Source organism: Chryseobacterium sp. TQ-BC-N36 (genome assembly GCF_058382295.1).
In genome coordinates this window covers 4,121,366-4,177,546 of the sequence record NZ_CM178175.1, presented here as the reverse complement: position 1 = coordinate 4,177,546, position 56,181 = coordinate 4,121,366, and the positions used below count along the sequence as shown (strand labels likewise).

Here is a 56,181-nt window from a genome sequence, read left to right as displayed (position 1 = left end):
GTATTATCAAAACTTAATACCTCAACTTTATCATTGATTTTTACATCAAAAACCAGATTTCCCGGCATATGTTTTCCCTCGGTGAATTTTGAAAGATGTTTTGCCAGTCTTGCATTTCCTTCCGGCCATGTGAATACCTGATCTTTATATATTGTGCTCCAGTTATTCTTTCTTCCGGCAAAATAATGTATTCCTGCCCATGCAGAAACGTAGTCTATTCCTAATCCGAAATCATCTCTGCAGGAATAATCCAGAAGCCATAGAAGCTCTTCAGACCGGTAGTTGTTTTCTGCCAGCCAATCTTTAAAAATTACTTTTTCAAGCTTTAAAACCTCATCTTCTCTGCTGGAATCATGTACGGGAATAGCAAACCAATATTTTCCCTCCGCATCCTTCTTTACACGGAACTCATCCATCAGCTTAAAAAAGCGGGTAAGCTCCTGCTGAGTTTGTGCTGAAATTCCTCTTTGGGGAACAATATCGTTCTGCCAGGAATTTTTATAAAATAATCTTTCCTGCTGTGGAAATGTCATTTGGTATTCATCAAGAACAGGTTCTCCGTTTTCTTCTGCTCCCAGGCAGATTTTACATTCTTTCAGGAAGTTGATGATTTCTGTATTTTCTTTGTTCGGTAACGGTAAATAATGGGCGCCCAAAGGAAATTTTGAAAATGAGTTCTCTCCATTGGAGGAATTGCCGCCAAGATGATTTTCCATTTCCAGAAGAAGATAATCACTTTCATGATGCTGGCTGAAGGATCTACACGCCGAAAGACCAGAGATTCCGCCCCCGACAATAAGATATTTAGTGTGGATAACTTCTGAAAACGGTGGAAAATCTTTTGCCCAAAGCTTATGTCCTAGGACATGATTCGTTCCGGTGACCTTCAGCAGCAAAGCTTTAACTTTCTTTCCGCAATACTGCAAAAAGGGAAGCATAAGACTACCTAAAAATATAGTTGTGAGAAAATCTTTTCTACTGTACTTTCCCCCACTCTTCATCGAAATATCGGACTAATATCTGGTTATCCAGACGGTTAACTTCTACGTCTTTCACCTTCATATCTTTATTGAAATAAGACATCTGTGAAAAGTTGTAATCATAATATTTTAAGCCAGGCAGCTTTCTGTAGATCCTGTTGTTGACGGGCTCAAATGAAGCCATAGAAAATCCCCATTCCCCAAAAGACGGAACGTAAGTGTGATATGCTGCTGTAAAAGGAAAAATCTGATGGATTGTTTTTTCGATACACCAGAAAGATTTCGGAGCAAAATATGGAGAGGTGGTCTGAACTACAATCTTGGTATCAAGAGTTGTCAATCTCTCCAGTTCTTTATAAAACTGTAAGGAATAAAGTTTTCCGAGGCTGTAATTGGACGGATCCGGAAAGTCTATGATAATGACATCAAACTTCTTTTTGTTCTCTTTTACCCAGATGTAAGCATCTTTATTGATCACTTCCACTTTAGGATTGGAGAAAGAACTTTGATTCAGTCTGCGCATGGTTTCATTGGTTTTGAAAAACTGGGTCATCTCTCCGTCAAGATCTACAAGTGTTACTTTTTTAACATCTTTATATTTTAATACTTCTCTTGCTGCAAAACCATCACCGCCTCCAAGAATCAGGACATTATCTATATTTTTTGCCATCGACATTGCAGGATGTACCAAAGCCTCATGATAACGGTATTCGTCTGTGGATGAAAACTGCAGGTTGTTATTTAAATATAAACGGAATTCATGAGTGTTTCTAGTTAAAACAATTCTCTGATAAGGAGAGCTTTTGGTATACACTACATTTTCACCATATAATTTTTCTTCTGAATAGGATAAAATAGTATCTGAGAAAATGAAAAGTCCTAAAAGAAATGCAAATGCTGCAAGAGATTTTACTTTGAGCGATAGCGGTTTTGATAATTCCTTTGTAAGATAATAGCACAGGAATATCGCAATGGAAATATTAATCAATCCAAAAAACAAAGGGGTTTTGACAATTCCCAGCTTCGGAATCAAAACCAATGGAAACAGAATAGATGCCAGTAATGCTCCGATATAATCGAATGCAAAGACATTTGAAACTAAATCTTTAAACTGCACCCTGTCTTTTAAAATATTCATCAGAAGCGGGATTTCCACCCCGACGAGACATCCCGTGAAAAAGACGAAAAGGTATAAAACACTTTCAAAATGGGCGAGCGTATTAAACAGAATGAACAACACAACAGAGCTGATTCCCCCCACGATTCCTACCAGGATTTCGATCTCAATGAATTTATCAATAAGATTTCCTTTGATGAATTTCGCAAGGTAAGACCCCACTCCCATTGAGAACAGGTATACTCCGATAATGAAGGAAAACTGCTTTACAGAGTCTCCTAAAAGATAGCTTGCCAGCGCTCCGGCCACCAGCTCATAAATCAGTCCACATGTAGCAATGACGAATACTGAAAACAATAAAAGCAGCTCAAGAGGAATCCTCTTCTTATCCATGTATTGCCGCGCTTATAATCATTGAAATTCCGATAATAAATGCCCCGAAGACAATAGCAATTGCTATATTTTTATTCTGGGCGATCTCATGCCATGTTTTTTCAGGAGTCAGTTTTTCAATAATGAAATAACATGCAAGCAAAATAGCGATTCCTAAAAATGAATAAAGAACCGAGTTTAGTATGGGTAAGAAATTGATGTTGTCCATAGTTTTATATTTTTATTTGTGATAATATCTGTAGAATCCTACTCTGGAATGGCTTCTTGTGGTTCCGTCGCGGTATGTTTCTGTCTTGGCGCAGTCGCAGACCTGATTTCCCTGGTATGTAAGGTATACAAACCAGGTGAGGCAGAATCCTCCGATCAGACAGAGTATCCAGTTTTTTCTTATGTAATTGACTATATTAGTTATCATCATTTGCAGGATAAGGTGAGTTTGAACTATTCTTCCATTTATTTACATTGAAGTAATGTTTTCCTATCCACATTGCCACAAACACAGCAATCATTATGAATAAAATAATCCCGAAGTTCCAGAATGAAACGGGAAGCCATGTAGCTTTGAGCTGTACATAAGTATTGCTTGAAATGGGGTCTGTGGTGAGTTTAAGTGCTTCAGAATTAATCAGGGAATCCAGCTTTTGAGTTCCGAACGATGCTTTGGCAAGTCTGATCACTTCCGAGGTATCTTTTTCCAGCGTCTGCCCGTCTGTAAAAGTTTTGGTCTGCACCTTGAATATGTCAGTAACCTCAATTGTTCCTGATTTATCCCGTGATATCATAACCTTTGAATCAGGCGATGTAAGGCCTGAAAATGACGGCAAGCCTCCTTCTTTTTCAGCTGAAATAATGAAATGATATTTTCCGGAGCCTACCCCACACAGGTTAAAATCTTCAGACTGGCTTCCTTCCGTCCAGCTTTCCCCGTCTTCGTACCCATGATACTGTTCAATATCTTTGGAGGTATAGATAATTTCGTTGGTATTCTCGTTCACAAGGCTTAGCTGAACATTCGCCCAGGAATTATCAACACCTGAAAAAGCATTCACTTTTAATGGGGCCGAACCTCCGGAAAGGGTAAAGCTTTTGCTGACCAATTCTTTATCTTTTACATCTGCAAAATTGATGGTCTCTGCAAAAACGGTTTCGTTGGTTCTTGAAGTGTAAACATACATTTGAAGCAAACAAATCATTAATGCCGCCACGCAAAAGATGTTTACAGCCTGTCTGATATCGAAATAATAAGGCTGAACGATCCCTATTCCTGTATAATACGGCAGGTTAGTTATTTTAAAAGCTTTCTTTACTTCATATTTTGAAATGTGGACTCCATAGAAATACTGGCTTTTCCTGCTGGTCTTCTCCTGAGAGATCATACGGGTTCCGTTGACATATTCTTTGTAGGTAGCAATACTGAAATCCAGATGCTCATCAAAAAAACCAGCTGCGGCTTCAATACTGCATTGAGAGTTTTCGTACCATCGATAGGTTCGCCCGAGATAGGTTGGGAATGCTGAATCTTTACTTTTAAAATCATCAGCATCTATAGGAATCAGGAAAACCCAATGCCCGTCACTTTCACTCAGGAAAGCATCATTTCCTTTACTGTCTTTTAAATAATATTCGCGCCAGAAAATACTGGAACCATATTTCCTGACGATAATGGCAGCAACAGTATATTCTACCTCTCCGATTCTTCCTTTTTGTCCAACATCTAAAACAACATTTTCCGTAGGGACTTTCAGATGTTTAATTTTTTTGTTTCCGGCAACATCAATGAGATAAGAACAGGTACCGCAAACATATTCTTCAACAGGAAAGGTGAGATCTAATTTATTTTCTGATTCGCATGCTGGGCAGACATAGTACATTTTTATCTGTAAATTTTGTGTTTTTGAATGGTATTAGCTTTAAAATACTGAACCACCTCATCTGCAATCTGCTCTACTTTCTGGGTATTGTCCTGAGTATAATTACAAAGGAATACATCAAAGGTAAGCTGTTTAAATTCCGGCCACGTGTGGATACAAAGATGTGACTCTTTCAGAATGACTGCGGAAGTAAAACTCTCATTTTCAAAAATATGATTGGTTACTCCTACAATTTCTACATCTTTAGTTTTCAGAATATCTTCTGTAAACGTCAGAAAACCTTTGCTGTCTAATAACAAATCTTCTGACTCTGTTTCCAAAGTCAGAAGAATATGTAAACCTTTACCTGATAATGGGTTCAATTAATTTTTTTGGTAAATATATTATTTTTTTGGAAGAAAAACCTCAGCAAGCATACATCTTGCGCTTCCTCCACCATTTACTTCAATGGTATTCAGGTCTGAATAGATAATTTCGCAGTATTTTTCAATAGCTGCTACTTGTTCTGGAGTGAGAGACTGGTAAGCGGTCTGGCTCATCACCAAAAATTTCTCACCCTCTTTGTTCTGAACCTGAAGCATATTTCCTGCAAACTGCTGCATCTGCTCTTCAGAAATTTCGATGATTTCTTTCCCTGAGCCTTTAATGGTTTCCATTACTTTTTCTCTTTCAAGCTCATCATCGATACAGTCAAGACAGATTACGACAAATTTATCGGCTACACACATCATTACATTGGTGTGGTAGATAGGTAGCCTTTCCGTTCCTACCGTCTGAAATGAGTGGAAAACTACCGGAGTGAATCCGTATTTGGTACAGAATTCTCTAAACAGTTTTTCATCCAGTCTCAGAGAAACAGAGCCATACGCAATTTTATTATCATGATCGAAGATCATGCTTCCTGTTCCTTCCAGAAAATGTCCCTGAGTTTCAGAAAATGACCAGTCATCAATTTCAGCTACTTCAAATCCCTGAGCTTCGATGGTTTCAATAATATCTTCCCTTCTTTCCACTCTTCTGTTGGAAGCGAACATCGGATATAAAACCACCTTTCCATCTTTATGGAAACTTACCCAGTTATTGGGAAAAATAGAATCAGGAGTATGCGGGTCCGGAGTATCTTTTATGGTAATCACATTGATTCCTTTCCCTCTCAGCTTTCCGACAAAAGTATTAAACTCAGCCAAAGCTTTTGACTGGATATCAGAACCTGTCTGTTCTACCTGGAAATAATTGTTTTTCGCTGTTTCTGCGTTGTAACCGAATGCAATCGGTTCTATCATTAATACGGTATCTGTTGTTTGCATTTTTATTAAGTTTGAGAGTGTTAGTGTATTAGAGTTTGAGTGCCTGAACAGCATTTTACAAATTATTCTCTTCTTTATTCATTGAAGAAAATGAACACCATTTTTCTGACTGGCTCATCATATTAACTAACATTCCTATTATTTGGTTGTATTTGTTGTGCAAATTATTGTATTGCTCGTCATTCATATAATTGCAGGCAAAGGCAAACTGAAGCCATGTTTGGGTTTCTCTTGCTTCTCCTTCCGAATCTGTAAGCTTAGCGATGAAGGATTTTTCATATTTTCTTTTTCCCCAGGCCTCGCTAATATTTGCTGTTACAGATCTTGATGATCTTCTTATCTGATCTGTAAGGGAGTAAAGTTCTTCTTTTGGAAATGATTTTGAGAGTTCATAAATCAGCTGTGCTGTTTCAAATGATTGTTGAAAAACTTTTAAATCCTGATGAAATTTAATTGTCGACATACCCAAATATTTTTTTAAAATTAAAAAAATATTCAAACCCACCAACACTCTAACTCTCAGACTCTAAAATACCGTCACTCTCAAACACTAAAACTATCCCACTCAATTACTCTCTCACAAGCGGCATTGTAGAACATCTCAACAATCCACCCATTTTGGAGATTTCTCTGTAAGGGATTTCTTCTACTGTCATTCCCCATTCATTTCTCAGGTGGTTATTCATTCTTGTGAATGCTTTGTCTGAAACCACTACATCAGGAGAAATGGAGAAAATATTCGGGAACATTTCAAACATTTCTTCATCATTGATATGGAAACAGTTTTCTTCTCCGAAAATATCAATGATCAAACGGTAGTCACTTTCGTCTACAAATCCGTTTTTATAAATGATGCATTTGTCTTCTCCTACCGGATTAAATGTACAATCCAAATGCAGAATGCCTTCAAAAGGAACCTTATCGTTTTTCTTCAGTTCCAGATCAATGATTCTTTTCTTTGGAAAATATTCTTTTAAAATTTCAATGGCATACTCATTCGTTCTTGCCGTTTTATAGTTTCTGTAATCTTCGCTGAAGCAGGTTCCGATGAAAATAAAATCATTCCATACAATCACATCTCCTCCTTCGATATGTGCAGTTTCCGGAAGATTGATGATCTTTCTCCATGCTACTTTCTCAAAAACGCTCTTGTAGGCCTCCTGTTCATCTGCTCTGTCTGCGATCACATTGGAAATGATCATCTTATCATCTATTACAAAAGCTACATCTCTTGAAAAAACCTGGTTATAGTCTTTGATGATACTGGGACGCAATACTTCAACGTCATACTTTTTTAAAACCGCTTCAAAAGCGTTCATTTCATTGATAATATCCTCTTCTTTAGGATAAATGTTGTGTTCGATTGAGTAATATGACTTTGCGTCATAACTTTCCTCTAGTGTGGGAACCGGTCCCAATGAATTAGGCTGACCTAGAACTACTGATTTCAGCCTGCCCGTTTCGTTTTTAATGTTTAGTCTCATAAAGATTTATGCAATACTACAAATATAAGTAAAGGTCTCTACCTGTAAAACTTTTGGATTATTTTATGCATTAAATTTGATTGTCAAAACCAACGCTCTTCAACAAAATTTCCTTGTATGTTCAGCCAACTGTAGTGAATAGCTCCAAAAACATCTGCAACTTACTATTTTCCATCTGCATAAGAACAAAAAAACAGATAATCATATTATTTAATTTCCTATATTAGTGATATAATTTTCGCGAAATTATATACAATAAAAACTTAACTATTAACACCAAAAATCAAAGTCATGAACAAGAACAATCCGGTGCTGAAAAACGCACAAAAATTAGGAAGAGACCAACAAAAATCTGTAATGGGAGGCGCTCCAATCTCAACAGTCAAAAGATGCTGTGAATGGGATGACACAGGAAAATGTTATATCTGGACATGCGACAGATGCCAATGCCCATAATAAAATTAAAAGCCGGTTTTTTTAAGCCGGCTTTGTTATCTGGTTCTGTTTTCTTCTTCCGTCTTCTGGGTCTCTTTGACCTGATATTTTGAACTTCCTATGTTATAACTGAGTGAAAATACCAGCCTGCTGCTGTCCCACCAATGGGTAAAACGGTTATCCATAATCTGCTTATGCCTGAATTCCAGTCTCTGATCGTAAGAATCGAAGAGATTATTAAACCCGATTTTTGTGTTCAGTTTATTATCAAACCATGTCTTTTGCACTGATACATCTACAGTATACCGTGGTTTAATACTATAAAGACTGTTTCCTGTTTTAGATTCATAAGCACCAAATACATTTACAGTAAATCCTTTCGGAAGCGAAAATACCTGGTTGATCCTCACTTCGTAATTATAAATGTTCAATGCAAAAACCTCATCCAGATAGGGCCTGAATTCATAATTGTAATACCCTGCAATCTGGCTGGTCATATTCCACCATTTTGTTATCCTGACCGGAAAACTGGTTTCCAGCGTAGCAAAATTCCGATACGGAAGATTCGTTCCTAAGTATTCCAGTACATTTGTTTCCGGATTGTAAAGAGGATACCGTGTCATAACATCTTTTTCTTTCCCGATAGTAAAACTTGTCACCCAGTTTTTATAACGATAGGTCGCTTTAATCTGACTGGTAAAGGAAGGCAACAGATAGGGATTACCTATCCAATAGTTTAACGGGCTGAAATAAAACCTGAAGGGATTAAGCTGTGAAAAAACAGGTCTTGTTATTCTTCTGCTGTAAGACAGAGAAAGTTCACTGGATGTATTAAAAGTATAGCTGGCACTCAAAGATGGCAGCCACTTCAGATAGTTTCTGGAAACCACAGAGTCCGCAGTAAACGCATTTGAAATACTGTTTGTATTTTCAAATCTTAACCCTGCATTGATCTGAAAGCCTCCTATTTTCTGTCTGTATGCGAGATAACCTGCCCAAATCTTTTCTTTGTATGAAAATACATTACTCCTCGAAGGATCAAAGACGAACTGATTTCCTGCAGATAATGTATCATACCTGATATTGTTTTGAGTGTCTGAATTGCTGTATTTTACTCCTGCTTCAAGATCTGTATTACCCATTTTCTGTGAAACATCGATCTGAGCAGTATAGATATTTATTTTATTAATCAAGTCAGATTTCCAATACGAGAGAAGATTTTCTGTATCCCTATCTTTATTGATGAAATCATCATTTTGTTTATTTTTAACTGAAAGATAATTTCCTAAGAAACTAAGCTTAAATCCCTTATTTTGGAAAGAATAATCGGCTGTCACTCCATAGTTGTCCTGAGAATAATCTGTAGGGTTTTCACTGACAGTATTCAATACCGGTTGGGTTTCAGTTTTGTCAGTGGTATAAAGTGATCCGTTGCGTATTCTGTCATTATTCCGAAAATTACCTCTCATATTGAGGCCAAACCGATTCTTATCATTCAGTCTGAAGTCTGCCCCTGCCAGGACATTGTAAACTTCTCCAAACTCTTCCTGGTAGGTTTGGGTACGCATGATATTGGTATTAGCCAATCGCTGCAAGGCGTGATAACGGTAGGTTGAAACTCCTTCATTATAGCCTGCCTGCAAATTGTATGTCACTTTACCTGTATGATGAGAGATATTGAGTGCATTTTCCCGATAGTTGAATTTATTAATGTATATATTGCCATTATAACTTGCTTTCCAGCCAAGGCTGACATTCTTTTTCAGTTTAATATCAATAATTCCTTTAAATTCCGCATCGTATTTAGAAGACGGATTGGTATTCACCTCAACCGATTCAACCATTTCAGGGGACAAAGACCGCAAATAGGCCTGCAGCTCCTGATTGCTCATAACAACAGGCTTCCCATCAATAAAAACGGCGGGCGTAACCCTGCCTCCAATAAGGATTCCATCTTCCTGGTCCACGGTCACGCCAGGTGTTTTTCTCAAAACATCCAGAAGATGGGCAGAGGTTTTAAAATCTTTGTTTCCTGCAACAGAAAGTACAAGATTGCCATTACTCAGTTTCGTTTTTCGGGCAGCTGACTGAATAATGACTTCTGAAATATTTGTTGTTGAAGATTTTACCTCAGAAAGAGAATCCGGAATTTTTACTTTAACAGCTTCCTGCGCTTTTCCAAAAATTGACAAAAAGAGCAGAAGCAGCAGAAGCCATAATTTGATGATCATAGATTTTAAATTTTATGAAATCAAAAGTATGGGCCTGGAGTAAAAAAGCGGTTTTGAAATTAAAATTCCGCAGTACTGAATTATAAATTTGAACTCTGAAACCTAGTGTCAGTAAAGGTTTGCGACTGTTTATACAAAAGAGGGGTTGTATTTTTAATTTTCTTGAATGTAGAAAAGAAAGTCGATTTGGAATTAAATCCCACTTCATATCCTATCTCTTCAATTTTCAGATAAGAGCCGCTTTCTATCATTTCGCAGGCTTCATTGATTCTGTATTCATTGATGTAGATAGAAAAACTTTTACCCAGATTATCATTCAGCAGTTGCGAAAGCTGATGGGCAGAAATATTCATTCTGGATGCCAGATCATTCAACTTAAGGTTGGGGTTTTTATAGAGTTCTTCTGTATGCATCAAACGCTCTAATCTGGACGAAAAGCTATCGGCCTGTTCTTCGGAGATCTTTTTATTGGAGTATCTTCCGGCTTCTTTCACCGGAAGCTGCTGATATTTTTTATTGAAGAAAATCAAAAAGTTAGCATACAGCACAAATGAAAATACCAGGCTTCCTCCTGCACAGTACATCTTTACCCAGCCTGTTGAAATCAGCTGATATGTCAGGAAAATGATCACATTGCTGATCAGTACTGGAAGAACAAATTTGTTCGGGCTCTTGTGATTTTGTTTTGAAAAGTTATAGTACTGATAAACTGTAAGGAATACAAATATAGACCAAACGGTATAAATAAATGTTCCAAAATAATGTTCCCATGTAACAGGGAAAAGCAGATATAATAAACCGACAGCTCCTAAAATTAGTGTGAGCATTCCAAACCATTTCTGGCAGCTTTTCCAATCAAACTGCTCTTGAAGGAAGGAGGATCTCACATAATAATACAGTGCCGGTCCGGTAAAAAATAAGGCTGACAGCCCCAAATGCGGAATAATTCTTGGTAAATCAGGATAAAAATAGATGCATACAGCAATTCCTACTCTGGTGCTCAGCATCAACAAAAGAAGTCCAAGGAAAAAATCCGGGAGATATTTCAGTTTCCTTACAAACAGCAGATAAATGCCCAGCAGAAGTCCATTGAATGCTCCTACTGCACTGAAGAAAAATAACATCTGTTGTCCGAAAGTCATGATAATACAGTTATTTATTTTATACAATGGGAACAGCAGTAAAACAGCTTCTTATAATACCTGATTATTCAATCATCCGGCTTTGAGCTCCCAATAATTTCATAAAGGTAAAATTAATAAATTATTGAATTCAATTTCAACAACATATATATTTTTCTAAGAAATATTACAGATCAATATCTCTTTTCCATCTGCATATTCTTTGCCCCATTCACATAAGTTTTTCAGAATCGGGATAAGGTCCTCCCCTTTATTTGTAAGTACATACTCAATTCCGGCAGGAATAGTATCGGGAATTTCTTTTTTAATAATAATTTTATGGATTTCCAATTCCTTCAGCTGCCTCCCCAGAACCTGTTCAGAAATATTGGTCAGTTCTTTCTTTAAAAGATGAAACCTGTTATTTCCCTCTGATATCGAATAAATAATTTGTGACTTCCAACGTCCACTGATGACACTTACCGCGGAATTCAGTTCACAAATACCGAACAAAAACTGTTCGTTTGCCGCATTGGTTGAAGTTTCTTTTCTCATAATTATCACTCACAATTTTGTTCGTTATTGTAATCCACAGACAGCTTGCGGAAATTTACATTAAAATTACAAAATTATGAGTACAAAAAACATCCTGTTGATTATTGGTCTTGTGATGAGCCTGCAACTGATCAAAGCACAGGAAAAATGGATTTTAAAATCCGAATTTATGTCAAAACCGGATACGGTATTTATTTTCAAACCTAAAACCTATAACGAGAAAGGAAAATATCCCTTAGTATATTTATTACACGGTTATAGTGAAAATTATCGTCAATGGCCACAAACAACCGATCTTCAGAGGTTATCTGATCAATACAAAATGATCATTGTCTGCCCGGATGGATTTACAACATGGTATATAAACAGTCCTTATGATAAAGGGGCAAGAGCAGAAGATTTCTTTTTTAAGGAGCTGGTTCCCAAGATTCATAAAAACTTCAATATTGACAAAAAAAATATTTTCATCAGCGGGTTGAGTATGGGAGGTTATGGTGCTATCCGATATTTTCTGCTTCATCAGGATTATTTCAATACCGCAGGAAGCACAAGTGGAGCTTTTTCTCTGGATCCTGACATTATGAGGAACGCGAGTCTGCAGTTCTTTAAAACAGAAAGGATTACTTATGATCTGAACAAAATATTAGGTTCACCGAAAGAATGGAAGCAGTATAATATTTCAACATTACTAAAAACCTATAATAAAGGGAATCCTTTTTTAATAGATTGCGGTTCGGAAGATATCCTTTATCCTTCCACCATTGAAATAAAGGATATTGCTGATAGCCTGAAAATTCCCATTACATTTATTTCTCAGCCGGGGAATCATAATACAGAATATTGGAAAAACTCCATTGAACATCACTTTATTTTTTTCAGACAACATGTTAAATAAAAAATCCCAAAGCAAGCTTTGGGATTTTTTATGGTATAAGCAAATATTATCTGCTTGCGATGTCGATATAGTTTCTTTGCTGAGCGCCTTGGTAAACCTGTCTTGGTCTTCCGATCGGATCTCCTTTCAGTCTCATTTCTTTCCATTGAGAAATCCATCCCGGAAGTCTTCCTAGTGCAAACATTACAGTAAACATTTCTGTAGGAATTCCTAATGCTCTGTAGATAATACCTGAATAGAAATCTACGTTTGGATATAGTTTTCTTTCTACGAAGTACTCATCTTCAAGTGCAACTCTTTCTAACTGCATAGCTATGTCAAGCGCTTTATCCTGGATACCTAATGCTTTAAGGATATCGTCAGCAGCTTTCTTGATGATTTTCGCTCTTGGATCGAAGTTTTTGTATACTCTGTGTCCGAATCCCATTAGACGGAAGTTATCGTTCTTATCTTTAGCTTTAGCAACATATTTAGATACGTCACCACCATCTTTCTCGATAAGCTCAAGCATTTCGATTACAGCCTGGTTAGCACCACCGTGAAGTGGTCCCCAAAGTGCGGATACCCCTGCAGAGATAGAAGCAAAAAGGCCTGTGTGAGCAGAACCTACCATTCTTACAGTAGAAGTAGAACAGTTTTGTTCGTGGTCTGCGTGAAGGATTAATAATTTATCTAAAGCATTTACTACTACCGGATCGATTTCGAAATCAGCGTTTGGTAATCTGAATGCCATTTTGTAGAAGTTTTCTACATAGTTCAGGTTGTTATCTCCGTGGTTTAATGGCAAACCTTGAGTCTTTCTGTAAGTCCATGCACAAAGGTGAGAGAACTTAGCGATCATAAGCTCAGCAGCATGATCCATTTCTTCTTTAGAGTTTACGTTAACAGCTTTCGGGTTGAAAGCAGTCAAAGCAGAAGTTAAAGAAGATAAAACTCCCATAGGGTGAGCAGAACGAGGGAAAACATCGATGATTTTTTTCATCTCGTCTGCAATAAAGTTATATTTTTTAATGTTGTTCTCGAAAGAAGTATACTGATCCTGAGTAGGCAATTCTCCATGTAATAAAAGATACATTACTTCTGTGAAGTTAGATTTTTCAGCAATCTGTTCGATTGGATAACCTCTGTAGAATAATTCTCCTTTATCTCCGTCTAAGTAAGTGATGTCGCTAATGGTAGCCCCTGTATTTTTGTAACCTAAATCCAGAGTGATCAAACCTGTCTGGTCTCTTAATTTTGAAATATCAATCCCTCTGTCTCCGATAGTACTATCCACGATTGGATATTCATATGAATTACCTGCGTAATTCAATATTACTTTGTTGTCTGACATTATTTATTTATTTTTTTTAAATATACTACTTTCCATAAAATACGGCAAACAAAAATTATCGCTTGCCGTTATTTATAAATTCGATTATCTTTTGATTTTAAATGCCTCTAAACCTGGGAAAATTGCAGTTTCACCAAGAGCTTCTTCAATTCTTAATAGCTGGTTGTATTTTGCCATTCTGTCTGATCTGGAAGCCGAACCTGTTTTGATCTGTCCGCAGTTCATTGCAACCGCCAAATCAGCAATGGTAGAGTCCTCAGTTTCTCCTGATCTGTGAGACATCACTGAAGTGAATTTGTTGTTCTGAGCCATTTGTACAGCAGCCATTGTTTCAGAAAGAGAACCGATCTGGTTTACTTTTACAAGGATTGAGTTAGCAATACCTTCTTTTACTCCTCTTGACAATCTGTCTACATTGGTTACGAATAAATCGTCACCTACCAGCTGTACTCTGTCACCGATTTTATCTGTTAACAGTTTCCAACCTTCCCAGTCATCTTCCTGCATTCCGTCTTCGATAGAAATAATCGGGTATTTGGCAGCCAGTTCAGCAAGATAAGAAACCTGCTCTTCTCTTGATCTGTGAGCTCCTTTATCTCCTTCAAATTTTCTGTAGTCGTAAGTTCCGTCTTTATAGAATTCTGAAGCAGCACAGTCTAATGCCAGCATGATGTCATCACCAGGCTTATACCCTGCTTTTTCAATCGCCTGAAGTAATGTATCCAAAGCATCTTCAGTTCCATTGAAGGTAGGAGCAAAACCTCCTTCATCTCCTACTGCTGTAGAAAGGCCTCTTCCTTTAAGAATTGATTTCAGGTTATGGAAAATTTCAGTTCCTTTTCTTAATGCGTGAGAGAAAGAATCTGCTTTTACCGGCATGATCATGAATTCCTGGAATGCGATAGGAGCATCTGAGTGAGATCCTCCGTTGATTACATTCATCATTGGAACAGGGAGTGTGTTGGCATTTACCCCCCCTACATATTTATAAAGAGGCATTCCCAATTCTGCAGCTGCAGCCCTTGCCACTGCCAAAGAAACCCCAAGAATAGCATTAGCACCAAGATTTCCTTTGTTTGGCGTTCCATCAAGATCAATCATGATCTGATCAATATAATTTTGTTCGAAAACCGGCTGTCCAACCAGATTCTCTGCAATTACTTCTTTTACATTTTCAACAGCTTTCAGAACTCCTTTTCCCTGATATTCTGAACCACCATCACGTAATTCCACCGCTTCGTGTTCTCCTGTAGATGCTCCTGAAGGAACTGCTGCACGGCCCATGGCCCCGCTTTCTGTAAATACATCTACTTCAATGGTAGGGTTACCTCTGGAATCTAAAATCTGTCTTGCTTCTATGTAAGAAATTGCACTCATTTTTTAATTTTTTTAGTTTAGACAAATTTAATCAAAATTTAACTTTCAGGGGTATTTCAAGCTATTTTTTTGAGATAATTCCAAGTTAAATTTTAGTTAATTTATATTATGATAATCCTGCAATTTATTTGTGGAAGATCCGGGATTTAAAATAAGAAAATCATAACCAGAAAACTCACTCTTGAAAGTGAGTTTTTATCCTGTAAAAATTTCATGGCTGTTAATTCTGTATGCCAAATTTCTTCCTTAAAAACGTATGGGTCAATTACACAAAAGGAGTATTATAATATTACTTTGAAAATGAGACAGGTTCCAGTACCTTCCGATATAATTTTGCACTCACCAGACAATTCACCCATTCTTCTTTTCATATTCCTGAGTCCATTTCCTTTTGGCTGGTCTTCAGGAACGCCAATTCCATTATCCGAAATCTTCATAGAAAATATATTCTTTTCCTGAAGAAATGAAAGTTTCAGAGTGCTGGCATGACTGTGCTTGTATACGTTATTGACTGCTTCTTTCAGGCATAGAAAAAGATTCCGTCTCAATTCTGTAGAAATCGGGGTGCCACTCATGATATCTTCACTTTCTGAATGCACCACTATTGTTGTTTTCTTTAAAAAATTTCCGGTGTAAAGAATAGCGTAATCGATAAAGCTTCCCAGGGTATCATTTCCGGAATTCAGGCTCCAGAGCATTTCCCGCATAGAGATATTCATTTCTTCAGAAGTTTTCAGAAGTTCATCAATATCGTTCTGCAAATCTTTATCTTCTGCTTTCTGTTTCAGAAATTCTGCCTGAAGTTTCAATGCGGAAATTCCTGCGCCGAGATCATCATGCATGTCATGGGAAATACGTTCTCTTTCTTTTTCTATAGATTTTTGTTTTTCTAATTCTTTTTGTAAAAGTTGGTTTTGGTGTTCTGCTTCTTTTAACTGCTTTTCTTTTATAAATAAAAGCTGTTTTTTATTATACATCAATACAATAAAAATGATAAAACCTACAAAAAGAACCATTATTATTATAGAAATAATATAAGTTAATTTAATATCAGTAGAAAGATTATTCATAAATTTTAATACCACAATTAACATCTGGCTGATACAATCAATTTCTATCAAACTACTCCTCTATTTCAAGGAAATTGTTAGATTTTATATTTATAACATATGTAAATTGCTGAAAATAAAAGCCTTTATTGAAGTTATACTACTGGACTAAATCAGTTTCTAGAAATGTTTTTCTTGGATCTGTAATTAATTCAACCTCAATGTATTATTTCTTCAATCTACTGATATTTTCATTGCTTCCGTTTTGTTTTGGTATAATCCAAAATTAATCAATTATTTTTTGCAGAATAACCCTATAAAAAAAATAATATAAGAAAATATTGTGGCACCTTGATAAAAATAATTAACTGAAACTAAAAAATTAATATCATCGTTAGCAAAAAAATGTGAAGGAATGACTCTCATTATAAAAACTGTACTCCACAATAACAAACCTAAGCAAAACCAAAATCGTTGCTTATCATAAATAGAGGTTTCATCAGGGTTTTTAATCTGTTGTGTAAACCATTCCAAACTTAGAAACACATAAATAAAACATTGCATTACCGGCAACAAATTTTCCCTGCCAATAATATTCCTTATCATAATGCAGCTGATCATGATAAATAGTAAAATATAGATATTATATTTTGATTTAATGAACTCCTTAAAGTAAAATAGAAAAAAAATGATGTAAAAAACTTTAGTGTACATATAAATTCTTGCATCAAATATTTTATAATACACTAAAATCTCAGATGAAAAAATAACAAAAAAATACAAGTACAAGTTTCTTTGTCTTGCCTCTCTGTTTAAAAAAGAGAATACAAGACAAAGAAAGATTAGTATAAGATATAACTTATGCATATTAACAGCCTGGAGGCTTCAGACAAAAATCATCATAGAAAACAGTTGGATAAGCTTTAAGTGCTTTTGTCTGGCTTATTTCTACTAATGTCATTATTAAAGTAAAATGATGCATTTTACTCTGATTTTTACTATTAACACTATTAACGTCAGTTACAGTCGCTGGTAAAAAAACCAATGTATGTTTTTCTGGATCATAATTAACGAAATCCTTATAGGGTATTATTATTTCTGTAGTATTACCATAACTACTATTACCTGTATGTTCAGACCCTACTAACTTCATTTTAGTATTGTTCATTTCATTATAAATACCACTTTTAAAATTCTCATCCATTTTTATAAATTCTTCTTCAGTAACTAATTTAATGGCAGGAGTATTAGTTATATAATATTTCTTATTATTTGCATCTACAAAAAGAATATCAAGACCATTATTTCTTGTTGTTAATAGCAGATGAAGTTCGCCACTATTTACCCTCTTTTTTAATTCTGCTCCAATATCCTTAGTTATTACAAAAGAAAATGGAAACTTAAGCCCACCAGTCATTTGAGGCTTATATGTATCTGAATATTTTTTGTAATATTTATCTGCACTAGAATCTTGGATCTGTCCTAGTATAAGGTACATTGTATTATAATCAAACTTCTTAATTATTATACTATCACCTTTTGGATCTAGTGGTACTTTGTTATAGCTTTGACTGGTTGGAATTGATGTAACCTTCTCTTTAATTACGTTACTACAACTATTAAAGCAAAGCAGTATAATAAATGGAATAAATAATAATCTAAATGTTTTCATAATATCTTAGTTTTTTGATTGGTTAAATTTATTAATAGCCTCCACCTTATTGTTTACGTGAAGTTTTCTGTAGATATTCCCGACATGTTTTTTGACGGTATCGATGCTGATGAATTTTTTGTCTGCAATTTCTTTGTATAGGAGTCCCTGTGATAGAAGTTCAAGGACCTCTTTTTCCCTTTCGGTCAGTTCATCAAAGCCTTTGATTTCCGGAAGTTTTTTTTCGAAATGCTGAAGTACTCTTCGGGCAATGGAAAAACTCATAGGAGCCCCTCCGTTATACACATCACGGATTGATGACAGAATTTTATCCATACTTTCCCCTTTAACAAGATAACCCATAGCTCCGGCTTTCAGGGAATTAAAGACCTTTTCATCATCATCAAAGCTGGTACACATGATAAATTGGGTTTGGGGCATATCATTTCGCAGTTTTTCTATGATTTCGATACCCAGCATATCCTGGAGCTGGATATCCATCATCACTACGTCCGGAGAAATATCTGGCAGATTTTTCATAGCATCATTGCCATCAAAAAACTGAGCGATCACCTTCATATCTTTCTGATAATTGATGATCTTCTTCAACGCATTGTTGTAGTTTTTCTCATCTTCTACTATGGCTATGGAAATGCTCATGTCAATGTTTGTTTGAAACAAATTTCAACAGAAAACGAATTGAAATCAATTACACCTTTGTGTAATATCCTGGTTTGAGTCTGAAGTTATGGTTCTGTTTTTAGTTTTTATTAAAATTAATTAATTTTTCATTCAAAACCAATATAAAAATAAATATTTCACAATAAATTAAAACAAACAATAAATAAGAAGTAATAAAATTTCTAAAATTAACAATTATTTCACGATCTGATCAAGAATAGGATGATCAATACCGCTCACGGTATGATGAAAATCAATCTGTTCAAAAATCTGAATCAGGTTTCTTCCCTTTTTCAACCATACTCCGGGAATATAAAGGGTCTGTTGAGGACCTACCGTGCTCCAGTACCTCCCTGCATTTTTCCCGTTGATAAAAACGATTCCTTTTCCAAAGCTTCTCATATCAAGAAAAGTATCTCCTGTTTCATCAAGTGTAAATTCAGCTTCCTGAATTACGGGTGAATGAGCTGCAATAGGTTTATTTTTAAAAGTATGTTGAGGAAAGGTATCAAAAGGCAGTGGAAGCATTTCCCAATTTCCATAAATTTCATTACCATTGATCTCAACCGGACTGATAATCCCTTTTAAATTATGAACGATCTCTGCCCCATAATTGATCCTGCCCATATTTTCAACCAGAATTTCTAACCGGTCACCGGGCTTGATTTCGATGTCAAGATCATATTTTTTGTTGACCCTGTTCAGCTCTCCTTTCCATGCTCCATTAATATAAACGTTGGCATAATCCCTTAATCCTTTAATCTCCAATTTTCCCTTCTGTTCTTTTTCAAATTTCCTTCTGTACAGAATATATCCGCTTCCCTGATTAAGATCTTCGAACGTAAGTGGCTTATCATTCTTAACAGGTTTCATACGATCGGTAAGATCAAAAAGGCAGCTTACTTTTGAAAATTCAATTTCAGGAATAGTGATCACATGTATCGGCTTTGGAATATCCGGAAGCTTGTTCTGTTGTATTTTTTGAAAACTTTCTCTCAGTGCGTTATATTTTAGAGTAGCCCATCCCGCTTCACTGATTGGGGCATCATAGTCATAGCTGGTAATATCCGGCTGTATGTCATGGTCCTTATCGTAATTGGCACCACTGGTAAACCCAAAGTTGGTCCCTCCGTGAATCATATAGTAGTTAAAAGAAATCCCATTTTTTATATACAACTCGGTCTGCCTTACGACTTCTTCTGTAGAAACTTTAACAAAAGGCTCTGCCCAGTGATCAAGCCATCCCGGGTAGTATTCTGCAACCATGTAGGGACCTTTGCCTCCATTATATTCATTGATACTTTTCTTTAAAACATCAATATCACTCTCTCCGTTTGCCGTTGGCAAAGCACCTTCAACAGAACCTCCTTTAAAAAGTGAACTTCCATCTGAAGTAAATAACGGCACCGAAATTCCACTTTTCAACAGCATTTCTTTAATTTTATGGCTGTATTTCCTGTGCTCTTCGAGTGAAATATCTTTCCTCTGCGCCACATAGGATCCAAATTCATTTTCAGCCTGTACCATAATCACCGGACCGCCATTATTTATCTGCAAGGGTACAATCTGTTTTGCGAGTTCACTGATATATTTTCTGCATTCTTCTAAGAAAGCTTTATTATCCCTTCTTATTTCAAGATCCTTATTTTTTTGCAGCCACCATGGGTAACCTCCAAATTCCCACTCTGCACACACATAAGGGCCAGGACGGATGATAACATATAAACCAACTTCCTGTGCAGTTTGTATAAACTTCTTCAGATTTTTCTCTCCCGAAAAATTCCACTTTCCGGGAGCTTCTTCATGGTAATTCCAGAAAACATAAGTAGTAACCGTATTTAAACCCATTGCTCTCATCATTTCCAAACGATGCTTCCAGTATGCTGACGGAACCCTCGGATAATGCATCTCTCCGGAATATATGGTAAACGGTTTTCCGTTTAAGAAGAAATGTCCCTCTCTGATTTCAAATTTCCCTTTTTGAGAAAACACAGTATTCAAAGAGAAAAATAAAAGAATGATGCTAAAATAACGGCTAAAATTTCTCATATTGTAAGGCATGATTTTTGTAAAATTTAAAATATAAAAATCAATTGAATATCAAATAATATAATCATGAAAAAAAGTCTTTTAGCACTGGGTGCTGTATTGGCACTGACAGTAGTCAGCTGCAAAAAAAGTGAAAGCGGAAACAAGAGTGTTATCAAAACAGACAGCTCAGAAACTGTAGTTACTGATAATAACGGAAAGATAGATTCGGTAACACAAAGTTCTTCTACTGTAGACATCAACGGACAGAAAACAGAGAAAACAGATTTTGTTTATAAAGCTACTGACGGAACACTGGTGAAAGTAGTATTTAAAAACGATCCGAAAGAAAGTACGGTAGCCATTACCAGCAACAAAAAAACATTCACTTTGCCTAAATCGGAAACCAAAGGTGATGAAACCATTTATAAGAAAGATGATATGACTGCAAGGGTAAAAGGAGACAGCCTTCACCTTGAACAAGGAAATAATATTATTGAGCTGAAAAGAACAAAGATCTAAAATAAAAATGTCCCTCCAATGCTGAGGGACATTTACTTTTATAATCATTAAATATTTTAGTACCTGTATTTAATTTTTAATTACCTTTTTTACGTAAGTTGTATTCTCCGAAATAATTTTTATGAAATAAATTCCTTTTGCTAGATCAGAAATATCAATAGTATTTGATTTAGAATTTTCTATATTTTTAAAAATTTTTCCAGAAATATCAAACACAATAATATTTTTGACTTGATCTTTACTCTCGAAAAATAGAATTGAAGAGGTTGGATTAGGATAAATCCTCATTGTATTCTTGGTTTCTATTCTTTCATCATTGGTTGACAAGGTTCCATTTACCAAATCCAATGCATAAAATCCATACGGTGCTGTTCCTATTATATAGTCCTTATAAATAGCGAACTTTCCCATATTCGCTCCAATTAAATATAATAATTTTGTATTCAGTATTTTTTGCCAGGATACTCCATAATCTGTTGTTTTCCAAACATCACCTTTATAGGCTCCATAACCAATACCATCATCAAAAATTTCAAAATCTTTAAAAGATGATGTCATGTTATTATTTATAAACCATGTGTTTCCAAGATCAACAGAACAGTACTGTCCTATATATATTCTTGATGAATTTCCAAAAACAATATCCCGGGGTTGATCAAACACTCCAGGAAAGTTAATGACAGCCCAAGTTATACCACCATCAATTGTTTTCATCATTTTTTCACTAGTAAGAAGAAATCCTACATTATTATCTACAAATTTCATTACTCTAACATGCCGCCCTACTTCAAAAGGAGTTGACCATCCTGTAGATGCATTGTAAGTAGTAACGTATCCTTTATAAGAATTTGCATTGTCGCCTCTTGTTGCCATTGCGAAATCTCCATTAGGTTTCATTGCAAGTGCACCAGTTAAAGGATACGGAATATTTTGGGCAGTCCATGTTAAACCGCTATCTTGTGTTCTCCAAAATTCATAGGAACTGTTACGTATTCCAATTCCTTTACCATTAGAAAGTATACTTAAAGAACCAGTAGGTACATTAGGAGGCATATACTTCCAGGTCATTCCTTTATCTACTGAAACATAACCTCCTACTGTTGCCAAATGTTTAGATGCATAGGCATTATTATATATTAAGCCCCCGCGTAAAATCCATTTGACATTTGTAGGAATCCAATTAATAAGATCTGTACTTTTAAAAATAGAATGGTTTATTTCGTCACTTGTTTCATTATCTGTACCCAAAAGAAATTTTACTCCGCTTACTGCCAAAGAAGTAAAGATATAGTATGAAGAAGGGTATATAAGACTTGAATCCCATACTTCTCCTGTAGCTGTTCTATATAATTTGTTTGGAATGCCAAGTCCAACTGCAATGAATTCATTATTATATATCTTAATATCCCTCAGTCCATTGATGCTAACATCAATCCATGTATTACCACCATCTAGTGTATATCTCGTAGTTCCTCCAGTAAGAGTTGCAATGCCATTGAGTGGATTTTTAAAAATAATTTTATCAAATTTTTCAGTGGTTTCACTTACCTTAGTCCATGTTGCTGCTCCGTCGGTGGATTTAAAAATAAAACTCTTACCTAATGTAGCATCGGTTACGCAGTATCCAGTATTAGCATCGGTAAAAAAGACACTGGTAATTTTGTCTGCATAAACAGTAGGTATCATATACACATTCCATGTCACCCCGCCATCAGTAGATTTCATTATTCGGCTATTTGTAGTACTAATAAAGATTGTGTTATCATTCAGAACAAATAAAGATTGGGGAAAGTATGAGCTAGGTAATGGATGGGAAATACCCGGAGTAGAGAATTTAGAGTCTGTAATTATCAGATTATATCCTATTACTGCATATCCTTTGTTATTATGAATTGTAAAATCTGCTACTGAACTCATTTCATTGATTTGTCGCCATGTTTTACCATCGTTTTCAGTAATCAATAAGTCATCATATTCATTTCTCTTTTTTACCAAATAGCTTCCATCTGGTAAAATTTCCATTTTCATCACTCGTTCACCTTTTAAAAATGGGGTAGTAAGTTGCCAATCAGTGTTCAATGACTGACTGGAAAATAAAGTACAGCATAGTATTGCTGTAAAAAGTAGTATTTTCTTCATAGATTAGTTTTTAAAATAAAAGGAGCTTGTAGTAACTACAAGCTCCTTTAGCATATTTTGAAGTATAAAACTTATTATTCTTCAGTTTTTTCTTCAGTAGTATCAGCTTTAGCTTCTTCTACTTTCTCCTCCACTGCAGGAGCTTCAGCAACTACAGCTTCAGCTTTTTTAGGTGCAGCAGTTGATCTTCTGCTTCTTCTTGTAGCTTTTTTCTCTTCAGCATTAGGGTTGTAAAGCTCGTTGAAATCTACCAATTCGATAAGCGCAGTATCAGCAGCATCACCTGGTCTGAATCCTGTCTTGATGATTCTTGTATAACCACCGTTTCTTTCAGCGATTTTAGGAGCTACAGTTCTGAATAATTCAGCAACCGCAAATTTATTTTGAAGGTAAGAGAATACTACTCTTCTGTTGTGTGTAGTATCTTCTTTTGCTTTTGTTAATAGAGGCTCAACATATACTCTTAAAGCTTTAGCTTTAGCTACAGTAGTGTTGATTCTTTTATGCTCAATTAGAGAACAAGCCATATTAGAAAGTAAAGCACTTCTGTGAGAAGCTGTTCTTCCTAAGTGATTGAATTTTTTACCGTGTCTCATTATTAATTATTTATCAGCGTCTAACTTATATTTTGCAACGTCGAAACCGAAGTTAAGACCTTTTGAATGCACTAATTCTTCTAGTTCTGTCAAAGATTTTTTACCAAAATTTCTGAATTTCATCAAATCAGACTTACTGTAAGAAACCAATTCTCCAAGAGTTTCTACTTCAGCCGCTTTCAGACAGTTAAGGGCTCTTACGGAAAGATCCATATCTGCTAATTTAGACTTAAGAAGTTGTCTTGTGTGAAGAGTTTCTTCATCATATTGAATAGATGCTTTTACAGCTTCAGTTTCAAGTGTGATTCTCTCATCAGAGAATAACATGAAGTGATAAATTAATATCTTAGAAGCTTCAGTTAAAGCATTCTGAGGGCTGATAGAGCCGTCAGTTTCTATATCTAATACAAGTTTTTCGTAGTCTGTTTTTTGCTCTACACGATAATTTTCAATGCTGTATTGTACTTTCTTGATTGGCGTGAAAATAGAGTCAATAGCAATAGTACCTACAGGTGCATTGTTTGACTTATTTTGTTCTGAAGGAACATATCCTCTACCTTTTTCAATATTGAAAGTAATTTCGAAAGTTACATCAGTGTTTAGGTTGCAGATCACCAAATCCGGGTTAAGAACCTCAAATCCGTTGATAGACTTTCCTAAATCACCAGCAGTAATAACCGTTTGACCTGAAACTTTAGCAACAACCTGCTCGTTAGCCTGGCCTTCTGCTGCAGCTTTTAATCTTACCTGCTTAAGGTTAAGAATAATTTCGGTAACGTCTTCGATTACTCCTGGAATAGTTGAAAATTCGTGCTCTACACCTTCTATTTTGATAGATGAAATAGCGTATCCTTCCAGAGAAGAAAGCAACACTCTTCTCAAAGCATTACCGATTGTAAGCCCGAAACCTGGTTCTAAAGGTCTGAATTCAAATTGACCTTTAAATTCATCAGAGTTAAGTAAAATTACTTTATCGGGTTTTATGAATTGTAAAATTGCCATATTATTGGGTTGAGCAAAAATTTGATTAAAAAATTATTTAGAGTAAAGTTCGACGATAAGGTTTTCCTTAATGTCCTCCGGAATCTGGATTCTTTCAGGAGCAGAAACGAAAGTTCCTTCTTTCTTCTCATCGTTGAATTGTAACCACTCATAGTTTGACTTAGAAGCCAATGCATTGGTAACAACTTCAAGAGACTTAGACTTTTCTCTTACAGCGATTACATCACCAGCTTTTACCAAGTAAGAAGGGATATTAAGAATTTCTCCGTTCACAGTGATGTGTCTGTGAGAAACCAATTGTCTTGCAGCAGATCTTGTTTTAGCAAAACCGAATCTGTATACTACGTTATCCAATCTTGATTCACAAAGTTGTAATAGAACTTCCCCTGTTACACCTTTACTTCTGTGTGCTTTGTCAAATAAGTTAGCAAACTGTCTTTCTAAAATACCGTAAGTATATTTAGCTTTTTGTTTTTCAGCTAACTGAACTGCATATTCTGATTTTTTAGCACCTCTTCTTTTGTTAGGACCGTGTTGTCCTGGCGGTTGGTTCTTTCTTTTTTCGAAGTTCTTATCATCTCCGTAGATTGCAGCACCAAACTTTCTAGCAATCTTAGTTTTAGGTCCAATATATCTTGCCATAATGGGTAAATTCTAAAAATTAAACTCTTCTTCTTTTTGGTGGTCTACATCCATTGTGTGGCATTGGAGTCACATCAATGATTTCGCTAACTTCAATTCCTGAATTGTGGATAGATCTGATTGCAGATTCTCTACCTGCACCAGGTCCTTTCACAAACACCTTTACTCTTCTTAATCCAGCTTCGTGAGCTACAGCAGAGCAATTTTCAGCTGCCATCTGAGCAGCGAAAGGAGTATTCTTTTTAGAACCTCTGAATCCCATTTTACCGGCAGATGCCCAAGAAATTACTTCTCCGTTTTTATTTGTTAAAGAAATAATAATATTATTAAAAGACGCCTGGATGTGAGCTTCACCAATTGCCTCTACTTTTACTTTTCTTTTTTTAACTACTTTAGTTTGTTTTGCCATAATTCCTAACGATTATTTACTAGCTTTTTTCTTGTTAGCAACAGTTTTTCTCTTCCCTTTACGTGTTCTAGAGTTGTTTTTCGTTCTCTGGCCTCTTAAAGGTAATCCAAGTCTGTGACGTATTCCTCGTTGGCATCCTATGTCCATCAATCTCTTGATGTTCAATTGCACTTCAGATCTCAATTCTCCTTCTACTTTTACGTTTTCAGAGATATATGTTCTGATTGCAGCCAATTCATCGTCATTCCATTCGTTGACTTTCTTGTCTTCGCTGATACCGGCAGCTTTAAGGATTTCAGAAGAAGTACTTCTTCCTACTCCATAGATGTAAGTTAAACCGATAACACCTCTTTTGTTTTTTGGTAAATCAATACCTGCAATTCTCGCCATAATTTAATGTTAACCTTGTCTTTGTTTAAATTTTGGGTTCTTCTTGTTGATTACGAATAGTACACCTTTTCTGCGTACGATTTTGCAATCAGCGCTTCTTTTTTTAATTGATGCTCTTACTTTCATTTTGATAGTATTTATTTTTTACAAATGCCAAATGGAATGGGTATTCCATTTGGCTAATTGTTTAATATCTAAATGTGATCCTCCCTTTTGTTAAATCATAGGGAGACATTTCTAGTTTTACCTTATCTCCAGGTAAAAGTTTAATATAATGCATTCTCATTTTACCGGAGATATGAGCAATAAGGATATGCCCATTTTCCAGCTCTACACGGAACATGGCGTTCGAAAGTGCTTCCACGATCACGCCATCTTGTTCAATATGTTTTTGTTTTGCCATAAATTAATATCCAGTCGTTCTTGATAATTTAGACTGCATTAAGCCATCATAATGATGGTTCAGCAGATATGTATTAATCTGTTGAACTGTATCTAAAATTACACCCACCATAATTAATAATGATGTTCCCCCGAAAAATAGGGCAAACGCATCTGTCTGAACAAAGCTTCCATGCACAATTGCCGGAAGGACTGCAAAGATAGATAAAAAAATTGCACCTGGCAAGGTAATTTTTGATAAAATATCATCTAAATAATCAGCGGTCTCTTTACCTGGTCTTACTTTCGGTACTAAACCTCCATTTCTCTTCAAGTCATCAGCCATCTGGTTTACCGGAATTGTAATCGCAGTATAGAAAAATGAGAAGATAATAATTAATAGCGCAAACAATACGTTGTACTGCCAGCTAAAAACATTCTTGAAACCTGCAAGAAAAGTATTAGACTCATCGAATTTTGTTAATAATCCTGGTACGAACATCAATGCCTGGGCAAAGATAATCGGCATTACACCAGCAGCATTTACTTTCAATGGAATCCATTGTCTTGCTCCCTGCATAAGATTTCTGTTTACACCTCCTCTTGCTTGAGCTCTGCTTACATACTGAATCGGAATTTTTCTAACAGCTACTGATAAGATCACTGCTAAAAGAACTACCAACATCCAGAATAATACTTCAATAAGGATCATAATAGATCCCATTCCTCCTTTACCGTTCTGCACGGCCATCTCCTGAACGAATGCTTCAGGTAATCTTGAAAGGATCCCCACCATAATAAGGATAGAGATACCGTTTCCGATACCTTTGTCAGTGATTTTTTCACCTAACCACATTGCGAATACTGAACCGGCAACCAGGATAACGATACTTGGCAACCAGAACATGATAGAATTTGGCTCTACATAGTATGCAGACTGGAACTGAGCATACGGTAAGAATAATTGAGTAATAGAAGTTAAGTAAGAAGGTGCCTGTACCAGACAAACTCCAATCGTTAACCATCTTGTAATTTGGTTCAATGTATTTCTACCTGACTCTCCATCTTTCTGAAGCTTCTGAAGATAAGGAATAGCCATCCCCATCAACTGAACAATAATAGAAGCAGAAATATAAGGCATGATTCCTAACGCCATTACGGAAGCGTGGCTGAAAGCTCCCCCCGTAAACGACGAAAGCAAGCCAAGGAGACCTGCTCCTTGCTTGTTACCGCCTTGATTTTTATAATGCTCTAAGAGATCTCCCACCTCCGCAAGGTTAATTGCCGGAAGTGAGATATAAGATGCGAATCTATACACAAGGATAATACCTAAAGTAAAGAGAATTTTATCTCTAAGTTCTTTAAGACTCCAAATATTTTTAAGTGTTTGTATAAATTCTTTCATTAGTAAGTATTATAAGGTAATTGCTTTTCCACCTGCCTTAGCAATAAGCTCTTCAGCAGATTTAGTGAATTTGTCAGCAGAGATTGAAACCGCAGATTTCAATTCTCCTCTACCCATAATTTTCACTAATTCGTTTTTAGAAACTAAACCGTTTGCTACTAAAACTTCTTTCGTGATATCTCCTGTGATGGATTTGTTCTCGATTAAAGTTTGGATTGTATCAAGGTTTACTCCTCTAAACTCTTTTCTGTTTACGTTTTTGAATCCGAATTTAGGTAATCTTCTTTGTAAAGGCATTTGTCCACCTTCGAAACCGATTTTCTGAGAATAACCAGCTCTAGACTTCTGACCTTTGTGTCCTTTTGTTGAAGTACCTCCTTTTCCACTACCTTGACCTCTACCAATTCTCTTTGAGTTGAAAGTAGATCCTGCAGCAGGTTTTATGTTATTTAAATTCATTTTAATTTCTCTTTTATAAAATTATTTTTGAACTTCAAGTAAGTGGTTTACTGCAGCGATCATTCCTAAGATAGAAGGAGTAGCTTCGTGTTCTACAACTTGGTGAAGTTTTTTTAATCCTAATGCTTCAAGCGTTCTCTTTTGGGTTTTTGTTCTACCAATAGCGCTTCTTACTTGCTTTACTTTAATTGTTGCCATTGTTTTAATTATTAACCGTTAAACACTTTACTTAGAGAAATTCCTCTCATTCTAGCGATCTCTTCAGGTCTTCTGATGTCTAATAACGCTTTGAAAGTAGCTTTCACCACGTTGTGAGGGTTAGAAGATCCTTTAGATTTTGAAAGGATATCGTGAATACCAGCAGATTCCAATACCGCTCTTACCGCACCTCCGGCGATCAATCCTGTACCGTGAGAAGCAGGTCTTAGGAAGATATCTGCACCACCGTATCTAGCAGTAGTTTGGTGAGGAATAGTGTGGTTCATTACAGGAACTTTCACAAGGTTTTTCTTAGCGTCTTCAACTGCCTTAGCAATTGCAGAAGCAACCTCTTTAGATTTTCCTAAACCGAAACCGATAACACCTTCTTCGTTTCCTACTACAACGATAGCAGAAAATCCGAAAGCTCTACCCCCTTTTGTTACTTTTGTTACTCTGTTAACAGCTACGAGACGATCTTTCAATTCTAATCCTCCCGGTTTTACTCTTTCTATATTATCTAGTCCTAACATATTTTCCGAAATTTAATGATTAGAATTTAAGTCCACCTTCTCTTGCACCATCAGCCAGAGCTTTTACTCTACCGTGGTATACGAATCCGTTTCTGTCAAATACAATACTTTCGATTCCTGCAGCGATAGCTTTAGCAGCGATAGCTTTACCAACAGCAGCAGAAACTTCAGTCTTAGTACCTTTAGCGTCTACACCTTTCTCTCTTGAAGAAGCAGATGCTAAAGTTTTACCATTTTTATCGTCGATTAACTGAGCGTAAATTTCCTTATTACTTTTATATACAGATAATCTTGGCAATTCAGAAGATCCAGAGATTTTCCCTCTTACTCTTCTTTTGATTCTTATTCTTTTTTCTAATTTACTTAATGCCATAATACTTATAATTTATTAAGCAGATTTACCAGCTTTACGTCTAACATTTTCACCAACGAATCTTACACCTTTTCCTTTGTATGGCTCAGGCTTTCTGAAAGAACGGATCTTTGCAGTAACCATTCCTAGAAGTTGCTTGTCATGAGACGTTAAAGTAATAATTGGGTTTTTACCTTTTTCAGTCAATGTATCAACTTTTACTTCATTTGGAAGTTCTAATACGATACCGTGAGAGAATCCTAAAGCTAATTCAAGTTTTTGACCTGAGTGAGAAGCTCTGTATCCTACCCCTACTAGTTCTAGTTTCTTTTCGAAACCTTCTGATACACCAACGATCATGTTAGCGATCAACGCTCTGTATAAACCGTGAAGCGCTTTGTGTTGTTTAGAATCAGATGGTCTGTTTACGTTAAGTTCACCATCTTTTTGTTCTAAAGTAATTCCTGCTGTAAGCTCCTGAGAAAGTTCTCCTTTAGCTCCTTTTACAGTTACTACACCATTGTTTTCAGTGATTGTAACTCCTGCTGGAATTGTTATAATTGCTTTACCAATTCTTGACATTTTCCTGTGATTAAAAATTAATAAACATAGCAGATTACTTCACCGCCTACTTTCTCTTCTCTAGCTTTCTTGTCAGTCATTACTCCTTTTGAAGTAGAGATGATAGAAATACCCAAACCGTTTAGTACTCTTGGAAGCTCAGCTGAACCTTTGTACTGTCTCAAACCTGGTCTAGAAGCTCTTTGGATAGACTTGATAGCTGGTTTGTTAGTTTGCTTATCGTACTTTAAAGCGATTTTGATCACTCCCTGAACAGCGTTATCTTCAAACTTGTAGTTTAAGATATACCCCTGATCAAATAAGATCTTAGTAATCTCCTTTTTGATTTTCGATGCAGGAATTTCCACCACTTTGTGGCCTGCGCTTTGTGCGTTCCTTACTCTTGTTAGGAAATCTGAAATTGGATCTGTTACCATTTTTCTTTTATAAATTATTGGTTAAAGAACAATCAGTTTTGCAAAGACTTGAAGAGTAAAATATCAGACTTCAGAAATCTTCAGTCTGATATTTTTATCTTTAGTATCTGAACAACTTAATTGTCCCGATTTTTAATTAGTAATTATTACCAACTAGCTTTTCTTACACCTGGGATAAGACCGTTGTTTGCCATTTCTCTGAAAGTTACTCTGGAAATACCGAACGTTCTCATGTATCCTCTTGGTCTACCTGTCAGTTTACATCTGTTGTGTAATCTTACAGGAGAAGCATTTTTAGGCAATTTTTGAAGTCCTTCGTAATCACCAGCTTCTTTAAGAGCTTGTCTTTTAGCAGCGTATTTAGCAACTAGTGCTTCTCTTTTGCGCTCACGCGCTTTCATTGATTCTTTAGCCATTTCTTAGTTCTTTTTAAATGGTAAACCGAAGTGAGTTAATAATGCTTTAGCTTCTTTATCTGTTTTCGCAGTAGTAACGAAAGTGATGTCCATCCCCTGGATTTTTTTCACTTTGTCGATTACGATTTCAGGGAAGATAATCTGCTCAGTAATACCTAAGTTGTAGTTACCTCTACCATCGAAACCATCAGCTTTGATTCCAGAGAAATCTCTGATACGAGGCAAAGCAGAAGAAGTAAGTCTGTCTAAGAATTCATACATCTGGTTTCCTCTTAAAGTAACTTTAGCTCCTACTGGCATCCCTTTTCTCAATTTGAAAGCAGCTTCGTCTTTCTTAGAGATCGTACCAACAGCCTTTTGACCAGTGATATTCGTAAGCTCTTCTACAGCATAATCAATGATTTTCTTGTCTGCAGTAGCATCACCTAAACCTTGTGATACAACGATTTTCTCTAATTTAGGTACCTGCATTACTGACTTATACCCGAATTCTTCCATCATTGCAGGAACAATTGTCTCTTTATATGCTTTTTTGGGTCTTGCTATATATTCCATGTGTTATTTAAAATTATAAAGTTTCACCCGTTTTTTTGTTGATTCTTACTTTCTTATCTCCTTCGATTTTGTAACCTACTTTGATAGCTTTTCCGTCTTTACCAACTAAAGCTACGTTTGAGATATGAATAGAAGCTTCTCTTTCAACGATTCCTCCTTGAGGATTTGAAGCTGAAGGCTTAACGTGCTTTTTGATGATGTTAAGTCCTGCAACAACTACTCTAGGGTCTCTACCTTCTTTCTTGATCACTTCAATAACTTCACCAGTCTTACCTTTGATATCTTTCTTACCAGTAGTAATGATTACGTTATCTCCTCTTTTTATTTTTAACTTTGACATTTCTTTAAAAAATTTTAAAAATTAAAGTACTTCAGGAGCTAATGAAATGATTTTCATATATTCTTTGTCTCTCAACTCACGAGCAACCGGTCCGAAAACACGAGTTCCTCTCATTTCTCCCGCTGCGTTTAGCAATACACAAGCATTGTCGTCGAACTTGATGTATGAACCATCTTTTCTTCTAACTGCTTTTTTAGTTCTTACTACTACAGCTTTAGATACCTGACCTTTTTTAGCGTTTCCTGATGGCGTAGAATCCTTGATAGTAACAACGATTTTATCACCAACTGAAGCATATCTTCTTCTGGTTCCTCCCAGAACTCTGATAACTAGTACTTCTTTCGCACCTGTGTTATCAGCAACTTTTAATCTTGATTCTGTTTGTAACATTATTACTTAGCTTTTTCAATGATTCTTACTAATCTCCATCTCTTGTTCTTGCTCAAAGGTCTAGTTTCCTGGATTAAAACTGTATCTCCCTCGTTGCATTCGTTGTTCTCGTCGTGTGCAGTATATTTTTTCGTTTTTAATACGAATTTACCGTACATCGGGTGCTTCATTCTCATCGTTTCACTAACAACAATGGTCTTTTCCATTTTATTGCTGGAAACCACTCCGATTCTTTCTTTTCTTAAATTTCTATCCATTGTAAAATGAAATTATTGTTTGTTAGTTAACTCAGTGTTTAGTCTTGCGATTGTTTTTCTCAAATCTTTGATTTGAATCGGGTTTTCAATTGGGCTGATTGCATGAGCCAATTTCAATTTAGAATATTGAGCTTTTGCTTCAGTTAATTGAGCTTGAATATCACCCGCGCTTAAATTTTTAATATCAGCTTTTTTCATTGTATTCAAAGATTATAGAGGTTTAACAAAATCGTTAGCAACGATGAATTTAGTAACTACTGGTAATTTCTGTGCTGCAAGTCTAAGAGCTTCTTTCGCTACTTCGTAAGGAACTCCACCAACTTCGAACATAATTTTACCTGGTTTTACTACAGCTACCCAGTATTCAACAGCACCTTTACCTTTACCCATCCTTACTTCAGCTGGTTTTTTAGTAATTGGCTTATCCGGGAAGATTTTGATCCATAGTTGACCTTCTCTCTTCATATATCTTGTCGCAGCGATACGAGCCGCTTCAATTTGTCTTGCAGTGATCCAAGCTCCTTCAGTCGCTTTGATCCCAAAAGTTCCGTAAGCAAGTTGACTACCTCTCTGGGCATTCCCCTTCATCTTCATCTTATGAACTCTACGGAATTTGGTTCTTTTTGGTTGTAACATAATTTCTAAATTTTAGATTTTAGATTTTAGATTTTAGATTTTTTTTAATTTTAAAAAAGTAACGGTAATTTAAAACTCAAAACTCTAATCTAAAATTTTAATTATTATTGTTATTGTTGTTGTTTTTTCTAGGTCTTCTGTTGTCTCTGTCTCCTCCTCTGTTTCCTCTTTCAGACTGACCTCCTTTTTTCTGCTGTCCCACTAGTGGAGAAAGTTCTCTTTTACCGTAAACTTCGCCTTTCATGATCCAAACTTTCACTCCTAATCTACCGTAAGTAGTATGAGCTTCTGCCCAGTGGTAATCGATATCAGCTCTGAAAGTTGACAATGGAATTCTTCCTTCTTTGAAAGATTCTGATCTTGCCATTTCAGCTCCGTTTAATCTACCAGAGATTTGAACTTTGATACCTTCAGCACCCATTCTCATAGTACTTGCCATTGCCATTTTAACAGCTCTTCTGTAAGAAATTCTGTTTTCAATTTGCTTAGAAATACTATCAGCAACCAATACAGCATCTAATTCAGGTCTTTTGATTTCGAAGATGTTGATTTGAATATCCTTACCAGTCAATTTCTTCAACTCTTCTTTTAATTTATCAACTTCCTGACCTCCTTTACCGATGATAAGTCCCGGTCTAGCAGTAGTAATAGTTACTGTAACTAATTTTAAAGTTCTTTCAATATAAATTTTTGAAATACCACCTTTAGATAATCTAGCTTCAAGGTATCTTCTGATTTTGTAGTCTTCAGCGATTCTGTCTCCATAATCGTTTCCACCAAACCAGTTAGAATCCCATCCTCTGATGATACCTAATCTGTTACCAATTGGATTTGTCTTCTGTCCCATACCTTGATTAATTTTCTTTATTACCTAAGATTAATGTAACGTGGTTAGATCTTTTTCTGATTCTATACCCTCTACCTTGTGGAGCTGGTCTTAGTCTCTTCAATTGTCTTGCGCTATCCACGAAGATTTCTTTAACGATAAGGTTTGCTTCTTCAATATCCGCACCTTCGTTTTTCACCTGCCAGTTTGCCATAGCAGAAAGAAGTAATTTTTCTAATTTGTTAGAAGCATCCTTCTTAGAATATTTTAGGATATAAAGAGCTTTATCTACCTGCTCTCCTCTAATGATATCAGCAACTAATCTCATTTTTCTTGGAGAAGACGGGCAATTATTTAATGAAGCTTTTACAACGTCTTTGTTAGCTTCTTTTCTTGCGATTGAACTATCTTGTTTTCTTGATCCCATGATTATCTGCTTCCTTTGTTTTTGTTACCACCATGACCTCTGAAAGATCTTGTTGGAGAAAATTCGCCTAACTTGTGACCAACCATGTTTTCTGTAACGTAAACAGGGATAAAAGATTTCCCGTTGTGTACAGCAATAGTTTGTCCTACGAAGTCCGGAGAGATCATAGATGCTCTAGACCAAGTTTTGATAACTGTCTTCTTACCAGACTCTATATTTGCCTGAACCTTCTTATCTAAAGTATGATGAATGAACGGTCCTTTTTTAAGTGATCTTGCCATAATTATTTTCTTTTAGATACGATGTAACGGTTAGACACTTTGTTTTTCTTTCTAGTTTTGTAACCTTTAGCCGGTTTACCGTTTCTAGATCTTGGGTGACCTCCTGAAGAACGTCCTTCACCACCACCCATTGGGTGATCTACTGGGTTCATTACAACCGCTCTTGTTCTTGGTCTTCTACCTAACCATCTGCTTCTACCAGCCTTACCTGATACAGTTAATTGGTGATCTGAGTTGGAAACAGAACCAATCATTGCCATACATTCAGTAAGGATCATTCTTGATTCTCCTGAAGGTAACTTGATGATTGCATATTTACCATCTCTTGAAGTTAATTGAGCTGAAGAACCAGCACTTCTTGCTAAAATTGCACCTTGTCCAGGCTTCATTTCAACACAAGAGATTACAGTACCCAATGGAATGTTTTTCAATTTCATTGCGTTACCTACGTTTGGTTCAACGCTTTCTCCTGATACTACTTTCTGATCAACTTTGATACCGTTTGGAGCGATGATATATCTCTTCTCTCCGTCTGCGTACTCTAATAAAGCGATAAATGCAGTTCTGTTTGGATCGTATTCTACAGATTTTACAGTTGCTTCAACGTTTGCTTTGTTTCTTTTGAAGTCAATAATTCTGTATTTCTTTTTGTGTCCACCTCCGGTGTAACGCATGGTCATTTTACCTGTGTTGTTACGTCCACCTGACTTTTTAATACCAACTACTAGAGATTTCTCTGGTTTGTTAGTAGTAATTTCCTCAAAATTGTTTACAATTCTGAATCTCTGTCCCGGGGTGATAGGTTTTAATTTTCTAACAGACATTACTATTATTTATAATTAATAATTAATTTACAGCAAAAATATCGATAACCTCACCTTCAGCAAGTTTGATTACCGCTTTTTTCAATTTGTTTGTCTTTCCTACTTGAAGACCTTTTTTAGTGTATTTTGAAGAAACCTTCGGAGCATAAATCATTGTGTTAACGTCTGCTACTTTTACACCGTAAGCTGCTTCAACAGCTTTTTTGATCTCGATTTTATTCGCCTTAGGATTCACTAAGAAAGAATAAGAACCTCTTAAATCTGTAAGGTAATTAGCCTTTTCTGAAATAACTGGTTTAATAATAACTGACATGATTTATTTCTTTAAATTTTCCTGGAATTTTTCAACTGCACCTTCGAAGAAAATGATCTCACCAGCATTTACCAAATCGTAAGAACTGATTTCATTGAAGTTCATTACTTTAGCTTTAGGCAAGTTTCTTGAAGATAAATATACATTCTTGTTAGCTTCAGGAAGAACGAATAAAGATTTTTTACCGTTAAGTTCCAATGCATTTAATACATTGATGAAATCTTTAGTCTTAGGAGCAGCAAAGCTCATATCCTCTAAAACTTTAATGCTGTTGTCTCTCATTTTCTGAGATAAAACAGATTTCTTAGCCAATCTCTTAAGAGCTTTGTTCAATTTGAATCTGTAGTCTCTTGGTTTTGGTCCGAATACTCTACCTCCACCTCTGAATACTGGAGATTTGATATCACCGTATCTAGCAGATCCTGATCCTTTTTGCTTCTTAAGCTTTTTGGTAGAAGCCGTAATTTCGCTTCTTTCTTTTGCTTTATGAGTACCTTGTCTTTGAGCAGCAAGATACTGTTTAACTTCTAAGTAAACCGCGTGCTGATTTGGCTCAATTCCGAATACTGTTTCGTCTAGAGTTACTTTTCTTCCGGTCTCTTTTCCTGATGTATTTAATACTACTAGTTCCATTTTCTGATAATTACATAAGAATTTTTAGCTCCCGGAACAGCACCTTTTACTACTAAAAGATTTTGTTCTTGATCAACTTTTAACACTTGAAGGTTTTGAACAGTTACCTGCTTACCTCCCATTCTTCCAGCCATTCTCATCCCTTTGAATACTCTTGAAGGGTCTGAACCAGCACCGATAGAACCTGGAGCTCTAAGTCTGTTGTGCTGACCATGAGTTGCCTGCATTACACCTCCAAATCCGTGTCTTTTAACAACACCCTGGAAGCCTTTACCTTTTGAAGTTCCTGTTACGTCAACAAATTCACCTTCAGCGAATAAATCAACTTTTACTTCTTCTCCTACTTTTACTTCATCAACGAACTCTCTGTAGAATTCTACTAATTTAGCTTTAGGAGCAGAACCAGCCTTTTTAAAATGGCCAGCTAACGCTTTACCAACGTTCTTCTCACTCTTGTCATCGAAACCTAACTGAACAGCTTTATAACCGTCTTTTTCTAAGGTTCTGACCTGTAAAACCGAGCATGGACCAGCTTGGATAACTGTACAAGGAATGTTTTTTCCTTCTTCGTTAAACAAAGATGTCATACCGATTTTTTTACCAATAATACCTGACATTGTTTATATTATAATAAAATTTATCCTTTATTTATCACCATTTTTCGGAAGTCTGAAGCAATTTCTACTTTTGATATAGGCATACTACGCCCCTAAAATGAGTGTGCAAATTTATGAATAATTTTGTAACTGACAAATATTTCGCGTAAAATATTTTGATTTTTAATCATTTAGCCATTTCAGAAAAAAAACTATCCGAAATTTTGAAAATACTCTTTGAAGTTTAAAAGAAAATCATTAATATATTTTTTTCCAACATCTGATTTTCTTACCACCAGGTAATGCTTTCTTTTCAAACCGTTATTTCCGATTCTTTTAAACCTCAATTCATCAGAAAGCCTGAATGAGAGCAATGCCCATTTCGGCATACACGTAATTCCTATATTAGCCTGCACCATTTCCAAAGTAACTTCTGTTAAGGGAACTGCGGAAATTTTCGCCGGCATAATTCCGTTCGGGTTCAGAAATACCTCGTAAACAGAAACCGTTTTTAGTGGAAAAGAATGAATAATTAAATGCGCATTCAGAAAATCTTCTGCAACCAAGTATTCTGAAGCATTCAAAAGGCTCTCATGATGAATGACTGCAAAAATTTCATCCTCAAAAATCTCAATACTGACCAACTCTTTATTACCCGAAGGTTTTGAAGTAACAACTGCAATATCGATTTCATTGGATATTACTTTTTCAACAGGCCTATGGGTCGCCTCCAATACCAGATCCACCTCAATTTCAGGATATAATACTTTCATTTTATTAATAAACAAAGGCAGCCCCTGATAGAATGAATAACACTCTGTACTGATCTTTATTGTACCTGCAGCTCCGGCTCTTATCTGCTGAATGGTATTCAAACCGTTCCCAATACTTTCTATTACCGTACATGCAGTTTTATAAAGAATACTTCCCTCTTCCGTCAGCTCCCATTTGTTCCTAGTTCTGTAAAACACCTTAAAACCAAGCTGAATTTCCAGATCCTTAAGCTGATGACTTAATGCAGACTGTGTTAAAAAGAGTTTTTCAGAAGAACCCGCAATACTCCCCTCCTCCGCAATTGTTTTAATAAGTTTTAAAAACTTGATTTCCATAATGCAAAGTTAACAATATAACAAAAAAACAATGTCTGAAAATATTTCATCCAGAACTGCAGAGCATTCAATTTCAATCTTAGGAAAAGAACAAACCCGAACATAGTTTTGCATCGTAAACAATTTAAAAATTATGCAAGAACAAATTGAATTCTACCAGAAAAAATTAATGTATGAAATGGACCCTTCAGATCTTTATGACGCATTTCAAAACAGTACAGATTATATAGCAGTAGATACCAGGAGACCAAATGGCTACAGCAAAGAGCACATTCCATCCGCAATTAATCTTCCCCATCGGGAAATGACAGAAGAGAGCACGCAGCACCTTGACAAGTCAAAAATATATGTCTGCTATTGTGACGGGATTGGCTGTAATGCTTCCACAAAAGGAGCTTTAAAAATGACTCAATTAGGTTTTAAAGTCATTGAATTAATTGGAGGAATCGAATGGTGGAAATTTGACGGCTACGCCACAGCAGGAACCGAGCCTACCAATGGTTCCACTTTTGTATGCGCCTGCTAACCCAAGAATAAGAGACACATGAAAATACGATTTGCCGAAGAAAAAGACCTGAGTTCCATTATTGAATTATGTAAAGCCCATGCGCAGTACGAAAGAAGCTCTTTTAAAGAAGAAAACAAAAAGGAACAACTATCTAAACACATTCTCAATCCGGATTCTGAAATAAAATGCCTGATTGCAGAATCTGATACTGAAATAATAGGATATGCAACATTTTTCAAACAGTTCTCCACCTGGGATGCCGGCTATTATATGTATGTTGACTGTCTGTTTTTAAAAGAAAATGCAAGGGGAAACGGAACAGGAAAACAAATAATGGAATTAATAAAAAGTTACTCAAAAGAACAAGGCTTCCCGATAATCCAGTGGCAGACTCCAGGTTTTAATATAAGAGCCATCAAATTCTACACTTTGCTTGGAGCGGAAAGAAAAAACAAAAAAAGGTTTTTCTGGAAAGTATACCCCAAATGATTCTTGATTAAACAGAGACATTCTGAAGCCAGAATGTCTCTGTTTAAACTATTTGATCAAGCTAAATGTAGCTTATTTTACAATAACTGTAACTCCCCTTTCTTCCAATGCTGACCTATCTTCCTTACCTATGCCATCATCTGTAATCAGATAATCTACTTCATCCAGTGAGGCGATCTTCCCGAAACCTTTCTTATTTAATTTTGAGGAATCCGCCAAAACCACGGTCTTATCCGCACATTCGATCATAACCTGATTAAGATGTGCCTCTGCAGCATTGGAAGTACTGATTCCAAATTCAAGATCAATCCCGTCTACACCCAGAAAAAGTTTATTGCAGGAAAACTGTTTGAGAATTCCTTCTGAAATAGACCCTACAATGGAAGTCGAGCTTTTCCTCACTTCTCCTCCCAACTGGATCACATTAATATTAGGATTATTACAAAGCTCAATAGCTACCCTCAATGAAGATGTCAAAACGGTAAGCGGACCGAAATTCATCAGCATTCTGGCAAGATAATGCATCGTAGTTCCTGATGCCAATATAATACAGTCATTCTCCTGGATCAATGGAAGTGCAGCTCTTGCAATAGCCTGCTTCGCCTCTACATTAATATTTTCTTTCTCCCCTACATTCTTTTCATAAGCATACCTTACCTGCTTACTTGCTCCTCCATGATTCCTGAAAAGAAGCCCCAGACTTTCGAGATAGTTCAGATCCTTTCGAATCGTAACCGAAGATACATTGAGCTTTTCACACAAGTCCTGCACAAGCACATGCCCTTTATCATCCAGCTCTTTAAGTATTTCATCCTGTCTTGGTAATAGCTTTTCCATTTTATTCGTTTCCTCAAAATTACCGATTTTTTGCGACATCTTAAAATTTCATTTATTTTCTTTTTGCTTTCATTTTTAATTTATATATTTGAAAACGAAACATAAACGAAACATTTATGAAACGAAACGAAGAACTCAGTAAATTAACCAATGTAAAAGAATGGGACTTTATTGTCATAGGAGGAGGAGCCAGTGGTTTAGGTTCAGCATTAGATGCGGTAAGCAGAGGATTCAAAACTTTATTGCTTGAATCTCACGATTTCGCAAAAGCAACTTCCAGCAGAAGTACCAAATTGGTACACGGTGGAGTAAGATATCTTGCGCAGGGAGATGTCGGATTGGTAAAAGAAGCATTAAAAGAAAGAGGACTTCTGGCAAAAAATGCAGCACATATCGTAAAAAATCAGTCATTCATTATTCCCAACTACACCTGGTGGGGAGGAATCTATTATAAAATAGGATTGTCTGTTTATGATTTCCTTGCCGGAAAATTAAGCTTAGGTAAAACAAAATACATCAGCAAATCAAAGACAGTCGAAAAGCTCCCTACTATTGAACAAAACCACTTAATGAGCGGTGTTGTTTACCAGGACGGACAGTTTGACGATGCGAGACTTGCAATCAACCTTACCCAAACTATTATTGAAAAAGGAGGAAGTGCTGTTAACTATGTAAAAGTGATTAACCTTTTAAAAGATGCTTCTGATAAAGTAATTGGCGTTGTTGTAGAAGACCAGCTTTCCAAACAGCAATATCAGATCCACGGTAAAGTAGTAATCAATGCAACCGGTGTATTCACGAACGATATCCTGAATATGAACAATCCTAAGCATGGTAAACTTGTTGTACCAAGCCAGGGGATCCACCTGGTACTTGATAAATCATTTCTTAAAAGTGATGATGCGATCATGATTCCGAAAACATCAGATGGCAGGGTTTTATTTGTTGTGCCATGGCATGACAGGGCTTTAGTGGGAACCACAGACACTCTTCTGGAGAGTGAAAGTTTTGAACCTCGGGCACTGGAAGAGGAAATCAGTTTTGTTTTAAATACAGCAAGACAATATTTAGCTAAAAAACCAACACGTGAAGATGTAAAATCAGTGTTCGCAGGCCTTCGTCCTCTTGCCGCTCCCAAAGACGGAAGCAAAAGCACAAAAGAAGTTTCCCGAAGTCACAAAGTGATTACTTCAGAAACAGGATTGGTTTCCATTATCGGAGGAAAGTGGACCACCTACCGTAAAATGGCAGAAGACACAGTGGATGAAGCTATGAAAGTTCACAGACTGGGAAACAGTCCATCAAAAACAGAACATCTTTCTATCCATGGAAATGTAAAACCTGAACAGGTAGACAGAACTAATCATCTGTATGTTTACGGATCAGATATACCGGCCATAAAAGCATTACAGGAAAGCAATCCCCGTTATGCACAGAAAATCCATCCGGATCATCCTTTCACCGTAGCAGAAGTTGTATGGGCAGTAAGAACAGAAATGGCAGAAACGATTGAAGATATTCTGGCCAGAAGAGTACGTTTACTGTTCCTGGATGCAAGAGCAGCAATAGACAGCGCTCATAATGTATCAAAAATCATTGCTGAGGAAAAGGGATATCCTGAAGAATGGGCACAGCAGCAGGAAAATGAATTCATTGAACTGGCAAAAGGATATTTACTGACTCCTTATTCCCCTAAAGTTATCAACCTAAATTAGCACTATATACATGAATGAAAAGCTTATCCTCGCTCTAGACCAGGGAACAACTTCCTCCAGAGCGATTCTCTTCAACCATAGTGGAGAAATCAAATATGTATCTCAGAAAGATTTCAGACAGATATTCCCTACTCCGGGATGGGTAGAACATGATCCGAATGAAATATGGTCATCACAGATCTCTGTGGCAGCAGAAGTGATAGCGAAAGCAGGAATCTCCGGACTGGAAGTTGCCGCTATCGGAATTACCAATCAACGTGAAACCACCATTGTATGGGATAAAGAAACCGGTGAACCGATCTACAATGCTATTGTATGGCAGGACCGCAGAACTTCAAAATACTGCGATGAACTGAAAGAGCAGGGACATGCAGAAACGATCAAAGAAAAAACAGGACTTGTCCTGGATGCTTACTTTTCAGCCACCAAGTTAAAATGGATTCTTGATAACGTAGAAGGAGCAAGACAGAAAGCTGAAGAAGGAAAATTATGTTTCGGAACTGTTGACACCTGGCTAGTATGGAAACTGACGCGTGGAAAAATGTTTATCACTGATGTTTCCAATGCCAGCAGAACCATGCTTCTGAACATTCACACGTTAGAATGGGACAATGATTTATTAGAGCTATTCAACATCCCTAAAAACATTCTTCCGGAAGTAAAGCAGAGCAGCGAAATATATGGAGAGACCGCTACTACCTTGTTCTCTACCAAAATTCCGATCGCCGGTATTGCCGGTGACCAGCAGGCTGCCTTATTCGGACAGATGTGTACCACTCCGGGAATGGTAAAAAATACTTATGGAACAGGATGTTTCCTATTAATGAACACAGGAACGGAAGCTGTTTCTTCTAAAAATAATCTTCTTACCACCGTAGCCTGGAAAATCAACGGAGAAGTTAATTACGCACTGGAAGGAAGTGTTTTTGTAGGAGGCGCGGCTATTCAATGGCTGAGAGACGGTCTTAAAATCATTCATTCTTCTGAGCAGGTGAACGAATTGGCTGCTTCTGTAGAAGACAACGGAGGTGTTTATTTCGTTCCTGCATTGACCGGACTTGGCGCACCTTACTGGGATCAGTATGCACGCGGAACCATTGTGGGAATTACCCGTGGGACTACAGACGCCCATATTGCAAGAGCTACCCTGGAAGGAATTGCATTTCAGGTTTATGAGATTGTAAAAGCGATGGAAGCAGATTCTGGAAGAGCAAGTTTGGAGTTAAGAGTAGATGGCGGAGCTTCTGCAAGTGACCTTCTGATGCAGATCCAGTCTGATCTTTTCGGATTCAAAATAACAAGACCAAAAACATTGGAAACAACAGCTCTTGGAGCAGCCTACCTTGCAGGACTTGCAGTAGGATACTGGAAAAGTATAGACGAAATCCAAGAACAATGGATTGTAGACAAGGACTTCCACCCTCAACTGGACAGGGAGCAGGTAAATAAAATGACCCATTTCTGGAAGAAAGCTGTAAAAAGCGCACAAAGCTGGATAGAAGATTAACTCACTTATCAAAAAAAACTTATATGACCCCATTTATTGCAGAAGTTATCGGTACGATGCTTCTAATATTGTTAGGCAACGGTGTTGTAGCCAATGTTGTCTTGAAAGATACGAAAGGAAATAATTCCGGATGGATTGTTATTACTACCGCATGGGCATTGGCCGTTTTTGTGGGAGTAACCGTTGCTGGGCCAGTAAGTGGGGCCCATCTGAATCCGGCTGTTACCATTGGTCTTGCGACAGCAGGAAAATTTTCGTGGGATCTGGTTCCCTCCTATATCGCAGCACAGATGATTGGAGGAATGCTGGGCGCATTTTTAGTTTGGCTCTTTCACAAAGATCATTTTGCCATTACGGAAGATGAAGGCGCAAAACTGGCATGTTTCAGTACAGGTCCGGCTATCAGAAAAACGTCTTCCAACCTTATCAGCGAGATTATCGGAACATTTGTATTGGTATTCTGTGTATTTTACTTTGCAGATCCCAGTATTTCCTTACAGGCAGACCCAAGTGCAAAAGTAGGCCTTGGTTCCATCGGAGCTATTCCTGTTACATTTGTGGTTTGGGCAATCGGCTTATCCCTGGGAGGAACTACAGGATATGCTATTAACCCGGCAAGAGATCTTGCTCCAAGAATTATGCATGCCATCTTGCCTGTAAAAGGAAGCAGTGACTGGGGATATGCCTGGATCCCTATAGTAGGGCCAATTACAGGAGCTATTATCGCAGCAGTTTTATACGGATTTTTAAAATAATACTGATGATAAAAAAAATCTTAAAGGGAATCTTCCTACTTGCTCTAGGCACAGGGAGATTATTTTCACAGGAAAATGGTGAAACCAAGGAAACCAAAGAAGGCAGGCTTGATTTTACAGCCAACATTCAGAACAATCACTTATGGAGAGGGCTTATTATTACGGATAAACCTGTAGTGATGGGAAATTTGTCATACGCTCTGGATGCGGAGAAAAGATGGAAGGTAGGAATCTGGGGAGCCTCTGCATTAGCGGATGATAAGGATAACACCCATTATAAAGAGATCAATTATTATGTTCAATATTCCGACGGGCGTTTTTATATCGGCTTATGGGATCTTTACAATTCCCGTAATATCAATACTGCTGTAGCCGCAGATGATATCTTCAGTTACTCGCAGAGAAGGACTGCCCATATTATTGATTTAAGAACCAATTATACTTTCGGACCTTCGTTCCCGATCAATATTGAAGCTGATATCATGCTGTACGGAGGAGCCAATGCCGGAGAAGTTATTCTGGAACCTGACGGAAGCTATAAGAAAAACAGATACTCCACTTACGTTCAGGCAAGCTATCCTGTTATTAAAGGGCAAAAAGTAAACCTGGATGCATTTGTAGGAGCAGGTTTTGCTCTCAATGACAAAACCTTTTTATATGGCAACGGTAAAAACAGTTTCGACATTGTCAATGTAGGGGTAAAAGCAGGAAAAGTAGTAAAGATCACAGATCATTACAGCCTTCCGGTCTTCATGATGGCCATGTGGAATCCATCCAATAAGTTTGCAAGAATTCAGCTTGCCGCAACTGTTTTTTAATCTGATACTAAACTATAGAGAAGCCACTCCATCCGGGGTGGCTTTGTCATTACTTTCTTTTCTGATCAGAAGATTATTCACATTTTGATTCTGAAGTTCTTCGGAACTGCAATAACCGGGATTTTACGGCTTACTATTTGCCAGAATATATTTACTTTTGAAAAAAATATCTATGAAAAAGTTTTTCAGTTTAATAATTCTGTGCATCAGCATTTTCACATTAGCGCAGCAGACAGAGGTTCCCTTTATAGGATACCGGAATTTTGACATTTTGAAAGGATATAGCGGCACTGGCACCCCTCATTATTATCTGAATGTAAAAAGCAATGGTGATGTACATTTTGGATATGTTCAGATCAATCAGGCTAACGGAGAAGAAACAACAGAAGAAATCAATGCCGGAAAATATTCTCCTGGCAAGGTAATGAAGATTGTTTTTAAAAAATATGAGGAAACCTTTTTCGTAAAATTCGACAAAGAAAAAATCTACCTTACCGACGAAAATGGAAATGTAAAGAATCTTGATGGCTGCTGTTCATCCAGTGAAAGTATCACTAAAGAGACCTGCACCTGTGAAAGTGAATTTTTCAAGTAGTAAATAATATATAAAAAAAGCCACTCCATTTGGGGTGGTTTTTTATTGTTTGTCAAAACCACCCCGTCAAATTATAAATTTGGCACCTCCATAGGAAGGGAATAGTTATACAACCTGCTGCATTTGAACAAATCATACTATTACAATACGAAGTTCTTTGCTTCTACCTATAATTGCCAATCACCGGGATTTTACGGTTTATAGTCTGCTAAAATATCCTTAATTTTGAAGGGTGATTTACACCAATGAAACATTTAAAAATTTTATTTCTATTTCTTCTCTTTCTTATGGTATCATGCAGCAGGAAAGAGAATCATCCTTATACATTTTATTACTGGAAAACCAAACTGAAGCTTGACCATGCAGAAAAGAAAGCATTGGAAAAAGCAACAGTTCCTTATTTATATACCAGAGTCTTTGATGTAAATAAAGTCAATGGGAAATTTCAGCCGGTGGCAGTGATTACCAAAGACCAGAGTTTCCGTTTCAATAAGCAAATTGTTCCGACGGTTTTTGTAACCAATCAGACATTACTGGGCATTTCTGCAGAGGAAATCAGGTTTCTTGCAGAAAGCATTCATCTTTTGATTCAAAAGAAAACCAAAGAGTACCAGCTGAAAACCAATAATGAAATTCAGATCGACTGCGACTGGACCGCGGGGACACGAAATGATTATTTTAAATTTCTGAAAGAACTGAAAAGAATTTCCGGAAAAGAAATCACCTGCACCCTTCGCCTTCATCAGGTAAAGGATAAAAAACAGACCGGAATTCCTCCCGTGGAGAAAGTCTATCTGATGTGTTATTCCACATCATCGCCATTGGAAAAATCTGATAAGAATTCAATTCTGGATGTCAATATCCTGAAAAGCTATCTTTCAAAAATGGAAGACTATCCAATCAAAAAAATTGAGGTGGCACTCCCTATTTACTCCTGGGGAATTATCACCAACCATTTAGGTAAGCACAAACTGATTAATGCTTTATCAAAACGAGATCTGGAAAACACTGATTTTAAAAGGATATCTGATCATGAAGCTGAAGTTCTGAAGGACGGTTTCTACTTTGGGAGTTATTTAAACAAGGGCTTTAAAATAAAGGTTGAGGAAATATCTGAAGAACAGCTTGAAGAAGTTATCAGCTTTCTGCAGAAAAAAATACCCCATTTTAATATTATTTATTATCAATTAGATAGTAAATTTGTGTCAGACCGTAAATTTTAATCTCCGGCAGATGGAGATCAGCCAGCCTGAACCATATCATACAATATTATAAACTAAAAAAACACTACAAACCCTATGAAAAAGTATATTCTTTCACTTGCGGTTGTATCACTTTTCTATACCCAATCTGATGCCTGCGCATGGTCGGATCCTGATTATGATTACTTCAACCTTTTTACACAAACAATCATTAAAGACAAAGCTTATCTTCCCTTTCTGCACAACTATTCAAGCAGGTTTTATGGAGGTTACAATCCGGCATTGATTCCTGATGACAACGTTGAAACATGGAAAAAGTTTTTCAACAATCAGCTAAGCTATTCTGAAACCCAGAACCTGGTGTACAAAGTAAGTATGAATGATCTGAATGCCTTAAAGAACGGGAATCCGGCAAATCCTCTTTTACAAAAGTTAGGCACAGGATTTTATCAGAAATATAAGGAAGGGATTGATTATTTGATTGAAGCCAAATATCTTGAGCCTTATATGAGCATCAATTACATCGAAAGTGAAAATTCATTTTACTATGACAGAGATGCAAACAGAAAAAATGCAACAGCTCTGGATTACCCTAAAACTATTGCTGCACTAACATCTTTATATAATGCAGCAAGGAATCCTGAAATCAAACAGCGTTACGGATATCAGCTGGTACGTCTGAATCATTATACCAGAAATTACGATTCTGCTGTACAGGCTTTCAAAACTTATGTTGCGCCTGTCAAATTAAAAGGAACGGTATATTTCATGGCTCTTGATCAGTTGGCCGGGGCACAAAGAGGATTGGAAATGAACAGCGATGCCAACTGGAATTTCTTTCAGGTATTCATGAACAGCAAAGACCGCAAGGAATCTGCTTTTGTTTCTATGAAGCTTTCAGATACTGCTTCTTTCAGCAATATCATGAAAAGAGCCGGAACGAATGAAGAAAAGAATATGGCCTATTTCCTTTTAGGGTATGAAGATTTCAACAACCCGATTCCTACGATGGAAAAGATGTATGAGATCAATCCTGATTCTGAGATTCTGAAGGTAATGGCTGCAAGAAGCATCAATGAACTGGAAAGGAGTTACCTTCCAGTGTATTACTACAATTCTGATGCAGCTAAAAGTCCTTATGTACAAAGAGGAAAAGCAGATAACAATGTCTCTTCAAAGGATGATAAAGCTACCTCCACAACTGAAGTAAAGGAAGAAAAGCTTTCTTTCTGGCAAAAAATTGTGAGATTCTTTAAAAACCTGTTCGGGGGATCTAAAAAAGAATCCGCTGATGGAAGTAAAACAGATCAGAGTGATGATGAGTTACTGGATAACCCAAACAGAATTCCGTTCTACACCACTTCCGGTTATGGGTATGATGACAAAATGAAGGACTATCTTGATGACCTTCAGAAGTTCACTGACAAAACCAAAGAAAAGTCTAAGGATGAGTTCTGGCAGATTGCAGATGCTTACCTTAAATTCCTTAAAAAAGATTACAAAGGAAGTACGGAAATCCTTACCGATATCAAAACCACCAATCCTGAATATCTGGAAGAGATCAAAAGAATGAAGGTTCTGAATGATATCGTTTCCCAGCCAAGAATTGATGCAGCATATGAAGATCATCTTATGAAAGATTATGCGGAATATTTCGTAGAGAAAAAGGTAGAAAAGGATACTGCCACAACTGATAATTTTGATTATTATGGTGAAGTACCGTCTACTGCTGATTTCCTTAAAGATGTGCTCGCCAACCGCTATTTCCTTCAGGGTGAAGATGGAAAATCATTCCTGATGAACAATAAGCTTTCGGATCTGCAATATAATCCGAACTCAAGTCTGGTGAAGAGCGTGGAAGCATTTTACAGAAAACCTAATAAAACCCAGTTTGAACAGCAGATCATTGCTAAAAATATGGACAGTGTAGGTGATATTGATGCCTTTTTCAATACAATTTATGGAGACAGAGCCATGAGACTTGCGGATTTTGAAAAGGCGAAGTCTTATTATGAAAAAGCAAAAAACTTTGCTGGTATTCCAAGACAGAATTATGAATGGACAGAAAAAGAAGGACAGACTGTTACAGCTAAACAGTATGCTCCTTCGGAATACAACGGATTTAAAAATATTCCCAATCTTGTATTCGGGCATAATGTATGGGAAAGTTTTGGAAGTCCTGAAAACGAAAGTATGGAAGCAGAAAATTATACCGACTTCCCTTTCATCAAAACAAGCATGAATAAACTTGAGCTTGCTGATGCATTGATTCAGCTTAAGAAGATTGGATCCGGAACGGGTGAAAAGGCAGCAAAGGCGAATCAGCTTATCGGAAATCTATTGTACAATACTTCTATTTTAGGATATTACCGCCAGTTGTTTGTGATGGATATTGACAACAGCAACGGAGGCAAATATGACTTCTGGAACACAGACAGAAAGAATCCTTACCAGTATTATTACAAAAACTTCCTCGATACTTCATACATTGAACCTGATAATTTTGATCTGTCCATTAGCTACTATCAAAAAGCTCTTCAACTTTCAAACAACAAGGAAGAGAAAGCAAGAATCCTGTTCCAGATGGCAAGCGCTGAGCAAGGTAAATATTACCAGTATGAAGCGAAGGCACCAAAAGATTTTGATTATTCTGATCCAAAATGGTCTGAGAAAGAAGATGCCCGCCAAAAGGAAATGGACCAACTTAAAAATCAAAAATACAGAACCTATTTCGCTCAGCTGAAAGCACAGTATTCCGATACCGAAACAACGAAGAGTCTAATGGGAAGCTGTAGTTATTTTAATTATTTCATGAGATAACTATTGTAAAGTATAGAAATAAAAAAGGAATCAATTCGATTCCTTTTTTTGTTCCTGCTTCTGAATCCATTCTTCGTGTTTTCTTTTGAAGAATTCATACTTGTAATCCTGATTTCTCTGGGCAGCATCAATAGAATGGGAAGTATGGATGTCATAATCTTTTTTCGCCAGTTGAGCAAGTCTTTCATAATAGCAATGAAGCTGGTCCAGCTCTGCTTCTGTAAGATCTTCAATATCTACAATTCTGTTGCTGGCTTTTTCGTGGGCAGCAATAATTTCGTTCAGCTTAATCTGTATTGCTTTTGAATCTTTATTCTGAGCCTTCTGAATAAGGAATACCATCAGAAATGTAATAATGGTGGTTCCGGTGTTGATGACCAACTGCCATGTTTCAGAATAGTCAAAGAGAGGACCGGTAGCAGCCCATACCAAAACGATAATGAAAGCTCCCATAAAAGCATGTGGACTTCCTGTAAATTTTACAGCCCAGTTTGAAAATTTTTCAAAAAAATGATTTCCTGTATGTCCCATAATCTTTTGTTTTTAACATAATAAATGTATAAAAATTAACAGGAATAAGGAGTAATAAATACCAACAAAAAACATTAAGACAATACTCTGTCTTAATGTTTTCTAATTAAAATTGATATGAATGTGTGAAATATATTATTTGATTTTTCCTGAAAAACGGTTTTCAAGGTTTTGCTTTTCTTCTGCTATCATACTCTTTCCGATTTGAGCAGGCGAAAAAGGTTTTGGATAAAATGTATTATTCCAGTGATCCTTCCAGGGAGAAATGTTACCCCAGGAGTATATGCTTTTAGGATTATTGTAATGTTTTTCAATATTTTCCCTGGCTGTTTTCAGTTCTTCTTCGGACAAATGTTCTTCGGAACATGACGCTAAAGCAGCTCCTGCAATCAATATTAAGAATATTGTTCTGGTAATTTTCATACTGTTTTTGAGTTAGAATTTATAGTTTACCTGTACTGCAAAGTTTCTCGGCTGGATCTGATCGATATATCCTCCTCTGAAATAAGAATTATATCCTACTGAATCAAAAATATTATTTAAGAATCCTCTTACTCCCAATCCGTTTTTGAACGAATAGCCTACCTGAGCATCTACAGTTGTATAATTCGGCATATTGAACGGTCTTTCTCCCGGCTGGGTTCCGTTTACATGGCCATTGTCAATGACAACTTCCTGCTTATAATCATCAACAGGCCTGTTTCCTACATAATAAATTCCTGCTCCGATATCAAATCCATCAAGAGCTCCACTGTTAAATTTATAATTCAGCCATGCATTGGCAGTATGTTTAGGCGTATTAATTGGTGCTGAACCATTTACAAAGGAAGGACTGTCCTTATATTGAGCATCTACATAAGCCCATCCCGTCATTACCTGTAGATTTGGAAGAATCTTACCAATCAATTCCACTTCCATTCCTTTTCTTTTCAACTCACCTGCCAGAGCGTATACTCCCAATCCCTGTCCGTTGTTCCCCATTACTTCATAAGAAAGATTGTCTGTGTTGATACTAAACAGGGTAACATTAAATCTCAATCTTTCATTAAGCCAGTCAGATTTCATTCCGGCTTCCCATTGTTTGGTTGTAGAGGCACCTACGGTTCCGCCTCCTGATAATGGATTATTTGAGCTTCTCAAAGAAGTAGTACTGGTATAAGAACCAAAAATATTCATGTTTTCAATAGGCGATATCATAATTCCTAATGAGGGGTTCCATGCGAAATCTTTTTCTTTATCAGAACCGATCAATCTGCTGTAACGAACACCAAGATGAGCTTTGATATATTTATTGAAAGTAATTACATCCTGAGCCATTAACCCCATTGTAGGTGTTATGGTATTGACAATAGGATTTTTCTTTGCCAAGTCAAAATTATTACCATCGATGCCGGAAGGCAGAATGTTGTTGATATCATTAAGAACATTGATACGATCTACTTTCTTAGCATCATAAGAAGTAGTAGTCACATTAGATTCCTTCCAGTCGAAACCTACCTGAAAAGTATGTTTCATGAATCCGGTTTTAACGTCAGTTCCGATGAAATCAAACTGAAATACTTTATTTAAGTCTTCTCTGTCTGATCTTGTCAAAGTTCTGTCACGGAATTCATTTGGATTTTTACGATCCAGAGGTGCAAGAGCAGCACCAATAATCTCAGACTGATAAGAAGAGCTCATAAATGCTGTTCTCAACTTCAGGTTATTGCTCAACTTTCTAGTTGCTGTTGTAGAGAAATTGAATGTTTCAATTTTTGCATTGTCAGTTGAAAAACCAAGAAACTTTCTTCCAGTCATATTATAGATGGCTTCAGTATCTCCTTTTGCAAGGTTTACCGTACCTCTATCCGGAGTGGTATTATTATGCATATAATCCATCTCTACAACGATTTCAGTTTTATCATCGGGACGGATAGCAATGGATGGGTTTACATAAATACGTTCTGTATTAACAAATCTTCTGAAGCTATTGTTATTTTGATAAGCAGCATTCAATCGTACTGCGATTTTTCCCTGTGAATCAAGTACTCTCTGGAAATCCACTGTAGGTCGGTAGAAATCCCAGCTTCCATATCTGAATCCAACATTGGTTTGATCTATAAATTTAGGCACCTTGGTCACTACATTGATCACTCCTCCTGCAGAACCCAATCCGTCACCGATACCTTGAGTAACTGCAGCAGATCCTTTGATCACCTGAATACTTTCCACTCCCTGCATATCAGTCAGCATCGCTCCGGTACGGAAGTCAGAATCCATCTGTACTCCGTTCTTCAGAACAGGAACTCCTCTGTAACCTCTGATAGACATACTTTCTCTGATTCCTCCATAGCTACCAAACTGAGTAACACCGGGAACATTTTTAGCAACATCAGTGACTGTAAGTCCTCCCAGATCTTCGATTACTTTATAAGAAATTACTGAAATACTCTGGATCTGGTCTCTCGGTTTCAATGGTAGTCTTGTAATAGCTTCAAGCCCTTCTGGTTGTTTCTTTCTATCACCGAACAGTTCTACTTCATCAATTTTTTTGTGTTTAATTGAATCATTTGTTTTCTGTGCGTTTGCAAGAACCCCACCTAATACTAGTAGAGAAAAGGATACTACTTTATTCATCTGATAATTTTTTGTAAAATTATTATTTTTATTAATTCTAAATAAACAAATGAATCTGACTTATGTCACCCTAAAAAGTACTGTAATTATCAGATCATTAATCAGCAATGAGGAGCCTTTAAAACCTTGAAACAGTTCTCGTCAATCGTTAGAAGTATTATTCTTCAGACTTTATATGGTTAAAAAAAGTACAATACAAAAAAAGCAGATTTGCCAACCACAAATCTGCTCTATTCTGCCAGATAATATCATAAAAAAATCCGCCCCTAAAAGGGACGGACTATATAATCATTGCAAAGTATGCATTTATCACACTTTAATTTCTACATCTACACCTGAAGGAAGTTCTAATTTCATTAGAGCATCAACAGTCTTAGAAGAAGAAGAGTAGATATCCATTAGTCTCTTGTGAGCTGAAAGTTGGAACTGCTCTCTTGCTTTCTTGTTTACGTGCGGAGATCTCAACACTGTGAAGATTCTCTTGTTAGTTGGTAATGGAATTGGTCCGTTTACAACAGCACCAGTAGCCTTTACCGTTTTTACGATTTTCTCAGCAGACTTATCTACCAAGTTATAATCGTAAGATTTTAGTTTTATTCTGATTCTTTGTGACATTTCTTTAATTTAAAAATTAACCTTTTGCTTTAGCTATGATTTCTTCAGCAACGTTTTGTGGAGTTGGTGCGTATTTCTCTAATTCCATAGAAGAAGTAGCTCTTCCTGATGAAAGTGTTCTTAGAGTTGTTACATATCCAAACATTTCAGAAAGTGGAACAGAACCTTTGATTACAACAGCTCCGTTTTTCTCTTCCTGGCCACTGATAGTACCTCTTCTCTTGTTAAGGTCACCAATGATGTTACCCATATATTCTTCCGGAGTTACAACTTCCAGTTTCATAATAGGCTCCATAATTACTGGTTTAGCAGCTTTACCAGCTTCTTTAAATCCTAGCTTAGCAGCCATTTCGAAAGAAAGAGCGTCAGAATCCACTGCGTGGAAAGATCCATCTTTAAGAGTAACTTTAATACCTTCAACTTCGAAACCAGCCAATGGACCGTTCTTCATTGCAGCTTTAAATCCTTTTTCAATTGCAGGAACAAATTCTCTAGGAACGTTACCACCTTTGATCTCATTGATGAATTCTAAACCAACTTTACCTTCGTCTGCAGGTCCTAGTTCAAATACAATGTCAGCAAATTTACCTTTACCTCCAGATTGCTTTTTGTAAACCTCTCTGTGGCTGGCAACTTTTGTTAAGTTTTCTTTGTACTCTACCTGAGGTTGTCCTTGGTTTACTTCAACTTTGAACTCTCTCTTCATACGGTCAACAATGATATCTAAGTGAAGCTCACCCATACCAGAGATGATTGTTTGTCCAGAAGCTTCGTCAGTTCTAACAGTAAACGTTGGATCTTCTTCTGCCAATTTAGCTAAAGCGTTACCCATTTTATCCTGGTCAGCTTTAGTTTTAGGCTCAACAGCGATACCAATTACCGGATCAGGGAAAACCATAGATTCAAGAATGATCGGGTTTTTCTCATCACACATTGTATCACCAGTTTTGATAGACTTGAATCCTACCGCAGCACCAATATCACCAGCTTCAATATATTCTACCGGATTTTGTTTGTTAGCGTGCATCTGATAGATTCTTGAGATTCTTTCTTTATCACCTGAACGAGTGTTCAAGATATAAGAACCTGCATCCAGTCTTCCAGAGTAAGCTCTGAAGAATGCTAATCTTCCCACGAACGGGTCAGTAGCAATCTTAAATGCTAAAGCTGCGAAAGGCTCGTCTACAGATGGCTTTCTTGTAATTTCAGCATCAGTTCTTGGATCAGTACCTTTGATGTCATCTTTATCCAATGGAGATGGTAAGTATTTACATACTGCATCTAACATAAACTGTACTCCTTTGTTCTTAAATGAAGAACCACAAGTCATTGGGATAATAGATAAATCGATAGTTGCAGCTCTCAATGCAGCATTGATTTCTTCTTCTGTAATTGAATCCGGATCTTCAAAGAATTTCTCCATCAAAGTTTCGTCATACTCAGAAACAGCTTCAACTAATTTCTCTCTATATTCAAGAACTTCATCTTTCATGTCTTCAGGAATTGGCACTACTTCGAAAGTAGCTCCTTGTCCTGCTTCATCCCAGATGATCGCTCTGTTTTTAATTAAGTCAACAACCCCTTTGAAATCTTCTTCAGCACCGATTGGTAAAACGATTGGAACTGCGTTAGATCCTAACATTTCTTTAACCTGGTTTACCACGTTAAGGAAGTCAGCACCCTGTCTGTCCATTTTGTTTACGAATCCCATTCTAGCAACCTTGTAGTTGTCAGCAAGTCTCCAGTTTGTTTCAGACTGAGGCTCTACTCCATCTACTGCAGAGAATAAGAATACCAATCCATCCAATACTCTTAAAGATCTGTTTACCTCTACTGTGAAGTCAACGTGTCCCGGTGTATCAATGATGTTGAAGTGGTAAGGCTTAGTTTCAGCAACAGGTTTTCCTTGATCTGTTGGAAAGTTCCAAGAACAAGTAGTCGCTGCAGAAGTAATAGTAATACCTCTTTCTGCTTCCTGCTCCATCCAGTCCATTGTAGAAGCACCATCGTGAACTTCTCCAATTTTGTGGTTTACCCCTGTATAGAATAGAATCCTTTCTGTAGTGGTAGTCTTACCTGCGTCAATGTGAGCAGCGATACCAATATTTCTTGTATATTTAAGATCTCTTCCCATTTCAGATTAGAATTTGAAGTGTGAGAAAGCTTTATTAGCTTCCGCCATTTTGTGAGTATCAGATTTCTTTTTGAAAGCAGCACCTTCTTCTCTTGAAGCAGCTACTACTTCGTTAGCTAATTTCAAAGCCATTGACTTATCATTTCTAGCTTTAGAATATTTGATTAACCATTTCATTGCCATAGAAATTTTTCTGTCAGCTCTGATTGGCATAGGGATCTGGAAGTTAGCTCCACCTACTCTTCTAGAACGTACTTCTACGTGAGGCATTACATTTGTAAGTGCATCTTTCCAGATTTCAAGTGCAGTTTTCTCGTTATCTCCTTTTTTAGTTTCTACGATATCTAATGCATCATAGAAAATTTTGAATGCGATTGACTTCTTACCGTCAAGCATTAAATTGTTTACGAATCTCGTTACCAATTGATCATTAAATTTCGGATCTGGTAACAACGGTCTTTTTTTCGCTTTTGTCTTTCTCATTGCTTTTGTACCTTATTTAATGATTACTTTTTCTTTCCTTTTGCAGGAGCTGCTGCTGCTTGTCCTGGTTTAGGTCTCTTAGCTCCGTACTTAGATCTTCTCTGTGTTCTTCCATTTACACCAGCTGTGTCTAATGCACCTCTTACGATGTGGTAACGTACTCCCGGTAGGTCTTTCACCCTTCCGCCTCTAACCAATACTATCGAGTGCTCTTGAAGATTGTGTCCTTCGCCCGGGATATAGGCATTCACTTCTTTACCGTTAGAAAGTCTTACCCTTGCTACTTTTCTAAGTGCAGAGTTAGGTTTCTTAGGTGTAGTAGTATATACTCTCGTACATACACCACGTCTTTGTGGACAAGAATCAAGGGCAGCCGATTTGCTCTTCTTGGCAAGCGTGGCTCTTCCTTTTCTTACTAA

68 protein-coding genes (2 of these 68 only partly in view) are annotated in these 56,181 nt (G+C 36.7%); 12 read left to right on the top strand and 56 right to left on the bottom strand.

The window, feature by feature from the left end; translation table 11 throughout:
* The 9 genes from AC3FI7_RS18815 to AC3FI7_RS18775 all read right to left on the bottom strand — a co-directional run.
* On the bottom strand, positions 1-938 hold the 5' portion of the coding sequence (locus AC3FI7_RS18815; protein WP_491460679.1) for an NAD(P)/FAD-dependent oxidoreductase. Its footprint begins 589 nt before the window's first position; the window shows 938 of its 1,527 coding nt (coding positions 1-938); its start codon is at positions 936-938; its stop codon lies beyond the left edge, outside the window.
* A 37-nt stretch (positions 939-975) separates the two neighbouring features.
* Positions 976-2,490 (bottom strand): polyamine aminopropyltransferase, encoded by a 1,515-nt coding sequence (locus AC3FI7_RS18810; protein ID WP_343660107.1) that lies wholly within the window; start codon positions 2,488-2,490, stop codon positions 976-978.
* Positions 2,483-2,698: a DUF350 domain-containing protein gene (locus AC3FI7_RS18805; RefSeq protein ID WP_142725356.1), complete on the bottom strand. Its 216-nt coding sequence runs from the start codon at positions 2,696-2,698 to the stop codon at positions 2,483-2,485. The genes AC3FI7_RS18810 and AC3FI7_RS18805 overlap by 8 nt, the downstream gene beginning before the upstream one ends.
* Before the next feature lie 12 nt (positions 2,699-2,710).
* The gene (locus tag AC3FI7_RS18800; protein WP_131438699.1) at positions 2,711-2,905 is read right to left on the bottom strand and encodes a hypothetical protein; all 195 of its coding nucleotides are present in this window, start codon (positions 2,903-2,905) and stop codon (positions 2,711-2,713) included.
* Complete coding sequence (locus tag AC3FI7_RS18795) at positions 2,895-4,361, bottom strand: DUF4178 domain-containing protein (protein ID WP_491460678.1); 1,467 nt, start codon at positions 4,359-4,361, stop codon at positions 2,895-2,897. Before AC3FI7_RS18795 ends, AC3FI7_RS18800 begins: the two co-directional genes overlap by 11 nt.
* Positions 4,362-4,363: 2 nt before the next feature.
* Positions 4,364-4,723 carry an S-adenosylmethionine decarboxylase family protein gene (locus AC3FI7_RS18790; protein ID WP_343660111.1) on the bottom strand — a complete coding sequence of 120 codons (360 nt, stop codon included), beginning with the start codon at positions 4,721-4,723 and terminating at the stop codon, positions 4,364-4,366.
* 21 nt (positions 4,724-4,744) lie between these two features.
* On the bottom strand, positions 4,745-5,668 hold the full coding sequence (gene ctlX, locus AC3FI7_RS18785; protein ID WP_491460677.1) for a citrulline utilization hydrolase CtlX: 924 nt from the start codon (positions 5,666-5,668) through the stop codon (positions 4,745-4,747).
* Positions 5,669-5,723: 55 nt separating this feature from the next.
* Entirely contained in the window at positions 5,724-6,131 is a 408-nt protein-coding gene (locus AC3FI7_RS18780; RefSeq protein ID WP_172617104.1) for a four helix bundle protein, read from the bottom strand.
* A 106-nt stretch (positions 6,132-6,237) separates the two neighbouring features.
* Entirely contained in the window at positions 6,238-7,152 is a 915-nt protein-coding gene (locus AC3FI7_RS18775) for a dimethylarginine dimethylaminohydrolase family protein (RefSeq protein ID WP_142725351.1), read from the bottom strand.
* 291 nt (positions 7,153-7,443) lie between these two features.
* Between AC3FI7_RS18775 and AC3FI7_RS18770 the strand changes: the two genes are divergently transcribed.
* Positions 7,444-7,608, top strand: coding sequence for a hypothetical protein (locus AC3FI7_RS18770; RefSeq protein ID WP_172617099.1), 165 nt, complete (start codon positions 7,444-7,446; stop codon positions 7,606-7,608).
* Between the two features lie 35 nt (positions 7,609-7,643).
* On the opposite strand, the gene AC3FI7_RS18765 is transcribed toward AC3FI7_RS18770, so the two are convergent.
* The 3 genes from AC3FI7_RS18765 to AC3FI7_RS18755 form a co-directional block, all read right to left on the bottom strand.
* Complete coding sequence (locus AC3FI7_RS18765; protein WP_491460676.1) at positions 7,644-9,818, bottom strand: TonB-dependent receptor domain-containing protein; 2,175 nt, start codon at positions 9,816-9,818, stop codon at positions 7,644-7,646.
* A gap of 80 nt (positions 9,819-9,898) precedes the next feature.
* Positions 9,899-10,960 carry a helix-turn-helix domain-containing protein gene (locus AC3FI7_RS18760; protein ID WP_343660115.1) on the bottom strand — a complete coding sequence of 354 codons (1,062 nt, stop codon included), beginning with the start codon at positions 10,958-10,960 and terminating at the stop codon, positions 9,899-9,901.
* Positions 10,961-11,116: 156 nt separating this feature from the next.
* Complete coding sequence (locus AC3FI7_RS18755; protein WP_142725348.1) at positions 11,117-11,494, bottom strand: winged helix-turn-helix transcriptional regulator; 378 nt, start codon at positions 11,492-11,494, stop codon at positions 11,117-11,119.
* 76 nt (positions 11,495-11,570) lie between these two features.
* On the opposite strand from AC3FI7_RS18755, the gene AC3FI7_RS18750 reads away from it, so the two are divergent.
* A complete protein-coding gene (locus AC3FI7_RS18750; protein WP_491460675.1) occupies positions 11,571-12,389 on the top strand; it encodes an alpha/beta hydrolase in 819 nt (272 codons plus the stop codon).
* A gap of 46 nt (positions 12,390-12,435) precedes the next feature.
* Here the strand turns inward: AC3FI7_RS18750 and AC3FI7_RS18745 are convergent, their stop codons facing one another.
* From AC3FI7_RS18745 to AC3FI7_RS18720, 6 genes are all read right to left on the bottom strand, one after another.
* A complete protein-coding gene (locus tag AC3FI7_RS18745) occupies positions 12,436-13,722 on the bottom strand; it encodes a citrate synthase (protein ID WP_002983296.1) in 1,287 nt (428 codons plus the stop codon).
* 84 nt (positions 13,723-13,806) lie between these two features.
* The gene (gene eno, locus AC3FI7_RS18740; RefSeq protein WP_142725346.1) at positions 13,807-15,099 is read right to left on the bottom strand and encodes a phosphopyruvate hydratase; all 1,293 of its coding nucleotides are present in this window, start codon (positions 15,097-15,099) and stop codon (positions 13,807-13,809) included.
* Positions 15,100-15,380: 281 nt separating this feature from the next.
* Entirely contained in the window at positions 15,381-16,169 is a 789-nt protein-coding gene (locus AC3FI7_RS18735; protein ID WP_491460674.1) for a sensor histidine kinase, read from the bottom strand.
* A gap of 847 nt (positions 16,170-17,016) precedes the next feature.
* The gene (locus AC3FI7_RS18730) at positions 17,017-17,820 is read right to left on the bottom strand and encodes a hypothetical protein (RefSeq protein ID WP_491460673.1); all 804 of its coding nucleotides are present in this window, start codon (positions 17,818-17,820) and stop codon (positions 17,017-17,019) included.
* A 6-nt stretch (positions 17,821-17,826) separates the two neighbouring features.
* Positions 17,827-18,459: a response regulator gene (locus AC3FI7_RS18725; RefSeq protein WP_142725342.1), complete on the bottom strand. Its 633-nt coding sequence runs from the start codon at positions 18,457-18,459 to the stop codon at positions 17,827-17,829.
* Between the two features lie 216 nt (positions 18,460-18,675).
* Positions 18,676-20,529: a glycoside hydrolase family 35 protein gene (locus AC3FI7_RS18720; protein WP_491460672.1), complete on the bottom strand. Its 1,854-nt coding sequence runs from the start codon at positions 20,527-20,529 to the stop codon at positions 18,676-18,678.
* A gap of 66 nt (positions 20,530-20,595) precedes the next feature.
* On the opposite strand from AC3FI7_RS18720, the gene AC3FI7_RS18715 reads away from it, so the two are divergent.
* On the top strand, positions 20,596-21,030 hold the full coding sequence (locus AC3FI7_RS18715; protein WP_002983275.1) for a hypothetical protein: 435 nt from the start codon (positions 20,596-20,598) through the stop codon (positions 21,028-21,030).
* Between the two features lie 69 nt (positions 21,031-21,099).
* On the opposite strand, the gene AC3FI7_RS18710 is transcribed toward AC3FI7_RS18715, so the two are convergent.
* The 30 genes from AC3FI7_RS18710 to AC3FI7_RS18565 form a co-directional block, all read right to left on the bottom strand.
* On the bottom strand, positions 21,100-23,169 hold the full coding sequence (locus tag AC3FI7_RS18710) for a T9SS type A sorting domain-containing protein (RefSeq protein ID WP_491460671.1): 2,070 nt from the start codon (positions 23,167-23,169) through the stop codon (positions 21,100-21,102).
* Between the two features lie 74 nt (positions 23,170-23,243).
* A complete protein-coding gene (gene rplQ, locus AC3FI7_RS18705; protein ID WP_027371704.1) occupies positions 23,244-23,765 on the bottom strand; it encodes a 50S ribosomal protein L17 in 522 nt (173 codons plus the stop codon).
* Between the two features lie 6 nt (positions 23,766-23,771).
* On the bottom strand, positions 23,772-24,767 hold the full coding sequence (locus tag AC3FI7_RS18700) for a DNA-directed RNA polymerase subunit alpha (RefSeq protein ID WP_002983269.1): 996 nt from the start codon (positions 24,765-24,767) through the stop codon (positions 23,772-23,774).
* A gap of 33 nt (positions 24,768-24,800) precedes the next feature.
* Entirely contained in the window at positions 24,801-25,409 is a 609-nt protein-coding gene (gene rpsD, locus AC3FI7_RS18695) for a 30S ribosomal protein S4 (RefSeq protein ID WP_002983266.1), read from the bottom strand.
* A gap of 19 nt (positions 25,410-25,428) precedes the next feature.
* Complete coding sequence (rpsK, locus tag AC3FI7_RS18690; RefSeq protein WP_002983263.1) at positions 25,429-25,818, bottom strand: 30S ribosomal protein S11; 390 nt, start codon at positions 25,816-25,818, stop codon at positions 25,429-25,431.
* A gap of 12 nt (positions 25,819-25,830) precedes the next feature.
* Positions 25,831-26,208, bottom strand: coding sequence for a 30S ribosomal protein S13 (gene rpsM, locus AC3FI7_RS18685; RefSeq protein WP_002983260.1), 378 nt, complete (start codon positions 26,206-26,208; stop codon positions 25,831-25,833).
* A 9-nt stretch (positions 26,209-26,217) separates the two neighbouring features.
* Positions 26,218-26,334, bottom strand: a complete 117-nt coding sequence (gene rpmJ / locus AC3FI7_RS18680; protein ID WP_007839480.1) for a 50S ribosomal protein L36 — start codon at positions 26,332-26,334, stop codon at positions 26,218-26,220.
* 61 nt (positions 26,335-26,395) lie between these two features.
* A complete protein-coding gene (infA, locus tag AC3FI7_RS18675) occupies positions 26,396-26,611 on the bottom strand; it encodes a translation initiation factor IF-1 (RefSeq protein WP_002983257.1) in 216 nt (71 codons plus the stop codon).
* A gap of 3 nt (positions 26,612-26,614) precedes the next feature.
* Positions 26,615-27,994 (bottom strand): preprotein translocase subunit SecY, encoded by a 1,380-nt coding sequence (secY, locus tag AC3FI7_RS18670; RefSeq protein ID WP_002983253.1) that lies wholly within the window; start codon positions 27,992-27,994, stop codon positions 26,615-26,617.
* Positions 27,995-28,003: 9 nt separating this feature from the next.
* Positions 28,004-28,453, bottom strand: a complete 450-nt coding sequence (gene rplO, locus AC3FI7_RS18665) for a 50S ribosomal protein L15 (RefSeq protein WP_142725340.1) — start codon at positions 28,451-28,453, stop codon at positions 28,004-28,006.
* Positions 28,454-28,474: 21 nt separating this feature from the next.
* Positions 28,475-28,651 carry a 50S ribosomal protein L30 gene (rpmD, locus tag AC3FI7_RS18660; RefSeq protein WP_002983247.1) on the bottom strand — a complete coding sequence of 59 codons (177 nt, stop codon included), beginning with the start codon at positions 28,649-28,651 and terminating at the stop codon, positions 28,475-28,477.
* Positions 28,652-28,662: 11 nt separating this feature from the next.
* On the bottom strand, positions 28,663-29,184 hold the full coding sequence (gene rpsE / locus AC3FI7_RS18655; RefSeq protein ID WP_002983245.1) for a 30S ribosomal protein S5: 522 nt from the start codon (positions 29,182-29,184) through the stop codon (positions 28,663-28,665).
* A gap of 19 nt (positions 29,185-29,203) precedes the next feature.
* A complete protein-coding gene (gene rplR, locus AC3FI7_RS18650; RefSeq protein WP_034694689.1) occupies positions 29,204-29,557 on the bottom strand; it encodes a 50S ribosomal protein L18 in 354 nt (117 codons plus the stop codon).
* A gap of 15 nt (positions 29,558-29,572) precedes the next feature.
* Positions 29,573-30,118: a 50S ribosomal protein L6 gene (gene rplF / locus AC3FI7_RS18645; protein WP_002983238.1), complete on the bottom strand. Its 546-nt coding sequence runs from the start codon at positions 30,116-30,118 to the stop codon at positions 29,573-29,575.
* 17 nt (positions 30,119-30,135) lie between these two features.
* Complete coding sequence (rpsH, locus tag AC3FI7_RS18640; RefSeq protein ID WP_002983236.1) at positions 30,136-30,534, bottom strand: 30S ribosomal protein S8; 399 nt, start codon at positions 30,532-30,534, stop codon at positions 30,136-30,138.
* A 146-nt stretch (positions 30,535-30,680) separates the two neighbouring features.
* The gene (gene rpsN, locus AC3FI7_RS18635) at positions 30,681-30,950 is read right to left on the bottom strand and encodes a 30S ribosomal protein S14 (protein WP_002983233.1); all 270 of its coding nucleotides are present in this window, start codon (positions 30,948-30,950) and stop codon (positions 30,681-30,683) included.
* 3 nt (positions 30,951-30,953) lie between these two features.
* Positions 30,954-31,505, bottom strand: a complete 552-nt coding sequence (rplE, locus tag AC3FI7_RS18630; protein WP_065400324.1) for a 50S ribosomal protein L5 — start codon at positions 31,503-31,505, stop codon at positions 30,954-30,956.
* A gap of 13 nt (positions 31,506-31,518) precedes the next feature.
* Positions 31,519-31,845, bottom strand: coding sequence for a 50S ribosomal protein L24 (gene rplX, locus AC3FI7_RS18625; protein ID WP_002983229.1), 327 nt, complete (start codon positions 31,843-31,845; stop codon positions 31,519-31,521).
* 21 nt (positions 31,846-31,866) lie between these two features.
* On the bottom strand, positions 31,867-32,235 hold the full coding sequence (gene rplN, locus AC3FI7_RS18620; RefSeq protein ID WP_002983226.1) for a 50S ribosomal protein L14: 369 nt from the start codon (positions 32,233-32,235) through the stop codon (positions 31,867-31,869).
* Between the two features lie 2 nt (positions 32,236-32,237).
* Positions 32,238-32,492 carry a 30S ribosomal protein S17 gene (rpsQ, locus tag AC3FI7_RS18615; protein ID WP_027381310.1) on the bottom strand — a complete coding sequence of 85 codons (255 nt, stop codon included), beginning with the start codon at positions 32,490-32,492 and terminating at the stop codon, positions 32,238-32,240.
* Positions 32,493-32,504: 12 nt separating this feature from the next.
* Complete coding sequence (gene rpmC, locus AC3FI7_RS18610; RefSeq protein ID WP_002983223.1) at positions 32,505-32,690, bottom strand: 50S ribosomal protein L29; 186 nt, start codon at positions 32,688-32,690, stop codon at positions 32,505-32,507.
* A 12-nt stretch (positions 32,691-32,702) separates the two neighbouring features.
* The gene (rplP, locus tag AC3FI7_RS18605; RefSeq protein ID WP_002983219.1) at positions 32,703-33,128 is read right to left on the bottom strand and encodes a 50S ribosomal protein L16; all 426 of its coding nucleotides are present in this window, start codon (positions 33,126-33,128) and stop codon (positions 32,703-32,705) included.
* A 97-nt stretch (positions 33,129-33,225) separates the two neighbouring features.
* Positions 33,226-33,975, bottom strand: coding sequence for a 30S ribosomal protein S3 (rpsC, locus tag AC3FI7_RS18600; RefSeq protein WP_002983216.1), 750 nt, complete (start codon positions 33,973-33,975; stop codon positions 33,226-33,228).
* A gap of 7 nt (positions 33,976-33,982) precedes the next feature.
* On the bottom strand, positions 33,983-34,381 hold the full coding sequence (gene rplV, locus AC3FI7_RS18595) for a 50S ribosomal protein L22 (protein WP_002983214.1): 399 nt from the start codon (positions 34,379-34,381) through the stop codon (positions 33,983-33,985).
* Between the two features lie 2 nt (positions 34,382-34,383).
* Positions 34,384-34,662: a 30S ribosomal protein S19 gene (gene rpsS / locus AC3FI7_RS18590; RefSeq protein WP_002983209.1), complete on the bottom strand. Its 279-nt coding sequence runs from the start codon at positions 34,660-34,662 to the stop codon at positions 34,384-34,386.
* A 2-nt stretch (positions 34,663-34,664) separates the two neighbouring features.
* Positions 34,665-35,486 carry a 50S ribosomal protein L2 gene (rplB, locus tag AC3FI7_RS18585; protein ID WP_002983208.1) on the bottom strand — a complete coding sequence of 274 codons (822 nt, stop codon included), beginning with the start codon at positions 35,484-35,486 and terminating at the stop codon, positions 34,665-34,667.
* Positions 35,487-35,508: 22 nt separating this feature from the next.
* The gene (gene rplW / locus AC3FI7_RS18580; RefSeq protein WP_002983204.1) at positions 35,509-35,799 is read right to left on the bottom strand and encodes a 50S ribosomal protein L23; all 291 of its coding nucleotides are present in this window, start codon (positions 35,797-35,799) and stop codon (positions 35,509-35,511) included.
* A gap of 3 nt (positions 35,800-35,802) precedes the next feature.
* A complete protein-coding gene (gene rplD, locus AC3FI7_RS18575; protein WP_002983197.1) occupies positions 35,803-36,432 on the bottom strand; it encodes a 50S ribosomal protein L4 in 630 nt (209 codons plus the stop codon).
* Positions 36,423-37,049, bottom strand: coding sequence for a 50S ribosomal protein L3 (gene rplC, locus AC3FI7_RS18570; protein WP_115927399.1), 627 nt, complete (start codon positions 37,047-37,049; stop codon positions 36,423-36,425). The genes rplD and rplC overlap by 10 nt, the downstream gene beginning before the upstream one ends.
* Positions 37,050-37,240: 191 nt before the next feature.
* Positions 37,241-38,137: a LysR family transcriptional regulator gene (locus tag AC3FI7_RS18565; RefSeq protein ID WP_343660130.1), complete on the bottom strand. Its 897-nt coding sequence runs from the start codon at positions 38,135-38,137 to the stop codon at positions 37,241-37,243.
* Positions 38,138-38,270: 133 nt separating this feature from the next.
* Here AC3FI7_RS18565 and AC3FI7_RS18560 point away from each other — a divergent pair, with 133 nt between their 5' ends.
* The gene (locus AC3FI7_RS18560) at positions 38,271-38,663 is read left to right on the top strand and encodes a rhodanese-like domain-containing protein (RefSeq protein WP_142725338.1); all 393 of its coding nucleotides are present in this window, start codon (positions 38,271-38,273) and stop codon (positions 38,661-38,663) included.
* A gap of 18 nt (positions 38,664-38,681) precedes the next feature.
* On the top strand, positions 38,682-39,134 hold the full coding sequence (locus tag AC3FI7_RS18555; protein ID WP_142725337.1) for a GNAT family N-acetyltransferase: 453 nt from the start codon (positions 38,682-38,684) through the stop codon (positions 39,132-39,134).
* Positions 39,135-39,206: 72 nt separating this feature from the next.
* On the opposite strand, the gene AC3FI7_RS18550 is transcribed toward AC3FI7_RS18555, so the two are convergent.
* Positions 39,207-39,971 (bottom strand): DeoR/GlpR family DNA-binding transcription regulator, encoded by a 765-nt coding sequence (locus AC3FI7_RS18550; RefSeq protein ID WP_131437480.1) that lies wholly within the window; start codon positions 39,969-39,971, stop codon positions 39,207-39,209.
* A gap of 116 nt (positions 39,972-40,087) precedes the next feature.
* On the opposite strand from AC3FI7_RS18550, the gene AC3FI7_RS18545 reads away from it, so the two are divergent.
* The 7 genes from AC3FI7_RS18545 to AC3FI7_RS18515 all read left to right on the top strand — a co-directional run bounded on the left by AC3FI7_RS18545 (position 40,088) and on the right by AC3FI7_RS18515 (position 49,383).
* On the top strand, positions 40,088-41,686 hold the full coding sequence (locus AC3FI7_RS18545; RefSeq protein ID WP_491460670.1) for a glycerol-3-phosphate dehydrogenase/oxidase: 1,599 nt from the start codon (positions 40,088-40,090) through the stop codon (positions 41,684-41,686).
* Between the two features lie 10 nt (positions 41,687-41,696).
* Positions 41,697-43,193: a glycerol kinase GlpK gene (glpK, locus tag AC3FI7_RS18540; RefSeq protein ID WP_142725335.1), complete on the top strand. Its 1,497-nt coding sequence runs from the start codon at positions 41,697-41,699 to the stop codon at positions 43,191-43,193.
* A gap of 23 nt (positions 43,194-43,216) precedes the next feature.
* Entirely contained in the window at positions 43,217-43,948 is a 732-nt protein-coding gene (locus tag AC3FI7_RS18535; protein ID WP_491460669.1) for an MIP/aquaporin family protein, read from the top strand.
* A gap of 5 nt (positions 43,949-43,953) precedes the next feature.
* Positions 43,954-44,766, top strand: a complete 813-nt coding sequence (locus tag AC3FI7_RS18530) for a hypothetical protein (RefSeq protein WP_343660134.1) — start codon at positions 43,954-43,956, stop codon at positions 44,764-44,766.
* Between the two features lie 172 nt (positions 44,767-44,938).
* Positions 44,939-45,361, top strand: coding sequence for a hypothetical protein (locus AC3FI7_RS18525; protein ID WP_491460668.1), 423 nt, complete (start codon positions 44,939-44,941; stop codon positions 45,359-45,361).
* A 245-nt stretch (positions 45,362-45,606) separates the two neighbouring features.
* Positions 45,607-46,584: a hypothetical protein gene (locus AC3FI7_RS18520; protein ID WP_491460667.1), complete on the top strand. Its 978-nt coding sequence runs from the start codon at positions 45,607-45,609 to the stop codon at positions 46,582-46,584.
* A gap of 75 nt (positions 46,585-46,659) precedes the next feature.
* Positions 46,660-49,383 (top strand): hypothetical protein, encoded by a 2,724-nt coding sequence (locus tag AC3FI7_RS18515; RefSeq protein ID WP_491460666.1) that lies wholly within the window; start codon positions 46,660-46,662, stop codon positions 49,381-49,383.
* 30 nt (positions 49,384-49,413) lie between these two features.
* Here AC3FI7_RS18515 and AC3FI7_RS18510 read toward each other — a convergent pair whose 3' ends face one another.
* The 7 genes from AC3FI7_RS18510 to rpsL all read right to left on the bottom strand — a co-directional run.
* Complete coding sequence (locus AC3FI7_RS18510; RefSeq protein WP_142725329.1) at positions 49,414-49,914, bottom strand: low affinity iron permease family protein; 501 nt, start codon at positions 49,912-49,914, stop codon at positions 49,414-49,416.
* 135 nt (positions 49,915-50,049) lie between these two features.
* Positions 50,050-50,337 carry a hypothetical protein gene (locus AC3FI7_RS18505; protein ID WP_343660140.1) on the bottom strand — a complete coding sequence of 96 codons (288 nt, stop codon included), beginning with the start codon at positions 50,335-50,337 and terminating at the stop codon, positions 50,050-50,052.
* 12 nt (positions 50,338-50,349) lie between these two features.
* Positions 50,350-52,530: a TonB-dependent siderophore receptor gene (locus tag AC3FI7_RS18500; protein ID WP_491460665.1), complete on the bottom strand. Its 2,181-nt coding sequence runs from the start codon at positions 52,528-52,530 to the stop codon at positions 50,350-50,352.
* Between the two features lie 309 nt (positions 52,531-52,839).
* Entirely contained in the window at positions 52,840-53,145 is a 306-nt protein-coding gene (gene rpsJ / locus AC3FI7_RS18495; RefSeq protein ID WP_002661363.1) for a 30S ribosomal protein S10, read from the bottom strand.
* A gap of 16 nt (positions 53,146-53,161) precedes the next feature.
* A complete protein-coding gene (gene fusA / locus AC3FI7_RS18490; protein ID WP_491460664.1) occupies positions 53,162-55,279 on the bottom strand; it encodes an elongation factor G in 2,118 nt (705 codons plus the stop codon).
* A 6-nt stretch (positions 55,280-55,285) separates the two neighbouring features.
* The gene (gene rpsG / locus AC3FI7_RS18485; RefSeq protein WP_062673583.1) at positions 55,286-55,762 is read right to left on the bottom strand and encodes a 30S ribosomal protein S7; all 477 of its coding nucleotides are present in this window, start codon (positions 55,760-55,762) and stop codon (positions 55,286-55,288) included.
* 23 nt (positions 55,763-55,785) lie between these two features.
* Positions 55,786-56,181 carry the 3' portion of a 30S ribosomal protein S12 gene (gene rpsL / locus AC3FI7_RS18480; RefSeq protein WP_002983146.1) on the bottom strand. It continues 18 nt past the right edge of the window, so the window shows 396 of its 414 coding nt (coding positions 19-414); its start codon lies off the right edge, out of view — the gene reads right to left on this strand; the stop codon is at positions 55,786-55,788.

Coding starts and splice junctions, on each gene's coding strand:
- AC3FI7_RS18505 (WP_343660140.1), bottom strand. CDS start 50,337: ATGAAAATTACCAGAACAATATTCTTAATATTGATTGCAGGAGCTGCT.
- AC3FI7_RS18520 (WP_491460667.1), top strand. CDS start 45,607: ATGAAACATTTAAAAATTTTATTTCTATTTCTTCTCTTTCTTATGGTA.
- AC3FI7_RS18730 (WP_491460673.1), bottom strand. CDS start 17,820: ATGAAAACATTTAGATTATTATTTATTCCATTTATTATACTGCTTTGC.
- AC3FI7_RS18530 (WP_343660134.1), top strand. CDS start 43,954: ATGATAAAAAAAATCTTAAAGGGAATCTTCCTACTTGCTCTAGGCACA.
- AC3FI7_RS18805 (WP_142725356.1), bottom strand. CDS start 2,698: ATGGACAACATCAATTTCTTACCCATACTAAACTCGGTTCTTTATTCA.
- rplD (WP_002983197.1), bottom strand. CDS start 36,432: ATGGAACTAGTAGTATTAAATACATCAGGAAAAGAGACCGGAAGAAAA.
- AC3FI7_RS18515 (WP_491460666.1), top strand. CDS start 46,660: ATGAAAAAGTATATTCTTTCACTTGCGGTTGTATCACTTTTCTATACC.
- rplP (WP_002983219.1), bottom strand. CDS start 33,128: ATGTTACAACCAAAAAGAACCAAATTCCGTAGAGTTCATAAGATGAAG.
- AC3FI7_RS18745 (WP_002983296.1), bottom strand. CDS start 13,722: ATGTCAGACAACAAAGTAATATTGAATTACGCAGGTAATTCATATGAA.
- AC3FI7_RS18765 (WP_491460676.1), bottom strand. CDS start 9,818: ATGATCATCAAATTATGGCTTCTGCTGCTTCTGCTCTTTTTGTCAATT.
- rplE (WP_065400324.1), bottom strand. CDS start 31,505: ATGGAATATATAGCAAGACCCAAAAAAGCATATAAAGAGACAATTGTT.
- rpsN (WP_002983233.1), bottom strand. CDS start 30,950: ATGGCTAAAGAATCAATGAAAGCGCGTGAGCGCAAAAGAGAAGCACTA.
- AC3FI7_RS18720 (WP_491460672.1), bottom strand. CDS start 20,529: ATGAGAAATTTTAGCCGTTATTTTAGCATCATTCTTTTATTTTTCTCT.
- AC3FI7_RS18555 (WP_142725337.1), top strand. CDS start 38,682: ATGAAAATACGATTTGCCGAAGAAAAAGACCTGAGTTCCATTATTGAA.
- rplO (WP_142725340.1), bottom strand. CDS start 28,453: ATGAATTTAAATAACATAAAACCTGCTGCAGGATCTACTTTCAACTCA.
- AC3FI7_RS18510 (WP_142725329.1), bottom strand. CDS start 49,914: ATGGGACATACAGGAAATCATTTTTTTGAAAAATTTTCAAACTGGGCT.
- AC3FI7_RS18725 (WP_142725342.1), bottom strand. CDS start 18,459: ATGAGCATTTCCATAGCCATAGTAGAAGATGAGAAAAACTACAACAAT.
- secY (WP_002983253.1), bottom strand. CDS start 27,994: ATGAAAGAATTTATACAAACACTTAAAAATATTTGGAGTCTTAAAGAA.
- rpmJ (WP_007839480.1), bottom strand. CDS start 26,334: ATGAAAGTAAGAGCATCAATTAAAAAAAGAAGCGCTGATTGCAAAATC.
- glpK (WP_142725335.1), top strand. CDS start 41,697: ATGAATGAAAAGCTTATCCTCGCTCTAGACCAGGGAACAACTTCCTCC.
- rpsQ (WP_027381310.1), bottom strand. CDS start 32,492: ATGGATAGAAATTTAAGAAAAGAAAGAATCGGAGTGGTTTCCAGCAAT.
- rpmD (WP_002983247.1), bottom strand. CDS start 28,651: ATGGCAACAATTAAAGTAAAGCAAGTAAGAAGCGCTATTGGTAGAACA.
- AC3FI7_RS18545 (WP_491460670.1), top strand. CDS start 40,088: ATGAAACGAAACGAAGAACTCAGTAAATTAACCAATGTAAAAGAATGG.
- rplC (WP_115927399.1), bottom strand. CDS start 37,049: ATGTCAGGTATTATTGGTAAAAAAATCGGTATGACATCTTTGTTTAAC.
- AC3FI7_RS18770 (WP_172617099.1), top strand. CDS start 7,444: ATGAACAAGAACAATCCGGTGCTGAAAAACGCACAAAAATTAGGAAGA.
- rplB (WP_002983208.1), bottom strand. CDS start 35,486: ATGTCTGTTAGAAAATTAAAACCTATCACCCCGGGACAGAGATTCAGA.
- AC3FI7_RS18550 (WP_131437480.1), bottom strand. CDS start 39,971: ATGGAAAAGCTATTACCAAGACAGGATGAAATACTTAAAGAGCTGGAT.
- rplX (WP_002983229.1), bottom strand. CDS start 31,845: ATGTCAAAGTTAAAAATAAAAAGAGGAGATAACGTAATCATTACTACT.
- AC3FI7_RS18525 (WP_491460668.1), top strand. CDS start 44,939: ATGAAAAAGTTTTTCAGTTTAATAATTCTGTGCATCAGCATTTTCACA.
- AC3FI7_RS18560 (WP_142725338.1), top strand. CDS start 38,271: ATGCAAGAACAAATTGAATTCTACCAGAAAAAATTAATGTATGAAATG.
- AC3FI7_RS18750 (WP_491460675.1), top strand. CDS start 11,571: ATGAGTACAAAAAACATCCTGTTGATTATTGGTCTTGTGATGAGCCTG.
- rpsD (WP_002983266.1), bottom strand. CDS start 25,409: ATGGCAAGATATATTGGACCTAAAACTAAGATTGCTAGAAAGTTTGGT.
- rplV (WP_002983214.1), bottom strand. CDS start 34,381: ATGGGATCAAGAAAACAAGATAGTTCAATCGCAAGAAAAGAAGCTAAC.
- AC3FI7_RS18735 (WP_491460674.1), bottom strand. CDS start 16,169: ATGAATAATCTTTCTACTGATATTAAATTAACTTATATTATTTCTATA.
- rplN (WP_002983226.1), bottom strand. CDS start 32,235: ATGTTACAAACAGAATCAAGATTAAAAGTTGCTGATAACACAGGTGCG.
- rpsM (WP_002983260.1), bottom strand. CDS start 26,208: ATGGCGAGAATTGCAGGTATTGATTTACCAAAAAACAAAAGAGGTGTT.
- rpsE (WP_002983245.1), bottom strand. CDS start 29,184: ATGTTAGGACTAGATAATATAGAAAGAGTAAAACCGGGAGGATTAGAA.
- rplF (WP_002983238.1), bottom strand. CDS start 30,118: ATGTCAAGAATTGGTAAAGCAATTATAACAATTCCAGCAGGAGTTACA.
- rplR (WP_034694689.1), bottom strand. CDS start 29,557: ATGGCATTAAGTAAATTAGAAAAAAGAATAAGAATCAAAAGAAGAGTA.
- rpsJ (WP_002661363.1), bottom strand. CDS start 53,145: ATGTCACAAAGAATCAGAATAAAACTAAAATCTTACGATTATAACTTG.
- AC3FI7_RS18800 (WP_131438699.1), bottom strand. CDS start 2,905: ATGATAACTAATATAGTCAATTACATAAGAAAAAACTGGATACTCTGT.
- AC3FI7_RS18535 (WP_491460669.1), top strand. CDS start 43,217: ATGACCCCATTTATTGCAGAAGTTATCGGTACGATGCTTCTAATATTG.
- fusA (WP_491460664.1), bottom strand. CDS start 55,279: ATGGGAAGAGATCTTAAATATACAAGAAATATTGGTATCGCTGCTCAC.
- AC3FI7_RS18700 (WP_002983269.1), bottom strand. CDS start 24,767: ATGGCAATTTTACAATTCATAAAACCCGATAAAGTAATTTTACTTAAC.
- rpsS (WP_002983209.1), bottom strand. CDS start 34,662: ATGGCAAGATCACTTAAAAAAGGACCGTTCATTCATCATACTTTAGAT.
- rpsH (WP_002983236.1), bottom strand. CDS start 30,534: ATGGTAACAGATCCAATTTCAGATTTCCTAACAAGAGTAAGGAACGCA.
- AC3FI7_RS18755 (WP_142725348.1), bottom strand. CDS start 11,494: ATGAGAAAAGAAACTTCAACCAATGCGGCAAACGAACAGTTTTTGTTC.
- rpsG (WP_062673583.1), bottom strand. CDS start 55,762: ATGAGAAAGACAAAAGCGAAAAAAAGACCGTTGTTACCAGATCCGAAA.
- AC3FI7_RS18780 (WP_172617104.1), bottom strand. CDS start 6,131: ATGTCGACAATTAAATTTCATCAGGATTTAAAAGTTTTTCAACAATCA.
- AC3FI7_RS18500 (WP_491460665.1), bottom strand. CDS start 52,530: ATGAATAAAGTAGTATCCTTTTCTCTACTAGTATTAGGTGGGGTTCTT.
- rplW (WP_002983204.1), bottom strand. CDS start 35,799: ATGTCAGTTATTATTAAACCAGTTATTTCAGAAAAGGCTAATTACCTT.
- rpmC (WP_002983223.1), bottom strand. CDS start 32,690: ATGAAAAAAGCTGATATTAAAAATTTAAGCGCGGGTGATATTCAAGCT.
- rpsC (WP_002983216.1), bottom strand. CDS start 33,975: ATGGGACAGAAGACAAATCCAATTGGTAACAGATTAGGTATCATCAGA.
- rplQ (WP_027371704.1), bottom strand. CDS start 23,765: ATGAGACACGGTAAAAAATTCAATCACTTAGGAAGAACAGCTTCTCAC.
- AC3FI7_RS18760 (WP_343660115.1), bottom strand. CDS start 10,960: ATGACTTTCGGACAACAGATGTTATTTTTCTTCAGTGCAGTAGGAGCA.
- AC3FI7_RS18810 (WP_343660107.1), bottom strand. CDS start 2,490: ATGGATAAGAAGAGGATTCCTCTTGAGCTGCTTTTATTGTTTTCAGTA.
- AC3FI7_RS18775 (WP_142725351.1), bottom strand. CDS start 7,152: ATGAGACTAAACATTAAAAACGAAACGGGCAGGCTGAAATCAGTAGTT.
- eno (WP_142725346.1), bottom strand. CDS start 15,099: ATGAGTGCAATTTCTTACATAGAAGCAAGACAGATTTTAGATTCCAGA.
- ctlX (WP_491460677.1), bottom strand. CDS start 5,668: ATGCAAACAACAGATACCGTATTAATGATAGAACCGATTGCATTCGGT.
- infA (WP_002983257.1), bottom strand. CDS start 26,611: ATGGCAAAACAAAAACATATTGAACAAGATGGCGTGATCGTGGAAGCA.
- AC3FI7_RS18565 (WP_343660130.1), bottom strand. CDS start 38,137: ATGGAAATCAAGTTTTTAAAACTTATTAAAACAATTGCGGAGGAGGGG.
- AC3FI7_RS18710 (WP_491460671.1), bottom strand. CDS start 23,169: ATGAAGAAAATACTACTTTTTACAGCAATACTATGCTGTACTTTATTT.
- AC3FI7_RS18795 (WP_491460678.1), bottom strand. CDS start 4,361: ATGTACTATGTCTGCCCAGCATGCGAATCAGAAAATAAATTAGATCTC.
- AC3FI7_RS18715 (WP_002983275.1), top strand. CDS start 20,596: ATGAAAAAAAGTCTTTTAGCACTGGGTGCTGTATTGGCACTGACAGTA.
- rpsK (WP_002983263.1), bottom strand. CDS start 25,818: ATGGCAAAACAAACTAAAGTAGTTAAAAAAAGAAAAGTAAAAGTAGAG.